The organism is Vibrio sp. BS-M-Sm-2 (assembly GCF_041504345.1).
GTDB lineage: Bacteria > Pseudomonadota > Gammaproteobacteria > Enterobacterales > Vibrionaceae > Vibrio > Vibrio satsumensis.
The window spans coordinates 749,730-807,400 of record NZ_CP167894.1 but is presented as its reverse complement, the minus strand read 5'-3'; the positions used below and the strand labels follow the sequence as shown (position 1 = coordinate 807,400).

The following is a 57,671-nucleotide window of genomic DNA, read 5'->3' as shown; positions in this document are numbered from 1 at the left end:
TTCTTGCAACCTACATCAGTGCGATGACGTTCGTGGGTATGCCGGGCTGGGTTTATAGCTCAGGCATGGAAGCAATGAGCGTTCATCTGAATTACCCAATAGTGATCTTTTTCGCTGTGGTTTTCTTTGTTCCGGTGTTTTACAAACTTGGCCTGACCTCGATTTATGAATACTTAGAGCACCGCTTCGGCGTTGTTGCTCGCACGATCAACTCCGTCGTGTTTATTGTGGTTCAGTGTATTTCGGCAGGGGTGATTTTGTATGCGGTGGCATTGATCTTGGTGCAAGTGCTGCCGGTGAGTATCTCTGAGGCGATCATCTACATCAGCTTATTTACTGCGTTGTATACCTATGCAGGCGGTATCTCGACAGTAATCTGGACTGACATGCTTCAGTCAGCAGTGTTGATTATCGGCAGTATTGCGATCTTTGTTTTATTGTTGATGAAAATCGATGCGGGCGAGGTGTTGTCTCCTGAACATTTGAATATCATCAATCTCGATTTTGACTTGGGCGTTGATACCACATTGTGGGCTGGTGTCGTGGCTGTGAGCTTCTTGCACCTGAGTGTGTATGGTACTAACCAGCTGATTATTCAAAGAACGTTGGCGACTAAGTGCGTTAAAACAGCGCAAAAATCGATGCTGCTTTGTGGTTACGGCGCTTTCTTCATCTATCTGTTTTTTGCTGTGATGGGCGTTTTGTTGAGTGTCTTTTATCAAGACACCAGTTTTGAGAATAGTAATGAAGTGATTCTCGATTTCGTGTTTAACCACACTAACCCAATCATTGTTGGGCTTGTAATCTCAGCACTGTCGGCTGCGGCGATGTCGACACTGGATTCTACTTATAACTCAATGGCAACTGTGGCGACATTCGATTTCTATAAGCGCTTTTTCCGTAAATCAGTCTCCGATGCGCATTTAGAATCGGTGGCAAGAAAAATGAGTCTCGTTGCTGCCGCTTCGGTTGTTGTGCCTGCTTTACTGGCGGTTTCTAACGAATCTGTACTCAAAACCATTGCCAGCCTGACTTCAATTTTTGTTGGTATTCGTCTTGGCTCTTTCATCCTTGGTTTGTTCTTCAAGAAAGCGAATGAGAAGGGCGTGATTGCCGGCAGTATCGGTAGTGTGGTTGTGGTGTTCATTGCCAAATACAGTGGTATTTCTTGGCCTTGGTTTGCACTGATTGGCACCGTCGTTTTTCTCGTTCTTGGTGTTATCGTGAGCCGATTCTTTGGTGAAGTCACTCAACAACAGAATGAATTTATCGCTAAGCAAAAACATTTGTTCGCTAAGCCAACCGCGAGTCACTACGGCTTATTGGTGTTCGCCGTTGTGACCATTGCTGCTTGTACTGTTATCCCTGATTGGCTTTATACCGCTCTTTCTTAACTCACCCTTGTGAATAGCCAAGTTGGTTAAACCAAACAAGTAATCACGTTAAGTTCAGCGCTTTAGAATTCAGAAATCTATAGCGGCTGGGCTTTTTGTTTGATGTGTTTTAGGGAGAGACAGCTGACTAGTCTGAAAGCGGCAGCTGATAGCTGTTTTTCAACTCTTTCACTGAGATGTTGGATTGAATCGCACTCACGCCTTTCACTCTTCGAATCGAGCTAATACGCTCAAAGTACTCTTCTAAATCTTTTGCCAACACTTGCACCATGTAATCGGCGCCGCCTGCAATGCAGTGACACATTGGAATCCAATCGGTTACCGCGACAAACTCTTCGAACGGTTCTGTGTTTTCAACCTCGTGGTTGCCTAGAGTCACTAAGGTAAAGCCTGCTACGTGCAAACCTAACTTCTTGCGGTTGAGTTTGGCGGCGTAACCATCGATATAGCCGGTCTCTTCCATGCGTTTCCAGCGGCGCCAGCATGGGGTTTCGCTGAGGTTAACCTTTTCAGCGAGCTTGCTGTTGCTCATGCGACCGTCTTGTTGGATGTGTCCTAAGATGGCGATATCTGTGTCATCTAACACTTCTTTGGTGGATTCTTTCTGTTTCATGGCTATTTTAGAAAATTCTTGCTCAAATTTGCATTAATATTAGCCTATATAGCAATTTAATTCCTAGTCGAATCTGTAAACTCTCTCCGTATAAATACTTTACTTATTAGGAGTGAGAGGAAATGAGCTCTCAATTAATGCTGGCGTTCTTGCTATTTTCAACATCAATTGCAATTACCCCTGGGGCAGGCAATATCGCATTACTTGGGATTTCAAGTCGTTATGGATTTGCTGCGACTTTACCTTTTATCTCTGGGAACGCTGTTGGCATCATCATCGTACTGGCGGGTTCCAGTGTCGGTTTGGTGAGCCTATTTACCCTTTACCCAGAGCTATACAACATTTTAAAGTACGCGGGCGCGGCTTATTTGCTGTTCATGGCATGGTCGATTGCTAACATGCAAATCGAAGAAAGCACCACCGACAATCGTTCAGGTTTCATGTCTGGTGTGCTGGTGCAGGTGTTAAACCCTAAAGGTTGGATAGCGTCATTAACCGTGTTTTCACAGTTCATCACTCCGAATGCAGACTACCTGATTCAAGTGGTGACCATTATTGCTGGTATGGTGATCACGGGCGTACCATGCATGTTGGTGTGGGCGTATTGCGGCACCATGCTTAAAAAGCTACTGCAATCACCGAAGCAGATGATGTTTGTGAACCGTTGCTTGGGCGGAAGCTTAGCGATGGTGGTTGCCTTTATGCTTTATCAACCTGCATAAAGCGTCGCTACAAATAAAAAAAACCACTCCTAAATCCATAGGAGTGGTGTCTAAAAATTGACTAAGTCGTTAACAATAAAGTATTAAGCTAACAAATATTTAAGGAATCTTGAGTTAAAAGCTTTTAAATATAAAGGTTAAGCCGTTTCAGCCTCTTTAACTGGAGCTGAATTACGGATTAGATGGTCAAATGCACCTAAACTTGCTTTAGCACCTTCACCCATCGCGATGATGATCTGTTTGTAAGGAACTGTTGTTACATCACCCGCTGCGAATACACCTTTCATTGATGTTGCGCCATGAGCGTTAATCTCGATCTCACCGCGTGGTGATAGTTCTACCTTCGTTCCTTTCAACCATTCGCTGTTTGGCATTAGGCCGATTTGAACAAAGATACCCGCTAGTTCGATCTGTTTTAGTTCTTCAGTGTTGCGGTCTTTGTATTCCAGACCGGTTACGCGATTTCCATCACCCAACACTTTTGTGGTTTGAGCCATCTTGATGATTTCGATGTTTGGTGTTGCGTTCGCTTTGTCGATAAGCACTTGGTCAGCACGCAGTGTGTCTGCAAATTCAAGTACGGTTACATGTTCCACAATACCTGCTAAGTCGATAGCCGCTTCAATGCCTGAGTTACCGCCACCGATAACCGCTGTTTTCTTACCTTTGAACAGTGGACCGTCACAGTGTGGGCAGTAAGCAACGCCTTTGTTGCGGTACTCTTGTTCACCTGGAACGTTCATTTCACGCCAGCGAGCTCCGGTACTGGTGATGACTGTGCGAGCTCGCAGTGTTGCGCCGCTCTCTAGTTCAACGTGGATGTAACCGTCTTCGGTGTCTTCTGCCGCAATGATGTTCGCAGCGCGCTGCTCCGTCATCACTTCAACACCGTACTCTTTTACGTGCTCTTCAAGGCTTGCCACTAATTTAGGGCCAGTTGTCGCTTTCACTGAGATAAAGTTCTCAATCGCCATGGTATCCATTACTTGGCCACCGAATCGGTCAGCAACTACACCAGTGCGAATGCCTTTACGTGCTGCGTAAATCGCTGCTGAAGAACCTGCAGGGCCGCCGCCGACAACCAATACATCAAAAGGTGCTTGTTGGTTTAGGTTTGCTGCTTTCTTTTCTGCTGCGCCTGAGTCGACTTTGTTAAGGATCTCAGCCAGTGACATACGGCCTTGACCAAATAGCCCACCATTAACGAATACGCTTGGTACTGCCATGATGTCGCGAGACTTCACTTCGTCTTGGAATGCTGCGCCATCAATCATCGTTGTCTTAACCAGAGGGTTAATCGCCGACATCATGTTGAATGCTTGAACCACTTCTGGACAGTTTTGGCATGAGAGTGAGATAAAAATCTCTACATTGAGCTCTTGGTCGAGTTCTTTAATTTGCTCTATTACATCAGCTTCAAGCTTGATAGGGTGACCACCACTATGAAGCAGTGCCAGTACCAGTGACGTGAACTCGTGACCCATTGGTAAACCGGCGAAACCGATCGCAGTGCCTTTATCTTGGTTGACTACCTGCATGATAGGGCTACGCGTGCTTGCGCTATCATCACGAGTCACTTCAATTTTGTCCGTTAAAGACGCGATGTCATTTGCTAGGTCTTGGAGTTTGTTTGCGGTATCGCTGTCATCAAGGCTCAGCACTAACTGAACATTGGTTTTTAAGTTTTCTAGGTATGCTTTTAGCTGCTGCTTCATTGCTTGATCTAACATAATCGTGCCTGCTCTTAAATTCTGTGTCTTGGTATTGACCAATACCTTCTTGCTGAAAAAGGAAAATAAAAAGGGGGCGCAAGTCGGCAAATATTGTGGTGTTGATGGTTTGAAAGGGTGGCGCGCAACTGCCCTTTAGGAGGGAGGCCGAAGCGCGCCTGTAGAACCGTTTATTTGTTCTTTTTAGATAGGCTTAGATTAAATCTTGCCTACTAGGTCTAGAGATGGAGCTAGAGTCTCTTCGCCTTCTTTCCATTTAGCTGGGCAAACTTCACCTGGGTTAGCGGCTACGTATTGTGCTGCTTTAACTTTGCGTAGTAGGTCTTCAGCGTCACGGCCGATACCTTCAGCAGTGATTTCCATTGCTTGGATAACGCCTTCTGGGTCGATTAGGAACGTTGCACGGTCTGCAAGGCCTTGGCCTTCACGCATTACGTTGAAGTTGTTTGTGATGTTGCCAGTTTGGTCGCCTACCATGAAGTATTCGATAGTGCCGATTTTGTCAGAAGTATCGTGCCATGCTTTGTGAGAGAAGTGCGTGTCAGTTGATACTGAGTAAACTTCTACGCCGCGAGATTGAAGCTCTGCGTATTTTTCTTGCAGGTCAACTAGCTCAGTTGGACATACAAACGTGAAGTCTGCTGGGTAGAAGAAGAATACTGCCCACTTGCCTTTAACGTCTTGCTCTGTGATTTCTACGAATTCGCCGTTTTTGAATGCTGTTGCGTTGAATGGTTTGATTTCTGTGTTGATCATGGTTTGACTCTCTTTCTAATTTGTAGTGTTTAACGCTATCCCGCGTCGATGGAGATATATTGCATCCGCACCGTAAATTAGTGAAATCGGACATTTCTATAGATTCAATAGGCAAATCCTATCTTCGAAAAGAAAAGACTATCGGTAAAAGCTATCAACAAAAACTATTAGCAAAAGTCATCAAACATCAGCATCACCCATTTGAGGATCTATGCTCTTTAGGCTGTCCTCTACATTTGGCTTATATCTATTAGCGTGAACATCGATTTATCGTGTGAGTATCTACGTATAGCGTGAACAGCTATGTAGACAGCGTTTCTTTAAGTGATCTGAGATCCCATATTGATTTTAAATAACAAAAAATTATTATTAATATAAATTATGATAATTTAATTTAATCAGTATCCCTCCCTATACTCTCTTCATCGAAACGAGATACCGAAGCTAGACTTCGAAAAGCACAGAATAAAAAACGAATTGGAGAAAGTTATGAAAATGAATCACGTAGGCATCATGGTAGGCGACATGGACCAAGCAGTAGAGTTTTACACTAAAGCGCTAGGTCTAAGAGTTGTAATGAACAACACTAAGGTGATGGAAGAACGCGAATCAGCAATTGGCCGTATGTGTATCGCTGTTTTTGGCGAAGGCTTCAAAGGCTTCAACATTGCACACCTAGTTACATCTGATGGTATCGGTGTTGAACTGTTCGAAATGGTTGACCGTGAAGAGCGTCATAACGTTGATTTCTCTCGTTTAGGTATCTTCCACTTCTGTTTACAGCTTCCAAAAGAGCAATTTCATTCTGCTATTAAACGCGTTGAAGAGTTTGGCGGTAAGGTTCGTATGGACATCATGCGCTACCACCCAGAAGACGAACAAAAACAAGCACAAATGGTTTACCTAGAAGACCCGTTTGGCAACCTATTCGAGTTCTACTCTCACTCATACGAAGATACGTACGCGACTGATTACGAGTAATCGCGTTACTGCCTTCGACAAGGTAGAAGAACCGAAACACTCCCTAAAGAGGATTGGTAGCGATACCAATCCTTTTTGGTGTTTGGGTGTTTTTGGCCGAGTGGCTTACCATATGTACTGATTAAGAAATATACAACTCTAATTCATTGTTAAAGTTGACGTTTTGAAGATAAAACCTTTCATGGATATGACGGAAGGAAGCGTGCTTCATGAAAACATTGTGCGTTCATACCGGACGGTAGCCTTTGCTGAGCAGTGACTATACTCAGCATTACATGGCGAACCAAAACACAACGAAAACAGAGAAAATGCACAGATTAGCTCACCCAAATTATATGAAAAAATTACATATTATCTTTACCGCTCTTATTCTTATGATATTAGCTGGATGCACCTCAACGTCGGCTGTCGGCAGTTCTAAAACAAAGGAATATGCCAAGTCACATGCTCTTGCTGGTAAAGCTTCTTGGTATGGTGATAAGTTCCATGGAAAGCTCACAGCAAGTGGTGAGACGTATAATATGAATGCTTATACGGCAGCGCATAAAACCTTAGCCTTTGGCACGATCGTGAGAGTGACTAACACTGCCAATAATAAGTCTGTCGAAGTTAAAATTAACGACCGAGGCCCGTACGTAAAAGGCCGAGTTATCGATCTTTCGCACAAAGCATTTGCCAAAATCGGCAATGTTAAGCAAGGCACAGTTCCTGTCAGAATCGAGATTGTTGATGACAGTAATACCTTTAGGTACAAGCACTAACTGCCTCTAAGCCTGCAGTGGTTTGTGAAACTTAAGGATTAGTAGAGATACTGTTCCTTTTTTGTTTTGGGACCATTCTTAACTTTGTTTCAAGTAGTAAGAAATAGATTATTAATAACAGATAATTGCATTAGATAAAGTTACATTCATTTTTATCGTGATGTGATCAATACATCATATGGTTATATTGAAAGTCTATATATTGCTTCACGAGTAAGTGTCAGCCTACTTTGAAAACAATAACAATATTAACCGTTAGGTATCGATCGAAATGAAAATGAAAAAGCTTATGCTTTGTGGGCTTGCCGTTGGCTTAGTTGGTTGCGGTGGGAGTAGTGGTAGCAGTAGTGACAACAGTGGAGGAGATTCCAATATTTCCTCTGTTTCAGGAAAGGTTATTGATGGTTATATTATTGGGGCTACGGTTTATCTCGACCTGAATTTCAATAATGAGTTGGATGCCAATGAACCTAATGTTGTCACTAAAGAACAGGGCGATTTTAGTTTAGACATACCATCAACTTATCGTGAATGCGCGCAATACGTTCCAATTGTGGTAGATGTTCCGGAAGGTGCTATCGATACTGATTTTCCTAGTACTCCAATTGAAGATGCTTACACGATGGTGATACCTCCTCAATATGCGTTGAGTACAGATGAAGAGCTATACAACTTAACACCATTAACCTCTGTGGTTTGGAATGAAGTAGAAAAAGAGCTACGCGAAAGCACTTCTCAGGAGCTTTCTTGTGAGTCTTTGCTAGAAGAACAAGAGCTGAGAGACGACATAGCCGAACGTCTAACTGAGCAAGAACTTCACGTTGCTCGTCGTTACAACATCACAGTAGATGAATTGTATGGTGATTATATTGAGTCTGGTAATGATGAAGTACATCAAATCGCTCAAGATATTGTTCCCGGATTACAAAAGTCATATGCAGATACACGTGAACTAATCAATCAATACCCAGAAGCAGACTTTGCTTGGGTCGAATACTTCATGGGCAAATGGGATAGTTCTAATAACAACTATAAGGATGTCTGGTATCGCTACCAATTCGTGCAAATGTCTAATGGTAACCTAGAGTCAGAAACTCATGAGATGTCAGGTGATCTTAATAATAAAGTTCAGCTACATGATAAAAATACTATGGAAACAACGGTTCGAGACGGTGTAAATATTGAGAAAACGGTATCGATGGAAATTGCGGGTAATATCTATGGTTGTTCTGTAAGTGAGTGGCTTGAAACGATCTCTCAGGATTCGTCAGGTGTTCGTAACACTGTCTATGGTCAAGCTGGAGACTGGAGTGATTGTAGCAGCCTTATTTTAAGTAATACTTTCACTGTTCAGGCTTTAGTCACTAAAGATTATGATGGTTCTGACCTTATTAGTTATTCAGAGCATAGTTATGACGATGGTAACGATAGTGGGTTCAGTCACTTGATTGGTGTGACCGACACCATTACAGCATCTGACTTAACTCCAGTTCGTAATGTGATTGATACCGACTTCTATAGTGAGGAAGGGCACGGTGCAGATTTCTGGTCTCGTGTAATGAATGAGTTTGGTGAAAATCCAACTCAAGTAATGACAAGCCATAATAGTGATGGGGGCTGGGAACGTCTCACAAATTATAAAGATGGCACCCATAAAACGGAATGTGGTACATCTGAAACTGATTTGTCAGAGGCTAACTGTTCAAGTTAAAGCTATTTAGCATTCGGTTTTCCGTTTGAAGTGCAACAGCATAACATTCATATATATTCTATAAAGGCTGCTTTCGCAGCCTTTTTTCTTCCTTCTTCTAATCAAATTCCAATAAGATTATCTAATTTTTAGCATTTGGTTTGCGTGTTTTTACTTATTTTAAATCAGTAGCTTAGATTTGATATCACTGAGTTTCATTAAGATTTATTATGAAATAATGAAAAGGTGACCTAATCCAAAGTGAGTTGTAAGTTGATTGGCAAGGGAAATTACATTTCGTTACTTACTGAAGTAAATCTGAAATATTACCGACACGGTTATGAAATTTTTCAAGGCTAGCGTATGGGGTTCTAAAACGAATTCAAATAAGGAAATACCCGTGAAGCTAACACCTGTCGTTGCCGCCGTAATCATGTCTTTCAGTTCAGCAAGTTTTGCTTTCAGCCTGCAACAATCTGCCAATGAAAACAGTGAAGATCTCGTATGGACTGGGCACCTTAGCCCAGACAGCGACACGGTAATGTCTGCAATGCTCGCGGCTCATATCTATGGCGGTACGGCGACAGTGCCTGAGCCTATCAACCCTGAATCGACGTTTATCTTGAATTACTGTAATGCTGAATCACCACGTGTAGAGAAAGATTACTCTTCATACCGAGTGGGGCTGGTGGATTTCAACCAAGTGACTCAACTCGCGCCAACTATTGACCAAGCATCTATTGTGGCTGTGGTCGATCATCATGCGATTGGTGGCTCTCCAATTAACACACCACAAATTGTTGAGATGGACATTCGAGGCTGGGGTTCAGCTGCAACTATTCTGGCTGACAGCGCTGAAAAGCTCGATGTGACCTTACCTAAGAACCTTGCTTGTGTCGGCTTAGGCGCAATCCTTTCTGATACTGTGGTATTCCAATCATCAACCACCACTTAGCATGATCGTGAGTACGCTGAAAAGCTGGCAAAAGTTGCAGGCATTTCAGATATCGAAGATTTCGGTCAACAGATGTTGATTGCTAAATCGGATCTTAGCCACCTTTCATCTGAAACCATTCTGACGCTGAATTACAAAAACTTTAAATACGGTGGCAAACAGGTGGGCATCGGTGTGGCTGAGACACTAACGGCTCAACAACTAATTGACCGTAAAGACGAGCTTTTGGCAGCGATGAAGGCATACAAAGAAGAGAACGGGCTAGACCATCTGTTCTTCTCAATCACAGACACTAAGAACAAAGAAGCAAACCTATTGTGGGTGGACGAAAGCGACTATCAAGTCATCAAATCGGCTTTCAATGCTGAACCAACCAGCGACATGCTGACACTAGAAGGCGTCACTTCGCGTAAGCGTCAGATTGGCCCAGCAATACAAAAGGCGATTGAGAGTTTGTAGAGATTAAGAGCCGTTACGCTTGAGCAAAAATAGAGCAATAAACCGCGTTTAGTTCACGTGTTTTAGCAGTGTAGCATCATCACCCTCCATCAATACCCTTTCGGTTTGCAACTAAAAAATTGGGTCACATAAGTGACCCAATTTGGTATGAGTAGCGGCAACGCCGGAACTGAACCTATTGCTTGGGCAGTGTGAACTGCTAATCTACTTAGCGTGACATTACCTCACCAAGTTTCCGTAAAAGAAGTTATTCAGTGCCTGATAATGCTCTTCAGATTCAGGGGTGCCAAAAGCTACAGCGTAATCGGCATGAGATTGACCTTCATAGACATTAAGTTCCGCTTCCGCCCCTGCACGCTTAAGTTCGCGATGCACTCGTACAGTATCACTCAATAACAAATCGCGCGTGCCAGTGATCAAATAAGTTGGCGGAAAGTTCTCAAAGCTGCCGTTAATTGGCGATACGATAGGATCTGTTAGTTCTAGCTCACCCACATAGACATTGACTAACTCAGAAGACATTCCACGCCAGCTACCTAAAATATGGTCTAGTCCTTCATTGATATAACGGCTGTCTCCAGTCATCGTCATATCCACACCCGGTGTTCCAACATAAAGCGCGCTTGGCACGGGTAAAGCCTGTTTATTGAGCTCTTGTGTCACTGCAAGCGTTAGAGCCCCGCCAGCAGAAGTCCCCCCCATGACCATGGAATCTGCAGAACGCGTTTTTAGAAGCGCATTCCACACCTTAACAATATCATTACGGCTTGCTGGTGCGGGTGCATCTATCGATTTGGTGTAGTCGATCGCTAGTGCTGGAATTTGCATCTTAGAAGCAATGATAGAAGCTTCTGATGTTGATGCTAGACCACTATTCAACATATACGCACCGCCCTGAACCGCGACATAGAGCTTGTCTTTTAGCTCTGGCGCAATCGCCTTTGGCGTGACCCAATACACATCAACGCCACCAATAGAGTCTTTTTCAATGGTTACCCCTAGCGTATTAGCTAACGATCCTGCTCGTTCGATGGCTGACGTGTCACGTGCATCAACGAAAGCACGCCACTCGCTTTCTGTTTTGGGTAAGTTTTTCTGCAGTGCCTCTACATTAGCTACCGGAAAGTTTTTCGAAAACTCATAAAACTCAGGACTAACTGCCGTGGTTAGAGGTACAGGTTGTGCTGAGAGAGGTACCGCATCTTTATCGGTGTTAGCCATGACGCCAGTGCTTAAAAAACTTGTTGCGATAAAAGTAAGGAAGACATTACGTGATTTCATTTTTTCACCTATACAGTTTGATGTAAAAGCACTCCTTGCTTCGATGGCATTAAGGTAAACAAACTGATTGATGATATGTATGAATTAGAGAAATTCATTTTTGCAACCCACTACAAATAAAGTGAACTTAAAGACTTCACAGCCACAGGTTGCCTGCTAGGATTAAACTAAGGACGATAGGGAGAGTTAACTATTAACATCAAAGATTTAGATCTTAATTTACTTCGAATACTACGAGCGTTAGTTGAAACTCAAAGTACTCACACAGCAGCGATAAAACTAGGCATATCACAAACTAGTGTCAGTCGTGCTTTGATGAAGCTAAAAGAGTGTTTCGGAGAACAGCTGTTCATTCGTAAAGCTCACGGCGTTGAGCCTTCCGAGCTAGCCGTAATGTTGGCAGATGCTTCAGTAGAAATGCTGCATCCGGTCGAAAAGGTGGTTGAAGACTACTCCACTTTTGATCCAAAAAAGTATGCCGGAAAAATCAGCATATTGATCAATACTTTTTTGCTCGAGTTCTTTGGTCCACGTCTAATTCTTGCTTTACGAACCAGCTTACCTAGCGCAAGTTTCAATATTTCTCAATGGCAAAAAGACTCTCTCTATGATGTATTACAAGGTGGCGTTGACTATGTAATTCAATTTGAGTCTTACTCCATGCCTCAAGATGTGTTCTGCCGAAACTTGGTCAAAATTGAGAATGTTATATTGGCTAAAAAGAACCACCCAATTCTATCCAAGGGTAGTGATTGGGGAGCGATTCACTCATTGCCAATAGTCAGGCTCTATCTCGATGGTATTAACCCAAGAAAAGGAATCCTTGAACACTTGTATGAAAGACAGGGCTACCAAGCAAACTTCTTGCTGACTACACACAGTGTCAGGACAGCGGTTGAATTGGTCAAAAATAGCGACGCAATCATGTACTCGAGCAGCTTCGTAAAACAAATTACACCTGAGATTGAATGCTACTCTCTACCACCCAATATCCAACAACACAATGTTCTCGACATTAATGGCTCTTATCTACAAACACGGCGTGGCAGCCCATTCAGCCAATATCTCCATCAAACTATCCAATCCTTTTTTGATGAAACCTTATTAACCCAGTGAGCGTAGCATGAACAAAAAACTCCAAGATCTCGATTTGAACTTATTAAAGCTTTTAAAAGCTGTAGTAGAGACTCGTAACACGCATGCTGCTGCTGACAGATTGGGAATCTCACAAACAAGCGTCAGCCGTGGACTTTCAAAACTTCGTGATGTATTCGGAGAGCAGCTCTTTATCCGCAAAGCACATGGCGTTGAGCCATCAGAGCTTGCCGAGAAGTTAGCTGAAGCAAGTGATCAAATGTTCACACCACTAATGAAAGTGGTAGAGTCTTACCAGAGCTTTGATCCTATAGAGTTTAATGGCCAGATTAAAATCGCCATGAATATCTTTTTCTTGGAGCTACACGGGGAGGGAATTTTTGACACACTACGCCGTGATTTTCCAAATGCCAATTTCAGCCTAGTTTACTGGCAAGAGCATTCTCTGGCGGAGGTGTTGAACGGCGGCATTGACTATTTGATCCACTTTGAAGGTTATCCCCTACCACAAGAGATTTATAACCATACGTTACAAGAGGTCGAGCTTTGTCTCATTGCTCGTAAAAACCATCCAGTATTGAACCAAACCTCTGACTGGGCATCGATCCATCACTTGCCGATTGCGCGAGTGATCATTGACGGTATTAACTCTAAACGCGCTCCTGTTGAAGAGGTTTATCTCGCCAAAGGTTTTCAACCCCGAGTGTCATTAATTACCCACAGCATTCGAGTTCTAACCAACAAATTAAGCACGTCAGATGCGATTATGTACGGGAGTCGTTACATGAGCTTGCTTGATGACCGTCTGGCAAGTTACCCACTGCCAGAGCTACCTACACAGATGCGGAAAATTAAGGTTTGCGGTGGCTATCTGCAGTCAAAGCGGGGGTATCCGCTTAACCAACATCTTCACCAAATCATCCAAAGTTACTTTAATAGCTTGGAGCTCCCCCAGTAGTGAATCAGATATGGCAAAAATGCATTTCTCTAATTCATATTAAGGGTGAATGATTCGATATAAGCTTCTCACCAAATTAAGGATTTGTTGCAAATGGAAAGGCTTAACTTACGTTGATGAGAACAACCAATGAACAAAACAGTACTCTCTGCATTCGCTCTACTACCAGTTTCTATCGCTTCAGCTACTGCGTTTGATACTTCACGCTTCTCTGGTGAGGTGTCTTTGAACTCTGGCTTTAGCAGAACTAACTCTAACTTAGATACCAATAGTTCGGCGCAAATAAATCACCTAGGTAAAGGCGATAGTTCTAATCAGAATTTTGTTGCGCCCCTAGGTAGCCTTTACTACGCGCTAAACGAAAACTACAACCAACGAGTCTACCTAGGTACTTCGCGTGATGACTTGGCCGTTGGAACACTTGCATTTGAACTTGGTTATCAATATGACTACCACAATGGCACCAGACTCGACATCGGCTATCTTCCTACCGTTGTCGCCGATGAAGTGTGGGCAAACCCATATCTAACTGGACAAGAAAGAGAAACAACCGATCGTCAAGGCAACGCATATCGATTGAAACTCTCGAATCTGTGGAACAGCGGAGTGTCATTTGACATGGCATATGCGACTGCTGAGATTGACAATGAAGGTATTAATCACGCGGAATTATTACGAGATAGTGAAACCTATTACATAAAAGGTCAGTACCGCACAATGCTTAACACCAACTCAGGCTACATTACAGCTTTTAGCTACACTGACCATAACGCTGATGGTAGCGCTGCATCGTTTAATGCCTATAAGGGGGAACTAAGTTATTTCTACCTAACAAGCAACTATCAGCTAGCGCTCACAGGAAGCTATACACTGCGAGACTTTTCGGCAGAAAATCCGATCTTCTCTAAGACACGAAGCGATGATGTGTATCGACTATTTCTCGCTTATGAGTATAACAATATCCCAGGTTGGGATAACTGGAGTGTCATCTCATTTGTTGGCGGTACTATCAATGATTCAAACATCGACTTCTATAGTAGCGATAGCTTGCTGATGTCGATTGGCATGAACTATAAGTTCTAATACTTCTTTATGTCGGGTCCATCCCACTAATGGACCCGGAAAGTAATCCTCTAAACGAAGAATCATACCTCTTAGTAAGGAGTTACATGCTAATTCGTCACTTCATGGTTGGACTTAGTATTCTCGTATTGTTGAGTGGTTGCAGCTCACTGTTCAACTTAATGTCAGATATCAAGAAAACAGACAGTCTGTATCAGGAATTTACGATTTCCACACCTAATTCGATAGAAGAAAAACGCTACTTGGTACTGCAATTAGCAACTCTAGAAAAGAGCGGGATTCTTACTGGTCATTCAATCATTAGTGATAGTAAAGCTCGCTTCCCCTCTTTTTTCAATCTCACACAGTATGTGGTTATCTTCGAAGACCATAACTTAGATTTCATGTATCAAAGCAATGAACCTACCTTTTTATTCATGAAATCAATCGGCTCTGACGATCGATTTATAGTCGGTGAACAATACCTCATTCCAGAGGGCATTTCTGAACTCGACGGTTTACTGGTTACTCCATTTTTAGAGTTTGATGTTAAACCTGAACGTATAGGTCGAATAGTTGAGTGGGGGGACCCTGCGTTTTCTGACCAAGCAAAAGAAATGGGAATGTGGCAACCATTAAGTTTTGTTGAAAATGACTATGTCGGACTCTTCTTCCTTGAACCATACCAAGAAGACAAAATCCCCGTTCTCTATATTCATGGTATGGGAGGGAGTGGACGTGATTTTGAACAGATGATTTCTGCACTCGACAAAGAGAAGTATCAGGCATGGGTAATCAACTATCCTTCCGCGTTGTCGCATACACTGCTTGCTCATTCCATCGCGGGCATCATGCGACAACTACATAAAAACCACGACTACCCGCCTATCCATATAGTGGCCCATAGTATGGGAGGAGTCATAGTAAAAAGATACCTTGATATATGCAGTAGCAGTAACAGGTGTGATCTTGTGAATTCATTTACTTCAATTGCCTCCCCTTTCAACGGAGTCTCGTCTGCTGCAGCTGGGGTTAAGTATTCCCCCGTTGTTATGCCGTCTTGGCGAGATTTATCCCCTAGCGGAAAGGCTATTCAAAACTTATTCTCTTCTCCGGCACAACAAAGTATTCCGCCGCATCTATTAGTCTTTGCTTATCAAAAGTCCCCGTCAACACGAGGTGAGAGCAGTGATGGCACCATATTGTTAAGTAGCCAATTACGCCTAGAAGCGGTAAACCAAGCCCACTCACTTTACGGTGTGAATGAAAACCACATAGATGTGCTGTCCAGTAGCGATGTACAAGGTAAAATCCGAACTTTCTGGGAGGCAGTTGAGGTGACTCGCTAGGAAAGTATCGGATACCCTTACATATCTCATAAACATTGCGCTTTAAGTTGTCAGTCTCATTTAGCATTAAAAACTGAAGTTTGTTCACTAAGCCGTACTTATCTTTGTAGCTTTCATAGGATCCGAAGTTAAGCGAAAAGAAAAAGGGACGGGTAGAAATACCGGTCCCTTTTCTCATTTGAATAAGTCGAAAGTGGGTTAGCTCGATGCGCTTTAATGATGCTGCCGACGATTCAGGCTTAGGTTGATTGGCTTCTATATCAAGAACCATTTGATGCTTAGTTATATAGTATTGGTTGGGAGAGCTGTTGTTACGATCTTAGTTCGGTAGGAGAGTGCCCAGTCCAATTTTTGAATGCTCGGCTGAATGCGCTTGAGTCTGAGAAGCCAAGCTCGTGAGCCACATAGGTAATATTGCCGTCGTTTTGATTCAGTAACGTCATGCTCAGTTCGAGGCGGTATTTATCGAACAAACGACGAAAACTCACACCTTGTTGTTTAAGTTTGCGATTCAGGGTTCGAGGGCTGATGTGAAGATTATTTGCCACGCTATCTAGGTTGGTGTCTTTCACCGCGAGCACTTTGAACGTTTCATTCACTTTGTAGATTAAGTTGGTTTTTAACGTTTTTTCCATCTGTTGGTCGGCGATTCGTACTAACTCTGCATGAAAGTCAGCTTGGAATTGACGAGGTTTAGCCTGGACAAGATTGTTAGGGAAAAGGAGATAGCGGGCGGGGAAGCCTTCCTTCATTTCAACATTAAAGACACGCTCATAGATGCTCAAGAACTCATCACCGATGGTGTTCTTGTGGATGTGAATGGCGAGCTTTTGATTCGGCGCATTAAGGTATTTGCGAACGAGCTTGATCATAATACTGAAATAGAGCCCTAAACTGATGTGTGTCATCAGTGTCGTTTCGTCAATGTACTCGGGTGTCACTCCCCAAAGCTCGACTTCTCCACTCTCTGTTTCACGACTGAATATTTTTAGTAGCGGATGTATATGAATGGAGTATCGACTCAGAAGTTGGCAAAAGCTGGCGAGGTTTGGCGCGGTGAGCATGGCCATTACCGGAGCGCCCATTTCAAGCTCATCGAAATAGCAAGCGGACTCATCAAATAAGTCGATCAGCTCATGATCAAAACGTTGGTAGATATTGTTGATGGCGGTTTGAAGCTGATAAGCCGAGATCGATTCGGCGGAGCAAAGTTGTTTATAGACCTCCGCTCCCGACCAGATATCGCTGCTGTCTCCAATTCTAGCCTGAATAGCAGAATCTAAAGTTTTAAACCAAAATATGGGCAATTGAGTACTAAAACTTTCCACCATAACTCCCTGTTATTGCTGGCGATTGAAGAATGTTCTTCTCGGTAATATGCCCAAATTAAAGGATTTGTTTATGGGTTACAAGCAATGAAAACTTCAATTCAATCTTAGAATTTGTAATCAACACCTACTGAAACCACATATTGCGATGATTGGTAATATTCAATGTTTGAATTCGTTGTCTTCGCGCCGAGCAGTGATACTAGAGACCAGTTTTTTGCATCAAAGATATTGGCGTATTCATAAGCAACGAAGGCTCCAAAGTCTTTGTCTTCACGTGTCTTATTAAAGATTGGGTTTTCTTTATCATAGCTGCGTTTTGCAGCATTGAGTGTTAAAGCAAGACCATGATTTCCGTATCTTTTCGCTAGGTTGATTTCCGCGCCAAGGCTTAAGAACGATAGTGCATCACCCTCAGAATCTGAAGAGAAAACATTCATCGAAGGTGTGAGAATACCTGACCCATCTTTCAAGAAGTACTGGTAACCAGACTTGAGATAAAAGTACTTTCGTTCTCGAGTCATCAGTGCGCGTTCTTCGTCAGTTAACCTAAGTCCTTTTAGACCGGTGTTTTCTTTCTTAACGTCTGACTCACCAGAAGCGACATCGAGATTAAAGTTCGAACCCATTATTCTTGAAAGCTGCATTCGAACCACAGTGCCAGTGAGGTCGGTTTCTTTTCTATTCGAGTCAACAGCATAAGGGTCATCCCATACTTCGCCTGATATCAGAGTTGGTAAGATAGAAAAATCGACCACCATGCCGTTTTCCACTTGCTGCCTATATCCAATTTCAAATGCTAACGTACCTGTGATGATGTCGTCTCTTGAGGTACCTAAGAAAAACTGTTTGTGATTCAAAGCGCCAAAGGTGTATTGCATTGAACCCAAAACAGCGACCATTCCCTCTGCTTCCGTGTTACCTGACGACATTAAATCGGCTTGAGATTGATGATTGCTTTGCCCTACATCGAGGTTGCTTGAGTTTGCGGTGAAGCCTGTTAGGAAGGTCATGTTGCCACTAAAACCTTCGCTTGGTGCTAGAGCTGCGTATGAGTAAGGCGCAAGCGTCAGGCTTGCCAGAAAAAGGGAAATAATATGTTTCATCAATAGACTCGGACTTGAATAACTTTCTAAATTGAACTGCTTTTCAAAAAGAAAAGCTTTCTAAAACGAATAGTTTCCTAAATCGAATAGCTTTCGAGCATGATTAGCGTTTGAGAGTGAATCGCTTTTTTAAGCGCAATCGGGGCTTTTCTGTTTGCCCAAGGCTTGGCGTGTTCTAGTTGATGAGTGAACACCTCGGCTTAGAGCCCACGGATTACGCGTCGCGCCATAAAGTGGATTTTGCGTGCAGCCTAATGTCATCATCTCAGGGATGTTCGTCATGCCAATAGTGTTGAGCCCAGCATTCTGTGTTGCACGAATAAACCAAGAAGTAGTATCGGGCTTTCTACCTTGGTTTAGTTTTGATCCCATGGTGCATTCAAGACCGACAACATCAACGCAGTCTTTCGCTAAGAAAGGCACGCCGGCAAAAGGTGAGTTCGGGTTAAATGAGTTGGCACGCTCTAGTGCTAACTCAAAGCACTCAGAAACAACGGCATTAACCTGATCGTTTGTCTGGCGAATTTTATAGATTGCTTCTTGTACGAATTCTTTTGGCGAGGCTTTTTTGTCTCTTATCAGATTCGCCATCTCGGTCGCATCCAGCGGCGAGTCAATGGTTTGGTGATCTGAAAGTAAATTTGTTGGCGAAGTTGGCGTTGCATTCGCTAAGGTAGGCAGAGAGATAGCCGCAGCTGAAACTGCACCTTTCCCCATAACTTTGAAAAAATCTCTGCGTTTTAATTCATTGATAGTCATCGTTTCTATCCCAAGTTAGAAAGTCACTATCCTTGTTTTGAAACCTAGCTCGCTAGGTTTAGCTTCGCTCCGTGTGCTTATTTATGGGAGTAGAATAAAGATTGGTGTGTTGGCTTGCAGTGCAAATACCGCCAATGTTCATACCATTCACGCCAACTGGTTTGTCGGGTTATGTATAGGGAAGGGTCATTGCTCTGCTCTCAACCAAAAGTCGGATAGGTCTTCAAACAGGTCATTGTTGTCTAAGATGCTGGTATGGTCTTCATCGTAGCCGAGAATTTGTTCAGCATTCAGTTGAGCTGGACGCGATAATTGGCTCGAAAGGTCGATGACACCATCATTACTTTTGGTATTGAACAGCTCGCCCGAGTTATAGCCAAACGCGAGAAAATGTGGCGTGTTGTTGTCATTGTTATCAGAAAACAAATCAGCGATAAACTTACCGTCTGGGTTTAAATCTATCCAAGCAGGCATCACGACAGGGGCGTATTCAATACCTTGCTTGGCTGATGCCACGCCACCAAATGGGGAAGATATGGTGGTAATGCTGCTAACAAAGTCGCACAACTGCCCAATGCTGCACTGACGGAGACTGTTGGTGGCGATAAGCCCGCCCATACTGTGCGCGACCACATGCAATTGTTGAATCTTGTATTGAGTGACGACAGTGTGCATTAGGTTATTCAGGCCCTTTGAGTTCAAAGCCAAAGACAAACCTGAAGGGTAGTTAAATACCCATATTTGATATTTAGATTGGTCGATTTTTTCAATCAGCGGAGCAAAGTCTAACGCGGTGGCATTGATGCCATGAACAAACAATACAGGGATTTTGTTCGGGTCGTACTCTGATAAAAAGTAGACCCCAGCATTATGCTCGAGCAAGAATGTTAGTGGCTGCCACATCCCGAGCTTGGCGTTTTTTCTGTCAAAAGGAGGATCTTCTAGGCTCACGACAGTGCCAATATCGACAAGATCCAGTTCGATTTTTAACAGTGAAGAGAGTGAGCGATCAACAAACGCGCTTGGGACTTCATTTTCATTAACTTCCAGGGATACTTCAATGGTGGATTTGTCTTGATGGTTACGAAGGTTAATGACACTGAATGCTTCGTCTGCTTGTAGGGTTAAGTCTTGATTTCTATCTTCAAAGACAAGTAGATAATGGATGTTGTTCGATAGCTGTAAGTCGATACGGTCACTAGCGATTATTCCGTCGTAACCATCCACTTCGCTTTTATTGATGTCTTTGATTTGTTCAATAACTACGGCTGAGTCTGTGGCTGGTTGGTTCAAGATAAGCTGGTATTGATTGGTTATAGAATCAATTTCTTTTATTTCATGAGATAGGTTTCTAAAGTTACTGCATCCGAACAGTATTGAACTGACTAGCAGTACTACGCCGAACCGCAGCGCTGAAACGAGTTTTAGCGCTGAAAGCAAGCGTGTAGTCAGTAATTTCCTCACTCTAATTTCATCCTTATACCAACCCGGTTCATCCATAAATCAATAACCTGTGTTTAATAGTAGCAATTAAACAGCGTTTAACCTGACTTGGAGGCGAAACATTGCTGGTTCGGGTTGCGCAGCTTGATGATGGTATTACTAGGGTCGATGCGGTTGAGTGCGCTATCGCTCAGATTAGCGTGGCTGAAATCGGTACGAAATAGATCCGCACGATACAAATCAACGTCTCGCATTTGTGCGTAGCTCATGTCTGCGTTTCGTAAATCTGCATCGCGGAACGTGGCGTTGTTCAGCTTAGCACGGCTGAAATTGGCGTAGGTGATATCAGCCTCATTCATGTTGGATCCCGATAAATCGGCACCACTAAAGTTGGTACGAATTAGGTTGGCGCAACGAAGGTCAACATCTTGAAGCACTAGATTACTTAGGTCGACATTACGTAATTGTGCACGCTGGCCGCCTTGGTTTTCTAGCCACAGTTTGTGTTGTTCAAGAATAGAATCAAGCTCTTGCTGAGTATAGGTATTCATAATTCACACCACCATTTTCAACAGGGATGCCGTGGCATCCTCTTATTGCGTCTCTTGCTGTCTCTCTTCTTCTATTTGTTGAGAGCTAGCTAATTTTGCTGTGCCATATCTCGCTGTCTGGCCCGATAACACAGTCACCATCAACTCTCATTGATAAGCGAATCTGACAACGTTTAACCACTTCTTGGAAATCGTCTTCTGGCAAGTGTCTTACTGAATCGACCAAAGCTTTACAGTGAGGCGCGGTTTGTTCTTTCAAGGTGTAAAACACCCACTTTCCTTTCTTATCGTGGTTAAGAAGCCCAGCTTTGTAGAGCATTTTTAGGTTACGAGAGACGTTGTATTGAGTTTCACCAATGATGTCCATTGCTTCAGCCACCGCCATGCATTCATCAACATGCAGGAACAACCAGAACAATCGCAGGCGATTGGGTTCTGATAAGGCTTTGAGCGAATCAATGTATTTTTCATCCATCATGGTTTTACCTTTCCAACTGAATAGCGCCACTCTCTATGAGCGGCGCGAAGTTTTATTTATTCTGAGTAACCGATTTTACACAACGTATTGGAAGATAGCGCCACCAATGATGGCTGTCGTTAAGACGATTCCTACAAACGCGATTACGGCTTTTCTTTTTAGAACTGCAGATACTAGCGCGATTTCAGGCAAACTGGCACCTGTACCGCCAATAATTAATGCCAATGCTGCGCCTAAGCCCATTCCTTTAGCAATTAACACGTTAAGCAGAGGAATCGCCATCTCGATACGTAGGTAAAGCGGAATACCAATCAATGAAGCGACCACGATAGATTGGAAGCTGTCACCGCCCACGTATTTCTCTACCAAGTCTGCTGGCAAGTAAGCCGCCGAGAATCCACTGATCGCCGCACCCAATAGTACATAAGGGATGATTCGTTTGAACAAAGCCCAAGCTCCACCCATAGCATTACGCATTCTTGATACTGAAGAAGGAGCCGCGCCACAAGTGTTTCCTGGGTTTTTGTTATTGCTCGAACTTGAGCAGCCTTTGCCTTTAGTGTCTTCAAGCTCAGCACCACGTTTGATTTCGTTTCTCCAAGGTGATTTGGATATCAAGTAACCACCAAGAACCGCGGCGGTAAAGGTCACCAAGAAGTACACCACGGTGATCTTCAATCCGAACGCGGCGTACACCATCGCCAATACGATGAAGTTACACAGTGGCGCCGAGATGATGAAGCTCATCACAGTACCTAATGATGCGCCCATCGACGCCATTGCCATGGTCACCGGAACCACGGCTGCGCTACAAAATGGGGTCAACATCCCGAACAATGCGCCCAACAAGGTTCCCCATTTATCGTGTTTGGTCAGTGTCGCTTGGAGCTTATCTTGAGGGATATACTCTCGCATGATGCCAGTCAGTACCGACACAATAGCGATGATAACGACCAAACCTTTGGCCACATAAAAGAACTCATTTAACGCAATAACTAATTTAGCATCCACAATTGGAATCTCTAGCAAGTGAAAAGAGATTAAATCATATACACACATGCATAATCGTGCAAGTGTGTATATTTAGATTGATTAAAAATAGACTAGGTTAAGCGTGCTTGTGGCTTATGGTTTTCTTCGGGATAGTTGTGTCTTTAAGAATTTTAAATTATAAAAATCAATAGCTTAAATTCTGCATGCAAGGCGAGATATAGACGGTAAAAGTAAGACCAATCATTTGAAAAATAATAATGAGACAGTGGGGATGTGTGGGTTATTGCGGGCATTACATTCTGTGAATGCGAGGCAAGCACAGAATATAACGTCTAGTATCACCGGGCAGGATCGATACTAGAATACATACCGAGTGGCACGAGTTAGCGTAGGGCAGTTGAGCGCTACGCTCGATTTAACTCAGTACGATTTTATTGAGTTGGATGCTTTATTTAGTTGGCATTTCAATGTCACCTGATTGTTCCGACCAAGCTGCAAAGCCACCTGCGAGGTTCTTTACGGGTTTCAAACCCATATCTGCGGCCATCTTGGCAGCGTAAAGAGAACGCAAACCGTGGGCACAATAGAACACGTAGGTTTTGTCTTGGTTGAATACTTTATTGTGTGCGGGGCATTCTGGATCAATCAAGAATTCCAGCATGCCTCTTGGGCAAGTAAAAGCGCCGGGAATAATGCCAAGCTTGTTTCTTTCTTCGGCTTCTCGCACATCGACAAACACGTAGTCATCAAGTGTGTTTTGCTTGTCGTCGCTACCATTGAATAGCGCTATTGCTTCTTCTACCGACATATCTTCAACGACTTGGTAGGCTTCTTCTTTGAGGGCTTTAATGCCTTTGGTAATGGTTTGTGCCATGGTTTTCTCTCTCATTAAATTGGGTGATGGTGATTAAATTAAGTGCATTTTATTAAGTTAGATGACGGTTATTTCGCAACATTGCCCGCCACATTCAGCGCGTCCCATGTTCGTGCAAAAGGAGGAGCGTAGCTGAAATCAAGGTAACCCAATTGTTGAGTCGTCATGCCTGCAGTAATCGCAACGCCTAATGCATTTAGCCGACCTACTGCGCCTTTCTTGCCGACAATTTCTCCACCTAAAAGGCGTTTAGATTCAGGGTCGTAAGCAAGTTTTATCTTGATGTCTTCTTGGCCGGGGTAATAATCTGTTTGGTTCTTGTCTTTAATGACAGAGGTACTCGTTGGCACTGCGTATTGGTTTGCCATCCAATGAGAAATGCCCGTGTTAGCAAGCTCGTAATCAAGTACTTTCAAAGATGATGAACCTAAGAAACCATCGAGGAAGCTCTCTTTGCCTGCTAATCTGTCGGCCATCATTCGAGCCTGTTTATTGGCGGTGGTGGCAAGTGGCAAATACACGGGCTGATCGAGCATTAAGTGATGAACCGTCGCGCAGTCACCTACGGCGTAAATATTCGCTACGGGTGTCGCCCCAAACTTATCGACTAACAAAGCGCCGTTGGGTAGTTTTGGTAGATCAAACAATTCGGTATTGGGTTTGAAGCCAAGTGCGAGAATTACAATGTCGGCTTGAATTGCAGTCGGTCCATTGTGAGTGTCTTGTGTGTTGCTGAGCGTCAGTATGTAGCTGCCACGTTCCATTCTTTCTATGTGTTCGACTTGGGTATTGGTTAGCAGATTGGTTCCTGTGTCACGAATGGCATCTTCGATGTCGATGATCATCTCTGGACTGAATTGGCGGCTCATGATGTACGCTTCACGCTCTATTATGGTGACGTCTTTTCCTAAGTCATGTGCCGCATCGAACATCTCTAATCCAATAAAACCTGCGCCAATGATTGCGACGCGAGGTTTATCTGCTGCGAGCATGGCTTGTTTCACGGCAATGCCGTCTTCCATGCTAGTGAGGGTATAAATGTGCTCGGTGTTATTCGAATCAGCGCTATAAGCGTGTCCAGGGTTACTCACACGAAAAGAGGTCGCGAAATCTGGAATTAAAGGTCGCGCACCTGTCGCAATGATTAACTTATCAAACGGAATATCTTGTGACTCGCCTTGCGTGCTGACTGTGATGATTTGCTCGGCCGCATTCACCGCGATCACTTCTGTATTGATGCGAACATCGAGCCCTGAATCGATGGCTTGCTGTGGTGTGCGAGAGATCATGCGATCTGTAGTTTGAAACTTGTCACCAACAAAGTAGGGTAGGCCGCACGCACCAAACGACAGGTAGCTGCGTTTTTCGATCACGATAACGTCATCAGTGGGTTGGTTTCTTTTGTATTTGGCAGCAAAGCTCATACCTGCGGCACTGCCTCCTAAAATTACGATCTTCATAGTGGTACATCTTCTTATGAGGGCGCGGTTTTGCGCCCTGTGTTTATTTGAATGAATCTGAATAACTTGAGCGATTTGCGTTAAGCAGGAATCTCGCTATTGGTTGTATTCGATGGGGTTTGTGTTTTGTACTGTTCGGCGTTCAATGAACCGTTAGTTTTGGCGGTTAGTACACCAGAGAGCATTGAACCCGAGATGTTAAGAGCGGTACGCGCCATATCAATCAAGGCTTCAATCGAGACCAGTATCGCAACGATAGTGATGTCTAATCCCATGATAGTTAGTACGGCAACGGCTGCGAAGGTTGCGCCGCCGCCGACGCCTGCAATACCGAATGAAGCAATGGCAATCACGGCGATCAGTTGTAGAACAAAGCTCAGGTCAATTGGGATACCCATGACTTGCGCGGCCATGATGGCGAGCATTGCTGGGTAAATTCCGGCACAACCGTTTTGGCCAATACTGGTACCGAATGTTGCCGACATATTGGCTGTTTCTTCGTCCACTCCAAGGCGTTGAGTTTGTGTTTCTACGTTTAATGGAATAGCGGCCATGCTTGAGCGAGAACCGAAGCCGAACACCAACACAGGCCAAGTTTTTTTGCGAATGTCTTCGGAGACAAACCAAACAAACCAACAAGTACAAGGTGAACCACAAACATCACTGCGATTGCTGCGTAGCTTGCGATTACGAACCGACCCATTTCAGAGAGTGCGAACAAATCGTTGTTCATCATGAACTTGGTCATTAAAGCGAACACGCCATAAGGGGTAAGCTTTAGGATTTCTCGAACCATCGATAGAACGACTTCTTTCGCAGCATTGATGAAATCAACAAAGCTTTGTACTTTTTCGGGCTTACGCTTTTTCACCTGCAAGATGCTGAAACCAAGGAACATACCGAATAGAACCGTCGATAACGTTGAGGTTCTTTCTGCACCCGTCAGCATCTCAAAAATATTGGCAGGGATGATAGACAGCACCAAGCTTGTGAAGGTGTTGTTAGACATCAGTTCTTGAGTCGAAAGCAAACTATCACTGCGCGCTTCAATGGCCGTATTCGTGCCCATCACATGAACTAAGCTGTTCGCATCGATGTTGAATAAGTAGATACTCGCAATACCAATTACCGCAGAGATCGTCACGGTAAAAATCAACACACCGATGACTTTAGGCGCGATTTTCGAGAGGGCGCTAGTGCCTTCCACATTCATGATGGACGCTGTCATAGCAACAAACACCAGCGGTATCACTATCATCTGCAGCAACTTGACGTAACCGTTCCCGAATAGAGAAATAAGTTCAGAAAACTGCAGTCCAACTGCGCTATCGGTTCCGAGTGCAACTTGAATAATGCCCCCAAACAAAAGGCCGCCAACCAGTGCGCTAAGCACACGGAAGTTGAAGCTTTTCTTCTGTTTTTTAAAGCGCGATAGCACGACGTAAAAGCCGAGGAAAATGGCACTCAGTGCCAGTAAGGTTAAGCTCATTTTAAGCTCCTATTATTTACAGCTAATTAAAATCACAGGATCGAGGCGCAGAATGTGTGTGAGGTGTTTTTACCAAAGGCGCACAAGGTTTGAAGCGTTGTCCAGTGAAGGAATACCTGTAAGACGAAGCTTGATAAAAAAAGACGGTAAAAAATCGCAATTAATTTTCAAATTAAAAAACGGGCGCTTTTCCGGGTGTGTTTTACAGCTATTTTTCAGAATGGCGGGCAATTTCTTCGTCTTTTCAGGCGCAGTGTCGTCTTAGTCTAATGAGCTAAATTTGGTGGCTATGTTTGGTGAATTTTGGCGGTTTATGATGGGATCTATTCGGGTGAGTGTGCCGCGGGATAATCAGGGGTGAAATCAAGAATTGAACGGCTTTGAGCGATGAGTTTTAAATAAAGCGGTGCTATGACGAATTCGCCATAGCACCGCAGTTTATTCTAATCTTGAGGTTCTAAATTAAAGGCTGTTTTTATACACCTTGCCGTCTTTCATGATCAGTTTTTGACTCTCTGTGTTCGCTACACATGCAACGCCTTCTAAAGGGTTACCGTCGATGATCAATAGGTCGGCATACGCGCCTTCAACGATCTGACCTAACTTGCCTTCTTGGTATGGGTGTTGGTAAGTCGACATCTCGAACAAGCGTCCACAGTTTGATGTCGCCATGCGAAGTGCTGTGATGGTGTCGAATGTTTTCTCAATCGCACCCAGTTCATTCAATTGTGTTGCATGAATGTTGGTTTCACCCACGCAGTCAGTGCCAAAAGCAATGTTCTGAATATCGTATTTCTTAATCAGTTCCGCCGATTTGAACATGGCTTTACCTACGCGTTCTGTCTTGCGGTATGTCTCTTCGTTCGGCAGTGGGATCTTGCGCTCTGCAATCAATGAAGAGGTAAAGTAAGACGGAATCACCCAAATGCCTTTCTCTTTGATGATCTCGGCAATGTCGTCATCCATAATTGTCGCGTGTTCGAAAGACATCACGCCCGCTTCGGCTGCTCGGCGCATCGCATCAGAGGTGTGGATGTGCGCGGCAACATAAGTGCCATAATCAGAAGCGGCATCAACCGCGGCTTTCATTTCTTCTGATGTGAATTGCAACGTGTTTAGTGGGTCGAAGGTTGAAGATGCACCGCCACCTGCCATGATCTTGATTTGAGAAGCGCCCATAAACAGCTGTTCACGTACGGCTTTTAATACTTCTGAACGACCATCAGCAATTTTCATGGCACCTAGCTTCATCATTGGTGAATCTTCGTGACCGTTTGCCAAACGTTCTTGTGCTTGGTTCTGACGGTAATCGGAGTGACCACAGGTTTGAGATATAGCGGCCATTGAAGGAAGAATTCGTGGGCCAGTTGCGTAACCGTTATCGATACTTTTCTTTAGGCCAAGCGTGTTACCCGCCACATCACGAATAGTCGTAAAACCGCGCATCAACATCTCTTCTGAAATCTTTGCTGAGCGAATCGCCACTTCTTCACGGGTCATTGTATCAATGACATTAAAAGAGGCAGAGAGCGTGATATGAACGTGCGCATCAATCAGGCCTGGCATGACCGTGCCGCCTTGAGCATCAATAATTTCATCGGCTAACGTTGAATCAATCTCGCCAATTTGAGTGATCAAGTTATCTTCGATGAGGATTGATACGTTCTCGATTAAGTTGTTATCAACACCGTTAAATACGTTCGCGTTAGTGATTAGCTTTTTCATAGTCTGCACCTTTTGGAAATGAGTGTGTGTCGCTGATGGGGTCATCATATGGGGCGCAGCATTTGAAGAATGGCCATTTGGTGACAAGCGATGACGAGACTTATCTTTTGGTGCTTTTCTATATTTTTAAAAATTGCTTTATAGAGGAAAGCTAATTATTGGCGTGAGAAATGCTCAATCGATAAAAACTAACAATTTTGAATGGAATGGTTGTGGTGTCATCAAATGGTAAGTTTTGCTTCTATTCGAACGCTAAGATGTATTTCAAATCAAGGCTACTTATCAAATTAGAGAGAGACAGAATGACTAAATCAGACAAAGTTTACGGGTTCAACACACCACAACGTCTACTTGTAGGTTACACGTTAGCCGTGCTGGTGGACTTAGTAGTGCTTAACTTTTTCGATGAGTACTGGGACTTCGTCAACATTGAATCTTTCACTATTTCTTTGATAGCGGCGTTGTTACTGCAGTTATTGTTGAAGCTCTCTATTGGCTTAGAACACAAGGTAGCGGATTACTTCAAACAGAAATCTGGAACGGCACCTAAGGTGTATCGAGCGCTGTCGACATACATTATTCTTGTTGGCTCAAAATTCGTCATGCTAGAAGCGATAAACCTTATGTTCGGTGACAAGGTGAGCTTTACAGGCCCTTGGAATGGTGTGGTGGCGTTCTTCGCTGTGGTATTTACGATTTTGATTTCAGAAGTGATTGTCTCGAAGATTTACTTTGCTCTTGATGACAAACAAGAATCAAACTTGTAAGAAAAGACAGCTTAAGTATAAGTAGAACTAAACATAGGGGAGTTCGTGATGAACCCTCAATTGAAAAGGGTTGGCAGTGTTGCCAACCCTTTTTATTTTTGTATGCACCACCAATCAAAGTACAAAATATTTCGTACAGAGCTCTGCCGAACCTATCTTCAGATTAGCAAAAACCATAACAACGTCATGATTCTTTTTCGTTTTACTTAGGACGCTATGGTGTACAGGTACTTTGCCCAAAACAGGCGAAATAGAGCGCTATCTCATTGAACTCCATAAACTGTCGTAAGTGTCGATATTTCTTTACTCAAAAAATAATATGCATTTTATGTCATATATGTTTTTTGCGCATATGTTTGTGAAGGGAACACTACAAACCGATAAAGGAAATCCAATGAAAGTAATCTTATCTAACCTTGGGCTTGCGATAATATGGTTCTTTTCTTCGCTCGTTAATGCACAACCAAACCTTTCCGTTCAACCGTATCCTCCCGTTCAACCACATCTTCCGGTTATTGCCGATGAAGTGAAACATCAGTTGTCGAACCAAGAGTTGGTTGAGACATCGAGTGGTATACACACACTGCAACTTGAACACGCTGATGCATCATTCATTAAGCTTCACTTCAAGTCTCTTACTGTTCCGAAAGGCAGTGTGTTACGTCTTAAGTCAAACACCAGTAGTGAGGTTGTGGAGTACCGCGACAGCCAAATAGATTGGTTCGCTCAATCGATTTCTAGTGATTCTGTCGTCATTGAATCAATCTCCAATTCAAACGGGCAGCATGTTCAGTTTGAAATTAATTATTACATGGCTGGTAAAAGTGCAGACGAAGAGGCCTTAGCGACGCTATCGACCTGTGGTGTGAATGAACGCAAAGACGTTGCTTGCTGGGAAGACTCTCATCCAGGTAAAGTGGCTTGGACAACACCCGTTGCAAGGCTTTTAATTAATGGGCGTAGTTTGTGTACCGCGTGGCGCGTTGGGCCTAATAACCATATGTTCACCAATAACCATTGTGTCGCATCTGAGTCTGAATTGAGAAATACAGAGGTGTGGTTTAATTATCAGCGTCGCACTTGTGATGGATCTATGGCCACCATGGTAAAAGTGATGGGGAGCAAAATACTCAGCACCGATTATGATTTGGATTACACGCTTTTCACCGTTGATGATTTCGCCAAAATAGCGTCGTTTGGTTATCTAGGCCTAGATGCCCAAGAACCCATCTTTGGAGATGGTATATACATTCCTCAACACGGAGCAGGCAAACCGAAAGAACTGGCAATTGAAAGTGACCAAAATGGCTCCGGAATGTGTCAGATTGATGTAGCTTCAACTGGTGGTAGAGGTACCAATACTGACACTGGCTACTTCTGTGACACCATTGGTGGCTCATCCGGTTCACCCGTTTTACGCACCGACAATAACAAAGCGATTGCGCTGCATCATTTTGGAGGTTGTGAAAACCAAGGCGTGAAAATGAGTAAGATTTGGCCACTCGTGTCTTCATACTTTGGTGATACGTTGCCAGATGGCTCAGTCGGTGAGCCGAACAATGATATTCCTGAGGTCACTTTAGGAAGCGTGACTACCGATCTTGCCGCGACGTCCGGACAACAGAAACTGTTTGTGCTTAAAGCAGCAAATCGCACCACGGACGTGAATATCGTTATCAAGTCTGGAGTAGGGGATGCTGATCTCTACATTCGTTCTGGCGCGCAACCAACGAAAAGTACTTACGATTGCCGACCTTATCGCTCTGGCAACTTTGAAACTTGCGAGGTGCCTAGAGCTGATGAAGATCTCTACATCATGATCAATGCGTTCCGAAGTTTTTCTGGTGTATCTCTTTCTTTATCAAAACCTCAATCAGTATCTAAAAATGAAGTTAGGTAGATTGCTCCCGAAACGTGAGTCATGTGGTTTTGGTTCCTAGTTTATACAAAAGAGGTCAGATAATTACTTCTGACCTCTTTCTTTTTCACTAGGGTTGAAAATTATTTTGCTAGTTTAATCGTGTTCACATCAATAGCGGTATCTTCCCAGTCTTTGTCAACTTCCCCTTGAATTATGAGTTTTGTGTCGGGTGTTGCTTCAATACCGTTCCAATCACGTTGATCAATCTCAATAACCATCTCGCCGGTTAAGTCTTTAAATTGGTATTCTTCATCACCCAATGAAGAAACAATATGACCTGTTAATATTACTGGTGTGTCGTTTTCTGCTTCTAAAGCCATCTCAACAGTCTTTACTTTCACTGCACTTGGGCCGGTAAAACCACCTTTATCATTTTGAGTATTCTGATCTGCGAATGTACTTGTTGATGATAATATCAAGATGATTGCTAGTACGAGTTTTTTCATTGTATTTCCCCAGCTCATTTTGTCTTTTAGATACCGATAACACTATGTTATCGGTGATATATTAATTTAGTATAAAGGAGGTATATTATCAATTCTATTTACTGAACACTTATAGGTAAATACCACCCACGTACACGATATTCCTCATTAGAGTAATCCAGGATTGTAAAATTAATCTATTAATTAATCCATGCATATCTCTTTGTAAGTGGGTACCCCTCTCGTTAATTGGTTCTACATGTCCATTTAAACAGAATACTCAATAATTTAGTCTTTGTTAACTATAAGGCCTTTATATTAGTATGGCTAATTTATGGGATTCTTGTTCTTCCATATAAAAACCACAAATTGAAATATTCACAAAACCAATCATTGCTTCAACCAAGATCACAAATATTAATATGCAACCTATTGCGCACTTGGTTTCTGGGTTATTTTCCTGCCGCCAATCAAAAAGGAAAAATAATAATGAAAAAAACAATAGCGTTAGTGTCTGTAACTGCCTGCCTAAGTCCGTTTGCTTATGCTGATAATAGTAACGTTATCACCGGTGAATCGCCTGAAGGTGTCTACGTTCAATACCAATCGATGAATCAAGTGACTGAATCGATGAAGCAAGATGGCTTTACGATGCATCGCTGTGGTATCAAGGCCCTTCGTAACAATGTCCAATCTAATCAGAGCCTTGAAGTTCCCCATAGCCAGATCCAGTGTGTTTACTCCAAGCCGGGAGTATCAACAAGTGATGAATCTGAGTTGATCTACTGGCACCTGAATGTGCTTTACAGCATGGAAAATGAACACTTTATTGCGGAGAGTGAGTTTACCGAGCGCTACACTAGCGAGATCTATACACATAGTCCTGAGTATCTTCTTGATATCGGTCCTCATTACTACCGTCAGCGTTCTGAAGTTGAAGCGTTGGGAATGAAGGTAGGTGAATGTAATCTACAAAAAATTTATTACTTCAGCGCTCCAACAGAAGAGTCATACTTATCCGATATTGCATCATGTCCAGTGTATAAAACAGATGGAGAACTGTCTGGGAATATTATAGTGGAAATTAATCACACACCCGCTAACTTTGGTTACAGTGAGCGACTTGTTAATTTCTACGGTATTCAATAGTTTTAATGTTACTGCTTAAATTAATAATTTATTTAACATTTGTTCGCTCGCTGTAAATAATCGTTAACTAAAAAAGGGTTAGTATTAAATACCAACCCTTTTGACAAATTATTATATTTAAATTTTTACGTTACCTCTTTAGTTAGAGACATCGTAAACCACATCTCCACGTAATATGGTCATCAACACCTGCGTTTTGGCGATGCCTCTTGCTGATAAAGTAGTGATGTCACGGTCGAGAATGGCGAAGTCCGCTGATTTACCTACATCAATCGTTCCCGTTATATCATCAATTCCTAGACTTTTAGCTGCGTTGAGCGTGTAAGCGTCGATGGCTGTGTAGATATCGGTTAGACCGGTTTTACCCATGATTAAGCTATTAGCAATGCCTACCAGTGGGTTGATATCGTGCACATTCCAATCACTGCTCAATGTGATATTGGCATCGGTTTTGAGTATCGCGTCGAGGTTCACCATGGCTTTTGCGCGTTTCGCACCTAAGAAGGCATTAGCCCATTCGTGATCATGCTGTGCTACGTAGTCTGACCCGACTTGGAAGTCCGCCGAAACATCGAGTTGTTTAAAGCGTGGAACGTCCTCATCATTGATCAATTCAACGTGGGTGAGCGTGTATGGCTTGTGCGAACCTTGTTTACGTACGCTCTCGATGGCATCTAAAGATTCTCGAACTGCACCGTCACCAATGACATGTATGTGGGCACTAAAGCCGATTTTTTCTAGGGCCGTTAACCACTGTTTCATCTGTGCTGCTGGAATGTAGTTCAAGCCATTAGGAGAGCTTGGTAAGTAAGTATCTAAGTAAGGAGCGAGCGTTTTTGCCGTGCCATTGATGAAGATGCCATCGCTGTACATTTTCACCTGATCGACCAGCAGTAGACGGTTTTTGTCATCGGAATACATCTTCTCAAACACTTCTAATTGAGAGGGCATTGCCATGGAAGGGTAAACCCAAGGGCGTAATGACACGCGAGCAGTCAAATCTTGGTTTTGCTCCGCTTCGAGCCAAACATCATACCAACCGCGTTTCCAGTACAGTCGACCGTCACCTATGGTGGTAATGCCGTGTGCTGCCGCTTCTTCAAGTCCGTACATTAAGCCTTGGTAGCTTTGCTCAAACAGTTCGCTTTGGCTGTTCCACGCCATCTCCATAATTTGGTCGCCAGCATTATCCAATAAGATGCCGTTAAGCGTGCCGCTGTCTTGGTCTTTTAAATAAGCGCCACCTTGTGGATCAGGAGATTGTTGGCTGATTCTGGCTATTTTTAAGGCTTTTGAGTTGACCCACATTGAGTGTGAAGTCTGCTCCATGATCACGACAGGTCGGTCGGGAAAGACACTATCGATGATCTCAAGTGGTGTGTATTCCGAATCGCTGTCGAGTGTCGATTCCAAAGAAAAACCATAACCCATCAGCCAGCCTCGACCATTGGTTTCGGCATTGATTTTACACGCTTCTAAGTAAGGGATTTGCTCTTCGAGTGTGGCTTCCGAATCCAGTTCGCAATTGCCACCCAGCTCTGAGGCGGCTTCAAACACATGGTTATGATTATCAATGAACCCCGGCAAAACAAAGGCATTCTCCAAGTCGATGACATCGGTACTCTGGCCTTGAAAAGATTGCGCCTGAGCGTGGTCACCGATGAAGATGATCTTGCCGTTATGGGTAACTATAGAATCTGACTCTCGATGCCCGTATATATCGGCATTAGTGAAGATTTGGTCAGCCGCTTGGTCTTGATTGGCTGCATTGGCTTGTGCAAGAGCCGGTGATACAGCACTTAGACCTGCGATTAAGATGGCCAATGCAGTGTGTGGCAGAGTGAGCTTGTTGTTCATTATTGTGTCTTCCATGTTCCACTGTGTAATAAGTATAGAAAGCGAGTGGTCAGTGGAAAACTCTACATGAATGACAAATAAAAACTGTATTTAATCAACAAGCTGTCGTTTGAATGAGCTTTTGATTACGACTCTTGCCTCAGGCTTTTACGCAGATCTTTTTTGTATTCGTCATAAGAGTTGTAGCCATAGAGTTTCCACGTGTGATCACCTTTAATATTGTGGCTGTAGGTGATTTCTCCGATCCACTGCTGACGTGTTGCATGAATCATATCGCGTATTTTTAATAATAAAGTGTCCATAGTTGCTCTCCTGATTAAGTTCACCTGCAGTATATTTAGCGGAGAAAGTCGGAAGAGTACCGTTAGCGCAATGTCCAATACTTTTCAGTCAAAGTGCTTATTTGAGTGGTTTGATGGGTATACTTTCAGTATTAAAGGGTCATTGAGTGTCGTAATGAAAGGTTACTTAGAAAAGGTGCCGCAGCGGATTGGTGCGTCATGGCGGTATAAGAAAATAGTAGAAGGCTGTAAGAGCTATGGTTGGCACCGACATGAAGAGTATGAGATAGCGATTCATCGTTACTTCTCGGGGCACAGTTTTATTGGGCACCACCAAAGCGATGTGTTTCATAACCATATGATTTTGGTTGGTCCAGACTTGCCTCATGCCATTTATTCGGATGAGAGCACTGATGACTCACGTGTTTGCGAAACCCATGTAATTTGGTTTCGTAAAGATTGGATTGAGCCGTTGATAGCGTGCTGTCGTGAACTTGAACCGTTACGTACACTGCTAGAAGACTCAAAGAAAGGATTGCAGTTTTCCCCTAATACCGCTGAGAGGGCAACACAACTGCTAGATAAGGTGATGGATCAGCCTCCTCATCAACAGCTACTGACTCTATTCTCTCTGTTTGTTTTGCTGATTGATGACCAAGAAGTCGTGCAGTTAATTAACCCAACCTTTAACTCGATTGAAGAAGACGAAGTCAGCGACAAACTTGATAAGGTCGAAGCCTTTCTGATGAATCATTTTATCCACGATATTTCAGTAAATGACTTAGCTAGTCATTTGTATGTTAGTGAGAGCAGCGTAAGGCGTTTGTTTCAAAAGCACTACAACGAGAGCTTCAGTCAGCGGTTGAAGAAAATTAGATTAAATGTGGCGTGTGATTTACTGCTAAATACATCTCTGCCTGTGAATCTGATTATGGAAAAAGTCGGTTACGACAACCAAGCTAACTTTAATCGCCAGTTTAAATCCTATAAGCAGGTAACACCGACTCAGTACCGCGCGGCAATGAAGCATCACTGATTCATTCACCAACGAAACAATTCCCATAAGCTTCTGAATAATTTACTGTTATATGAACTATAGAAATGGATTTAACGTATTACCAAGGATGTAAGTTAGGGCTCTCACATGACTTACTCGAATTACTATGAAAACAAGTCGAGGTTAGGATGAAGAAAATATTATTGCTGCTGAGTGTCATCTTATTGGGTGGTTGCGTCGGCATGCCCGAAACAGTAAAGCCCGTTCAACAGTTTGAATTGGATAGATACTTAGGCAAATGGTACGAAGTGGCTCGCTTGGACCACTCGTTTGAGCGCGGTCTCAATAGCATCAGTGCTGAATATAGCCTGCGTGATGATGGTGGCGTGAAGGTGATTAACCGTGGCTATTCGGATGAAGATGGCGAATGGAATGAAGCGGAAGGTAAGGCGTATTTTGTCGAAGGCAGCGATCAGGGCTATCTGAAGGTGTCGTTCTTTGGTCCATTCTATGGCGCTTATGTGGTGTTCGAGTTGGATAAAGAGAACTACCAATACGCGTTTGTTTCTGGCCCAGATACCGATTACCTATGGCTGCTTTCTCGAACCCCAGAAGTCTCATCTGAGGTTATGGAGAAGTTCAAAGCGATGTCGAAAGATCGTGGGTTCAATACCGATGAGCTGATCGTTGTGGAACATACCCAATAAACCGATCGCTGTTATTGGTGAGAGTGATTGATGATTGATGATTGGTAAGGCACAGAGGATGAATTTCTCTGTGCCTTTTTAATTATCTGAGAGTTAGTCTTGCTTACGCACTTGCAATACGCTCAGTACTGATAGTGAAAGGAAGAACGCTGGGTCGCTCCAACCAAAGCCAACAAAGATACCCGTAAAAGCAGCATACAGTGTGATGATCGCACCCAGCATATTGGTGACAACCAAACCTTGGATGAGCTTTTTAGCGCTGACTCCTGCTTCAATATCTCGCAGTAACCATGTTATCGCTGCAATACCGCCAAGGAAGATACTGGTGTGTTGAGAGAGAAAATACGCGTACTTATCATTAATTTCCACACCGTACATGGGCCACATGACTGTTGGTAGGAAAAACAACGCGAAGGCAAACCCTGCGTAAATGATGCCGTGTAGGCTTAAAAACGTTTTATTGTTCATTTGTTATCTCTCTATCTCGTGCCTTTCGCCAATTCTTTATTCATTTCATTAGCCGTTGATTGGGCCTTTGTTAATGGTAGTTAATGGCTGGTTTACGTCAAAAATCACGCCGCGAACTTCATCTACGCCCATCTCTCTCAAGCGAGCAGCATGCATGGCTAAATAAGCCTCAGCACTGAGTTGATCTTCAAATAGGTAGACACCACCGCCTAGTTTTTCGGCTTGGTTTTCTGTCCAGATTTTCCAGATCATGCCCGGTTCGTTGTTGATGGACTTAGCTAGGTCTACGAGTGCGTTCGACATCTCCTCACCGAAAGGGCCGTTAAATTCAAAATCAACTTGTAGTAGTTTCATGGTGTTTCTCCGTTTAACAAATTTCGTTTAACAAAATCCGCTATAAAAAATAGGTGTTTAAGACAAACAAGCCATTCTCGTTTGTTGTTGAGATTTATATTACCTGTAAAAAACAGACAGAAAAGTTCATAATGTTGCCATTAACTGTCAGGATTTTAGACCGATGAGATTGAAGACCACCCTCGACCAATGGCAAACACTCTATGAGATAGACCGCGCTGGCAGCATTCAGGCGGCGGCACTGCAATTGAATAAGAGTCACACCACGTTGATTTATGCGTTGAGAAAACTGGAAGATCAATTGGGCGTGTCTTTGGTTCAAGTTGAAGGACGCAGGGCGGTATTGTCGGAAGACGGCAAAGCCTTATTGCGTAGGGCGAGCAGCATGCTAGAGCAAGCGCGAGAATTGGAGCTGATCAGTGAGCAGTTGGCAAAGGGAGTCGAATCTGAAATCGTGGTTGCGGTTGATCATTTGTGCTGCCTTGAGCGTCTTTATAAGCCGATGGCTGCGTTTATGACAGAGAACAACAGTACGTCGATACAAGTGGTTGAAACGTCACTGTCGAAGACCACCGAAATGGTCACTCAAGAACGAGCCGATGTTGCCATTATTAACCTACCCATAACCAATTACTCGGCTGAAGCCTTTGGCTTTACAAAGATGGAGCCTGTTGTCGCAAGTTCGCACCCTTTGGCTAACATGTCATCCATATCGCTCAACCAGTTGTCGTCGCTGCCACAAATAGTGGTGCGAGATTTAGGCTCGGTTGAAAAGTTGGGAGAGAAAAAGGATGTGGGTTGGTTGAAGTCGAGCCAGCGTATTACGGTCGATAATTTCGACCATGCCTTTGGAGCGGTAGAGCAGGGTGTGGGGTATTGCAGGTTGCCTAAACATATTGTTGATAGCCGAGGAAGTGACAAGCTCACCGTGTTAAATGTGGAAAATGGCAGTGGCTATCACGTGCCGCTGCATCTGACTTTGCCGAAAGGTGCGAAGACTGGCCCAGCCGCAAAACGTTTCTATGAACTGCTTCTTGAGTCAGCCCAGAATGCGGACTCAGTGTTATGAGAAACTTAGTTATGATCTATGAACTATGAACTATGAGCTATTAACGAGGCTGATTGCCTTTCAAGAATAGCGCGACACATTCACGAGTGTAGTGAAGCCTTTCTTCTTCGGACTCTCCGCTATCGTGACCGAAGAATGACCAATATGCCGATTTGCCATGAAACATCAGCAGCAGTTGGCGCGCCGCTATGATTGGCGAGCTTGTAGAAGAGAGCGTTAAGTCGCCAGATTCTATTTTAGTCTGCAAGTAATCGGCGAGTAGTTTTGTGGTCTTTTGTGGCCCCGTTTCTAAATAAATAGAGGCGATCTCTGGATGCGTGTTGGATTGACTCACCGCGTTCTGAAAGGTTTGTCGTGACTGCTCATCAAGCAGCAAATCCTGAAACTTCACACCAAATTTCACCAACTCATCACCCACCGTCGCGTTCATATCAAAGGCAGCAGGGCTCAGTTCGCGCTCTGCACACTTGGTTTGCATGCAGGTTTCGAAAAGTTCGTCTTTGTTTTTAAAGTGAGAGTAGACCGTTTGCTTGGAAACGTTCGCCGCTTTGGCTATCTGATCCATATTGATCTTGAAGCCATGCTCAGAGAAAAGTTGGCTTGCTGCGGTTAAGATCTGCGATCTCTTCTGTTCACTCTTGATGATTTTAGTCACGTGTTGTTTCTCGTTACTTGCTTGGTACTTAGTGTTGCTCAGCTTTATGCACTTGGTTTTGCGCTAAGCATTATGCTTTTTGTGATGGTTTTATCAATCATTAACGGTGAAACTTATTTTTAACATAATCAAACTAGACAGTCTAGTTTGGTTTGGTTAGTCTAAAAATAGAACATGATTGAGTACTGCATAGGAACAGTAAGTATGTATAAATTGATGAAGGGAAGTGCGGTGGCGTTGTCTCTATCGGCTTTTCTTGTTGGATGTGGCGAAAAGGAACAAGCCCAAGATTCGGTTGATTCAACCAATCAAACGGCTTCGAGCGTCCAAACCATTTTAACTGTAGAAACGATGGCCTTAGCGCTGTCTTCCTCTTATGCAGTGCAGCGTGAATATGTTGGTGTGGTTAAGGCGGGTCAGCAAGCCAATTTAGGTTTCGAACTGGCGGGTAAAGTGAATGAGATTCTAGTCGATGTTGGTGACACAGTAACCGAAGGTCAACCCCTGATTCGATTAGACACTCAACTGTTACAGACTGAATCTAGCCAACTAAAAGCACAAGCCGAAGAAGTGAAAGCTCAACTGAGCCTTGTTGCCGCGAACTTAAAACGTCAACGTTCACTGAAAGCGAAAGGCTTCAGTGCCGAAGCGGAGATTGATTCGCTAACCAGTGAACAACGTGTGTTTCAAGCTAACTTGCTGCGCATTGATGCCTCGGTAAAAGGCAACGATCTCAAACTGGTAAAATCGACAATTCTTGCACCGTATTCGGGTACCATCGCAACGCGTTTTGTGTCGCTCGGCGATGTGGTCAATGTGGGTAATCCAACTCTTACTTTGCTCGCTTCTGAAGGCAAAGAAGCCTTTATTGGTATTCCAGCCCATCAAATGACAAAGGTAACCTCACTCTCTTCGCCAAGCATTCGTGTTGGGCGGGAGGATTATGCAGTGACGCTGCTGAATCCGGGTGCCATGGTGGACACGCAATCTCGCAGTGTCGGTCTGCGTTACCTTTTCCCCGAACAAGCCTCTGTTTTAGAAGGTCAACTTGCTTACCTTAAATTTGATGAACAGATTGATGACCAAGGTTATTGGGTGCCATTAACGGGTTTGATTGATGGCCTGCGCGGTGTGTGGAACATTTTCGTGGTAGGTGAAGACAATAAGGTTGAACGCCGCAGTGTTCAGGTGTTGTTTGCCAACAATCAACAAGCGTACGTGAGTGGTGCAATCGAGGACGGCGAACAGGTGATCGCGAGTGGTTTACATCGCTTGGTTCCCGGTCAAACCGTGAAGCCAGCCAGCGTTACTGCTGAATAGGAAATAGTATGAAAATCATAGAGACTATTTCCAATACTCGATTGCTCATCTTGATGACGGCACTACTCATGGTGAGTGGTATTTCTGCGTTTATGACGCTGCCACGCGCAGAAGACCCTGTCATCATCAACCGTTATGCAAATATCACAACCAGCTTTCCCGGTGCCAGTGCCGAACGTGTAGAAACCTTGGTTACTGAGGTGATAGAGAACAAGCTGCGCGAGCTGAGTGAAGTTAAACTCGTGAGCTCAACCTCAAGGCCGGGCGTGTCTATTGTCACCTTAGAATTGAATGACACCATCACCGAGCCTGAGCCGGTTTGGTCTCAAGCTCGCGACAAGCTATCTGACATCGAATCCATTTTGCCTGCGGGCTCTCATTCCCCCGATCTCGACAGTGACCACACCTATGCTTTCACGACCATCGCATCTCTAACTTGGTCGGGTGCAGGCGAGCCTGACCGATTAACGCTGGGTCGTTATGCCAAAGAACTGGCTAAGCGATTACGAACTTTATCGGGCACTGAATTCGTTGATGAATACGGGATGCCACAAGAAGAGATTCAAATCAGCTTGCGTACTGCCGATGCAGCGGCGTTAGGGCGCTCAAGTGCCAATATTGCTGAGTCGCTAGAAGGGGCAGACGCCAAGAACTCCGCCGGTGAGTTAGTGAGTGCTTATTCTCGCTTTGGCTTAGAAATTAAATCTGAACTCGATTCTATTGAACGCATTAAGCAAGTGCCAATAGCCACTGATAGCAAAGGTCACATCATCCGTATGGAAGACATTGCTTCTGTGAAACGTGGTGAGAAAACCCCACAAGACCAGATTGCCATTATTGATGGTGAGCCGGGTGTGATTGTCGCGGCAAGAATGCATCCTGATCTGCGAGTCGACAACTGGACGTCGCGAGCGAATGATCTGATTGGTAAATTTGAGCAAGAGTTACCAAGTAACGTTAAGGTGACGGTGCTGTTTAATCAGCAAGGTTATACCGAAACTCGCTTAGACGATTTAGGCAAAAGCTTGATGATCGGTTTCGGCTTGATCTTAATTGTGCTGTTCGTGACCTTGGGCGTTCGCGCCGCGATCTTAGTGGCAATTTCTCTGCCATTAACCTCATTATTGACCCTGTCGATCATGAAAATGACCGGCGTGCCGATTAACCAAATGTCGGTGACAGGCCTAATTGTGGCGCTCGGGATCATGGTGGATAACGCTGTGGTGATGGTTGATACCATTCAAGCTTATCGCTTGAAAGGGCAACAGCGAGCTGAAGCGACCATGAATGCGTTGAAGCATTTATGGGTACCGTTACTGGGCTCGACACTTACCACTGTCCTAGCCTTTGCACCGATCATTTTGATGCCTGGCGCATCGGGTGAGTTCGTGGGGGGAATTGCGATTACGGTGTCTTTCTCATTGATCGGTTCTTACATTATTTCACATACCCTAATTGCGGGCTTGGCGACCAAGTTATTACCGAAACAACTCAGTGATGTCGACAAGAAAGGGCAGCACCATTGGTACATGACAGGCTTGAGAATTCCTGCATTGACGCGTTGGTTCTCGTCTTCTGTCCGCTTTGGTGTAACGCATCCAATTATCACGATCGCTTTGGTGTTGTTGGTACCATTTACTGGTTATTGGAGTATGTCTCAGCTGACTGAGCAGTTCTTTCCGCCATCAGACAGAGACATGTTTGAGATTCAAGTGTACATGCCACCGCAAGCGAGCATTTATGCGACGAAAAATACCTCGGAAAAAATAGACGATATCATTCATCGCTACCCCGAAGTAGAGCGCATAGATTGGCTAGTGGGCGCTAACTTCCCATCGTTCTATTACAACCTACAAGCTAGGCAAAACAACGCGCCGTACTTCTCGCAAGCCATGGTGAAAACAGAGAACTTTGACCAAGCCAATGCGCTAATTCCACAGTTGCAAAAGGTGTTGGATGAAGAGGTGCCGGAAGCACAAATCTTGGTACGTAAGCTTAACCAAGGGCCTCCATTTACCGCGCCCGTTGAACTGCGAGTGTATGGTGAAAACCTCGATACGTTGAAAGCGATTGGTGAGGATGTGCGATTGATTTTGGTGGGTGTTCCTCATGTGACGCACACAAGGGAAACGCTGCAACCGGGTACTCCGAAGGTGTGGTTGAAGGTCGATGAAGACACCGCAAAACTTAACGGGATTTCACTCAATCAGTTTGCGGGCATGTTGCAAACGACGCTGACTGGTCGTGAAAGCGGCTCTGTTATTGAGGGCAGTGAATCGGTGCCAATTCGTGTTCGTGTTGCGGATGACGCGCGTGAAAACTTAGCGCATTTAAGCAATATCCGTTTGCCGATCAGTTCAGATGTCTACTCAACCGGTATCAATGTGTCTACCTTAGCCGAGCTTGAACTGACGACGAGTCGCGGGGCGATTACTCGTCGTAACGGGCAACGTGTGAATACCATCGAGGGTTACATTGAAGCGGGTGTTTTACCTCAAACCGTGCTTAATGAATTCCAAAAACGCTTAGAAAGCTATGAAATTCCGTCTGGTTACACGGTTGGTTTTGGTGGCGAATCCGCTGAACGAGACAATTCAGTCAACAGTCTTATCTCGAATGTCGCAGTCGTGGTGGTATTGATGGTGTTAGTGGTGGTGATGTCGTTCAATTCGTTCCGAATGAGTAGCATCATCTTCATGGTAGCAGGATTGGCTGGTGGCCTCGGGTTGCTGTCGGTGTGGATCTTCGGCTACCCATTTGGTTTTACGGTGATCATCGCCATGCTGGGGATTGCGGGCTTAGCGATTAACGCCGCCATCGTAATTCTGACGGAATTGAAACTCGATAAACAAGCTTCATCAGGCAATGTGGATGCGGTGGTAGAGGCGGTGATGTCGTGTACTCGACATATCAGTTCAACCACGATTACGACGGTGGGGGGCTTTATGCCATTGATCATCGCTGGTGGCGGTTTCTGGCCTCCGTTTGCAGTCGCGATTGTGGGGGGTACCGTATTAACCACGCTTATCTCGTTCTACTTTGTGCCTGTGGTTTATCATTTGATGACTAAAAATCAGCGCAAAACCGTCGTCGAACCAACAGCATAATCTCTCTCTTAATGACTATTACTCCCCTCCCTTGAGGGGAGTAATACCCGCTTAAAACATCTCTTAATACCCAAAAATCGGCTTTTTATCTTCATCTTTGCCCGTTTTCTACTGCGTATAATTGACATGATTATCATAAAAATCAACGTGTCATTCGATTGGCTGATGGGTCGTCGTCTAGAGTGATATCTTTTGTAAATACCTTTGAAATCGTATGTGAATTCATAAATTTGACGATCATCACACTTTGCTTAATTCGCTCTTTCTAATGTAATCAATCATTATTGTTTCTACTGCGTGTTTACTTTTCTTTCTTCCGTTTCGCTTTAATCCTTTTCTGCACATGGCTCGACTCGTGTGGCACGCCTATATCGTGCGTCTGAATTGCATCAATTTCCCACATCTTACTTTCATAACTGGAAGGTTAGTTTCCAAGTTTGTTTGGTGAGCTTTCAATTTCAACTCCTCATAATGCGCTAAATGTAACAATGTATTTCAAAGTGTAACAATTAAGTCATATTTTTTGTGTGGTTTTAACCGTGCGGCAATGTTTCGGCTGCGCAGCACTGTCGTTTTAACTTGTCAGTTCAACTGTTCAACTGTCGACTGTTCAAGATAGTGGCTAATTCCGTTTCGCTTTGAGATGCGTCGTTTCACATGCTCAACACATAAATATTCTAATGACCATGACAACCAGTACTCGGGCGTTCGTTCTGAGGCTGGATAACCATCGAGAAAGTTAATGGAAGCTTCAAGATATAAACGCATTTTATCGAGAGCAAATCTGTCGAGGATTGGTTTGGTGGGAACCGTCCTGATGCTCGAAGGATGTAACTCCGCATTGCTCGACCCAAAAGGTAGCGTTGGCGTTCAGGAAAAGGAGCTGATTATTACTGCTCTGTTGCTGATGCTGATTGTCGTCATCCCCGTGATCCTGATGACCATCTACTTTGCTTATAGATACCGTGAAAGCAACACCACAGAAGAGTACGCACCTGACTGGGCGCACTCAACCAAGATTGAAATAGTGGTATGGACGATTCCAATCATCATTATTGCGATTCTGGCCACCATCACTTGGCGAACAACACACGAACTAGAGCCTTCCAAGCCTCTGGAGAGTGACGTTAAGCCTATGGTGATCGAAGTGGTCTCTCTGGACTGGAAGTGGCTGTTCATCTATCCGGAGCAAAACATTGCGACGGTTAACTATGTTGCGTTCCCGAAAGATGTACCGGTGACGTTTAAGCTAACTTCAGACAACATCATGAACGCGTTTTTTATCCCGCGTCTTGGCTCGCAGATCTACGCGATGCCGGGAATGGTGACCAAGCTGAATTTGATCGCGAACCACGAAGGTGACTTCAAAGGTTTTGCATCGAACTACAGTGGTAAAGGGTTCTCTCAAATGAAATTCACCGCATCAGCCATGCCTGATCAAGTGGCGTTTCTAAACTGGGTGGAAAAAGTGAAAGCAAGCCCGGACCGTATTGAAGACTGGGATCAATTCCGTTCTTTGGCTGCGCCGAGTGTGGCTGAACCTGTGACTCTGTTCTCCAGTATCCCACCATTTTTATTCACTGATGTTGTGACCCAGTACCCTGGTTCAATGAACTGTTTGCCGGAAACCCAAGGATAATCGTCATGTTTGGAAGATTAACTCTAGACTCAATTCCCTACCACGAACCCATTATTTTGTTCACGTTAACCATGATCGCTTTAGTGGGTGGTTTAGTGGTGTATGCGGTAACAAAAGCCGGTAAGTGGCAATACCTTTGGAATGAATGGTTTACTTCTGTAGACCACAAAAAATTGGGCTTCATGTACATTGCGGTCGCGATGGTGATGTTAGTTCGTGGCTTTGCCGATGCCGTCATGATGCGTAGTCAGCAATTGCTTTCTGCAGCGGGTGAGACAGGCTATTTACCGCCACATCACTATGACCAGATCTTCACGGCTCACGGCGTGATCATGATTTTCTTCGTCGCGATGCCTTTGGTTATCGGTTTGATGAACATCATTGTGCCACTGCAAATTGGTGCTCGTGATGTTGCGTTCCCTTACCTCAATAACCTGAGCTTCTGGCTATTTGTGGTGGGTATCATCCTAACCAACATGTCGCTTGGCTTAGGTGAATTTGGCCGTACGGGTTGGTTGGCGTATCCGCCGCTTTCCGGTATTGAGGCAAGTCCGGGAGTCGGAGTCGATTATTGGATATGGGCGCTGCAAATATCCGGTGTGGGTACCACGTTAACGGGTGTGAACTTCTTCGCGACTATTTTGCGCATGCGTACTCCGTCTATGCCAATGATGAAGATGCCAGTATTCACGTGGGCGTCTCTGTGTGCCAACATCCTGATCATCATCTCTTTCCCAATCCTAACGGTAACCATCGCGTTACTGACTTTGGATAGATACATCGGCACGCACTTTTTCACCAATGACCTTGGTGGCAACGTGATGATGTATGTGAACCTGATTTGGGCATGGGGACACCCTGAGGTGTACATCCTAATTTTGCCTATCTTCGGTGTGTTCTCTGAAGTGACTGCAACCTTCTCTCGCAAAAAACTGTTTGGTTATACCTCGTTGGTATGGGCGACAGTGGCTATCACTATTTTAGCGTTTGTGGTTTGGCTACATCATTTCTTCACCATGGGTTCTGGCGCCAATGTGAATGCCTTCTTCGGCATCGCGACCATGATTATCTCTATCCCAACCGGGGTTAAGATCTTCAACTGGCTGTTCACCATGTACAAAGGACGTATCCGCTTTACCACGCCAATGATGTGGACCGTGGGCTTCCTAATCACCTTTACCGTTGGTGGTATGACGGGCGTATTGATGGCAGTACCGGGCGCAGATTTCATTTTGCATAACTCGGTATTCCTGATTGCGCACTTCCACAACGTAATCATCGGTGGCGTTGTCTTCGGTTGTTTTGCAGCGATTGGTTACTGGTTCCCGAAAGCGACTGGTTTCACTCTGAACGAGCTTTGGGGCAAACGCGCATTCTACTGCTGGATCATCGGTTTCTTGATGGCGTTCTTGCCACTTTACGCTCTGGGCTTTATGGGCATGACGCGTCGTTTGAGCCAAGACATCAACCCTGAGTTCTTCCCTCTACTGGCGGTTGCGGCTGCTGGTACGGGCGTGATTGCGATGGGTGTGGTGTGTCAGTTCGTTCAGATTTACGTGAGTGTTCGTGACCGCGACCAAAACCGAGATCTAACAGGTGACCCATGGGGTGGACGTACATTCGAATGGGCAACGTCTTCACCACCGCCGTTCTACAACTTTGCAAAATTGCCTAAGGGCGATGAGATCGATTCGTTCTGGTATCAAAAGCAAAGTGGTGAGTTTGACCCGACTCAGGAAGAAGAATACGAACGTATTCACATGCCGAAGAATACACCGACAGGTATCTATGTTTCTGCATGGGCGTTGGCATTTGGCTTCGCGATGATCTGGTACATCTGGTGGTTAGCAGCAGCAAGCTTAGTGGGCATCGTGGTGACGTGTATTCAACACAGCTACAACGACGATGTGGACTACTACGTGGAAGTTGAAGAGATCAAAGCGATTGAAGCTGCTCGACGTGCGCAGCTTGAAGAAGCAAAGAAACAGTCAGTGAAAGGCGACAACTCTGGTCGTGGTAACAGCGCTGACAGTGATAACAACGACAATAAAGATGACTTGGAGACGACGTATGCAAGCTAATACTCCGTCACACACTTATGATCTTGCACACTCGCATGATCATCACCACGAATCCGCGGGCAACAAGTTGTTTGGTTTCTGGGTTTACTTGATGAGTGACTGTGTCCTGTTTGCCACGCTTTTCGCGACTTATGCCGTGCTTGAGAGTGGATCAATAGCAGGGCCGACAGGTAAAGACATCTTTGAACTGCCGTTCGTGTTTGTCGAAACCATGATGCTGTTGTTCAGTAGTATCACCTTTGGCTTTGGCATGATTGCAATGAAGCGCAAAGACGTTACCGGACTGAAGCGATGGATCAAAGTTACTTTCGTATTGGGTTTAGCCTTTATCTGTATGGAAGTGTATGAGTTCCATCACTTGATTGCAGAAGGCTATGGCCCTCAAGAGAGTGCGTTCCTTTCTGCATTCTTTACCTTGGTTGGCACACACGGTTTGCACGTCACGTTCGGTCTGATTTGGATGGCGGTGGCGTATCACCAGCTTTCAACCAAAGGCTTGAACGACAACATGTCGATGCGTTTCCAGTGCTTAAGCCTGTTCTGGCATTTCCTTGATATCGTTTGGATTTGTGTATTTACCATCGTGTACTTAATGGGGGTGATGTAATGGAACAGCATCTAGATAGCGGTGCAACGGATTATGTGAAAGGCTTTATTGCGTCACTAATTCTGACCATTATTCCGTTCTACATTGTGTGGTCACATGCGCTACCAAGCACGGAAACTTACGTGATCTTGTTTGGTTGTGCGCTGGTGCAAATCTTTGTGCACTTTAAGTACTTCTTACATATGGAAGCGAAATCTTCCGATGGGCGTTGGAACTTGGTGTCACTGATGTTTACTGCCATTGTTGTATTGATTCTTATCGCTGGCTCGGTATGGATCATCTACAACATGAACGTCAACATGAAGTTGTAGGCCAAGGTATGCTGAAAAAATATTTGTCTATTACCAAACCGGGCATCATTTTCGGCAACCTGATTTCTGTTGCGGCGGGGTTCTTCCTCGCCGCAAAAACAGAACCAGCCAGTGCGATGTTGTTACTGACGACTTTAGCGGGTGTAGGGCTTGTGATTGCATCAGGTTGCGTGGTGAACAACATCTTTGATCGAGATATCGACCAGAAAATGAAACGTACCCAGAACCGTGAATTGGTTCAGGGCAATATCAACACAGACGTCGCATTTATCTATGCGTTAGTTATGTTGTTGGCAGGCACAGCGTTGCTGTTTCAATTTGTTAATCCGATGTCTGCGGTTGTGGTGTTGCTTGGCTATGTGTTTTACGTCTTTTTCTACACCATGTGGTACAAGCGTAATTCGGTTTACGGCACCTTAGTTGGCAGTATCTCTGGCGCAGTTCCGCCATTAGTTGGTTACCTTGGTGTGACGAATTACTTGAGCTTAGAAGCCGTTCTGCTGTTCATCATGTTCTGCTTATGGCAGATGCCACACTCGTATGCGATTGCGATGTTCCGCATTCAAGACTACCGCGATGCAGGTATACCTGTGTTACCGGTGAAAGAGGGCGTCGACAAAGCACATCAGCACATGAAAGCGTATGTAGTAGCGTTTGGCGCAGTTGCTCTGGCGTTGTTCTTACTCGGAGAGGCGGGTTATGAATACCTAGCGGTGTCGGCGGCCGTTTGCTTTATGTGGACCAAAGTGACATTCCGTAAGGTTGATTGTCTTAACTACATTCAGTGGTCAAAGACCGTTTTCAAGGTTTCTCTGCTGGTGGTGATGGGCATCAGTGGCGTACTAGGGCTCGAACTGATTCCGCTGCCTACGCTTTTTTGATTTAAGTTTGTCGTTGAACCCTCAATGTTCTGAAGTCCGAGGGTTTGACGACTTTTTATCTGTCCCGCTTTAAGCTATTACCCTTCAAAAATATCACTAAGCCAATCTTCAAGCTGCTCTCGTTTGTCTTGAGGGCCATTGATTACCACTAATCCATTCAGTGTCGCTTGATCCCAAGAGATCGTTCCGTTCGCTAATGCATCGAACACGTCGAGCTCTGTAATAAGCAATAAATCGTTCTCTGTCGGCAAAGTGTCTCTTCCTGAAATGTTCACGCCTTTTTCAATGCTGATTTGGCTGTAGTGACCTTTAATCGCTTCAAATAAGTTGAATTCAATCTTACTCAGATGCGCCTTTGCGAGTGCTGACTTTATCGAAAACAGTTTGAAATGATCCGGTTTATCTAGGTTTCCGAACTCGTCATCTTGCCTTGCTGTGATGACATTGCCAAATACCTCCAGTGAACCGGGCTCTGTCACTAAACTAAATCCGGTTTCTTGGTGTAATCCGCAAGCTAATACCAGAGAAGAACTGAGTGAAAGCAAAAGAACAAAACGTTTTAGCATGTGTGAACCTTAAAAGAAGCAGGGCAGTTTCCTTACTCCAACAATAGACCTAGATCGTTGAGTTAAGGTTGCGAACTGTACCAATAAATAAACGATAAAGGGACCACAATGGGTCCCTAAGTTATCGACTCGCCATCCTTAGCAGCCTTTGATTATTAGCGAACGATGAGCATGATCTCTTCTGGAGTCATTGGCTTATCGAAGTAGCTCATGAATTGACCGAAGCCTTTGATGTCGCCATTCGAGAACTTGAATGCACCAGACTGTAGGTTAGTACCAATCACTTGTTGAGCGTTTGGACCCGCAATCAATATTTGGTTCAGTACGGCACGAGTAGTGTCGATTTGAACGTCTGCACCTTTCACTGCTTCTTCGTGTAACTGAGCAATACCGTTACGGATTTCGATAGTGAATGCTTCGTTCGTATCAGAGAAGTTGTACGTTAGCATCATGTTTACGTCTAACGAGTTTTCTGCGATAAGCGTTGAGGTCATCATGTCGAAGATCTGCTTGCTTGGTAGCGCAGTAAGAACGTCAACAGAAGCGAAGTTGATCATATTAGAGAAGTCACGCTTGTTCTCAAGTTCAGCAGCAGCGTTAAGTGCCCAGTTACGCCAGTTGATGTTCACTTGGTCAGCAGCCCATGCTTTGTAAGCTTGTGCTTTCATTTCGCGAGCTTCCATATCTTGCTTGTTTACCGTGATCGGGTAAGAAAGAATTTCTGCTGCAAATGTGTAATTTTCTGCCTTAATTGCTGCTTGTGCAGTCGTAAGGATGTTGTCACGACCGCCCATGACCTCTACGAAGGCTTTAGCGCGTTGCTCGTAAGCCATTGGCTCTAGCTGCCATGGGTCACCTTCGAAGAAACCGTTGTAACCTACGTAAATCTGACGCACGGCGTGTGCAACAGTGCCGTAGTGCTCACCTAACCACGGGTGTTCTGCAAGGTGCTTCGGAAGTTTAACGACCTCAACTAGCTCATCTGGCGTCATACCTTTGTTCATGTAACGGATAGTTTGGTCATGCGTGTATTGAATCGCATCACGGTAAGCCGTTAATACGTCAGATACCGCTTCTTTGCCTTCAACAGGACGACCGTGAGAGTTAATCATGATCTCAGTGTCGAACTTACGCATTACGTCGATGCCCTTGAACCACATTGATGGGTCACGGAATTTAGTACCACGGATGGTGTGAAGGTTAGGGAAGTTCTCTCCTTGAAGTACTTCAGCCGCGTGCAGGATTTTTTGCTCTGGGAAGTAAACCACTAGCTCATCTTTGGTTTCAGATGGCACGTTCTCGATGTGCATTTTCACGCCAGCAATTTCGATTTCGATGTGGCTTTGGCTTGGTACAAGCAGGTTTGGTTCAATGAACGAGATAGCACCTTGCATGAAGCGTGGACCAAGGCCATCGTTTACTGTGCCGTGCTCGCCTTCTTCTACGTGCTTAGCGCCTGTGTAAGAAGTACGGTGACCAAATAGAGTACCTAGGTTTGAAGACCAGTTAGCCACTGCCGCGGTTAGGCCTTCTTCTGCGATGATTTTCACTTCACCTGATGCCACTTCTTCATCCGTTACCCATGCACGCACACCTGAGATGTGGTCGATGTGGTTGTGAGAGTAGATGATGGCTTTAACTGGCTTGTCTGTGATTTGACGAAACTGCTCTTTAACCGATTGAGCCATTTCTACCGACTCACCTGGATCAACAATAATGATACCGTCAGTACCTTCGATCATTACTGGTGTATCGAGACCAAAACCGTAACCAAGGTAAATGTTGTCATCAACTTTGATGATTGCTTGGTCCATTTTTCGGCCATGCTTAGTTAGAGTTGGATGAACGTGGTCAGATTCTTCTGTGTAGGCCAGAGAGTGGCCAGTTTTAGAAACAACTTGGATACGCTCGCCTGTGCCCCAGAACATGTTTGATTTGTGTTCGAATAGAACCTCGCTTTTGTAGCGAGCATCAAGGTCAATGTCTTGGTATTGCGCAGCATTTGCTGTCTGAAGTTCTTGGCCTACTTTCGATGTCGCTTCTACAGTTGGCGTTGCAGATGCAAAACCAGCAGCAAATAAAGCGCTTGCGATAGCAACAGGAAGCGCCATTTTCTTAAATGTATTAGTCATGGTAGTGACCTTATATTTGGATACAGGAATTGGATTTCTTGAGCCAAATGATAAAGGTGGAAGAGGCCGCTATCTACGCGGTAAAAGGATTTCAATCTATCGCTTTTTCGATGGTTTATTTATCTAATGATTATATTGGCGATTTATATTGATCTAAATCAATTAGTAACAGGGGCTTGCAACAGATACAAAAATGCCCCGAATTTCGGGGCATTTTGAGGAAACTAGTCGCAGGTTAATGAGTGGCTGTTATACGAGAGAATAACAGTCACATCATTGATGACTTATTCGTTTACCAAGAGCTAATCGTTTACTAAGAGCTTACCAAGCACCTAAGTATGACTTGTAAGATTGTAAGCGAACCGTTGCTGCGCCGATTACATCAATGAAGCCCCAGAACGGATGTGGTTTCTCAGCCGAGATCCAAGCCGCGCCAGTTGAACCTATAGGGATGTTGTAACCTTCAGGTTCGATGATCTCAAGTACGATAGTTCGACCTAAACCATTGCCGTTTCTTACCACGTGTTGGCCAACGCTTTGTGGTCCCTGAAGTGGAGAAATACTCGACTCACCGGTACCTGCATTAAAGCTGTGTACTTTTGCTCGGAACACGTGACCTGGGTATGCATCAACGAAGAATTCAGCGAAATCTCCTACTTGAACATAGCCGTAAGTTTGGTCTGAAATACGCATCTCAAGAAACTTTTTGCTGGTGTTGTAGAGGTGCATATTACCCATTACAGAACCTTCAGCAATGTTCACTATCGATACCTGGCCATCAAATTCCGCTCTAATGGTTTTCTTCTCTTGCGCCCAATTTACTTTTTGTAGATCGGCTTTTAGCGACACAAGTTCAGCGTGCAGTACTCGAAGATCTGAGTCGTACTTTTCTACGTCACGCATATTGAAGATTTCAGGTGACGTTTCAGCACGCTCTAAATCGCGATCCATCTGCTTGATTTGTTCTTCTTTCTGAACAATTGAAGATTCGATCTTGGCTTTATCTGCGGCAGAATTGATGTCGACGAGAGTGTAGATTATGTCGCCTTCTTTAACCATTTGGTTGTGCTCAACAAGCACTTGGTCGATCTGCTGACCAAAGATAGGTGACATCACCGCGTGTGGTGCTTTGACTGTGGTTGAGTTGGTTAAATCAACGGGTGCCCACAAGCGAGAGATTACTGCTAATACTGCAAGAATCGTTACACCCCCAATGGCAGCCCAGGTGTAGTTCTTGAAGTTCTTCTTAAGTGCGCCTGTCGCAAATAGTGACCATACAATTAGGATGTATGGAATCATCATCTCTTTCATTATGCGACCTCTTTATTTGTTGGAGTCTTTTCTTTTGAAGGCTGAGCTTCTGGAGACTGTTCTACTGGAGATTGTTTGGTTTGAAACGGCTCCGTTACTGGTTCTTCAGGTGATACGTGGACTACGGAGGCCTCTGTATTAGTCGCGTCTCGTTTAGGTTGTACACCACGGCGAATCACATCACTCAGTGATTGACCAATATGTTTCCAGTTCGCTAGCGCGATAACCAAGGCGATAACCCAGAATGTTTTGCTGATGAAGAGTCCGCAAAGTGACAGTGCAAACACGATTTGAACGTGAGCGCTTTTGTGTTCTTTTGCTTTATGCACACCCAGTTCATGTAACTGCCACATGCCGTAAACACCGGCTAATACCACAGCAATTGTCACTGAGAACAAGTAGCCAGAGAAGTACTCCATCTGGAAGAAGTTCATCATCATTTCATTGGGGTGGTTGTTGAACTGAGACATGTCGATGTCTTTAGAGTGGATTGTGCCTAATGGTGCAAGCGCCCATGCACCAGCAAACATCACTGCCATAAACAGACAGAATTTGACCAAGACCATCACAATGGCCCAGATTTTCTGGAAAACGATTTTTATAAAGTTCATATCTCAACCTACATAAATAAGAAGAGAGAATTTGCAGCCTAGAAGTTTAACTTTAACAACATCTTAAAAAGTAGGTGTTTATTATGTGGGTTGATTGATGCGCATAATAAACAAAAGTATTAGATGGTATTTAAAGTGATACTACGCAGTCCAGACAACGGATTCTCGGTATCAAGAAGCTAATGTGCTTCATTACAAATCAATCCTTGTTGGCAGACGTAAACTGAATGGCTATTTGGCTATCGAAAATATATTCGACCTGTTTTATTAGCCGCTGTCGTTATTATGTGTAATACCTCAATTATCGAGGGGCTCTTCCATGGCAGTTGACACATTGCAGTAAAAATATTCGTCAGCTTTCTGTTTGGGTTAATAATTGATTTGTTGGCAGGATAATAGGAAGAGTTTTGAGCGGTATCTACCCAGAAATACGATTTGATAATATCGTAATTACGATGAGTTGTTGTGGTTCTGAATTGGCAGGTTGAATTATTTGCTAGCGCTCAAATTCGGCTTTAAAACATTGTGAGTTAAATTGGCTTGGATCAATGAAATGATTAATAAAAGCATCAATAAGTAATTTGTCGAAATTAATCTTTTTACACAGTTTTTACAATAAAAGGAGTGATGGATATGAATGATGAATTATAGATGACTGATAATAAGTTTTGCCTGTCGGAAAAATATTCACTCAAGGTTAGAAAATTATACCGATGATGTGTCAAATATATGGGTTTAGTTTTTAGATAAGCTCCCTTCGTAGAAGATTCAATTTGAATATTGTAGCGCTAGTTACTCAAATGTATATCTCAATGACACTCAACACAGTGTCATGACAAACGAGACAATTGTGCATTTTTCGTTGTTATTGGAGAATCACTCATCGATGAGGCCCTTCTTCAAAAGTGATCGGTATGAAGGGGTGCTACTGTCTCAATTTGCGACGTCAAACGAGGGATTGTTATTTTATTTAATCGTTTTTACGATAGCATAGTGCTCATGGTCGCCTAATGAGTAATGAGTAATGAGTAATGATATATGAGCAATGACATTCCCAACTTCAACCTACTTGCCGTGTTTTCTGCGGTGATGGAGCAGGGCAGTTTGAGTAAGGCTGCGGATCAACTCAGTACCAATCAATCGACCATCAGTACCGCATTAGCGCGCCTAAAAAAAGAGATCGGCCAAGAGCTTTTTGTTCGTAAAGGAAGAGGTGTTGCGCCTACGTCTTATGCCCAAAGCTTATACGAACAGATAAAAGCGCCGATCAATGAACTCAATGGCGTGTTTCAGTCGATGGCTAATTTTGATGAGCAATCCTCTGAGCGTAAGTTTGTGATTTCTGCGCCTGAGCACTTACAGTGGGTGCTGCTCAATAGTTTCGCGGCGCTTCCTAATCAAAACTTGTCGCTAGAAGTCTTTGATCAACCAGACAGTGATGAGCGAATTTACGAAGATCTTTTGACTCAAGAATTCGATGCGATGATCGATATTGTGGTGCCTGAACACCCAAGTATCGTCAGTGAAACACTTTATGAGGGCGAGTTTGTGATCGTGTGTCGAGCTGATCACCCGCGAATCCAAGGTGAAATCAGCGAAGCGCAGTTCCTCAGTGAAAAACATGCTGTACTAGACAGAACCCGACGCAAAGTTCGCAGTTTGAATCACTACACGTCTTTGGATTTATCCCAACGTAAAATCGTGTTTCATGGACGCTCGCTGTTCAGTAATATCTTGCTGTGTAGCCAATCCGATTACATTACTGTAGTGCCTTTATCTATGGCCGTGCAGTTCCAAGAAAAGTTAAGTTTGCAGCTGTTCAAACCACCCTTTGAATATCAGCCGATATCTCACTACCTGATTTGGTTGAAGAAGCAGAACAGTGACCCTGCTCATAAATGGTTCAGAGAACAAGTCATCAGTACGTCAGATGCAATGTCGAAGGCGCTTAAAGATAGGCGCTTGCGGTTTTAATTGAGAATCTAACTCGAAGGGAAGCATTGGCTTCCCTTTTTTGTGTCATTGAGTTCGTGTTAGTCATAAAGTTCATAACAAAAAATTATCACTTTGAGAATTTTTGATAATTTCATTAATTCCTCGCTGAATCGTATTATTTCACTCAGAGATTAGTGGATAACCTCCACTCAAAATAATAACGGCTCCATGCTTGTGGTGCTAATAAGGGTGAAATATGAAATTCCTACACACAATGATCCGAGTTACTGATTTAGACAAGTCTATCGAGTTCTACACCAAGGTATTGGGAATGAAGGAACTTGAACGCCATGAAAACAAAGACTACCGCTACACATTGGTTTTTGTTGGTTACGAGCAAGGCGGCACGACTATCGAGCTAACGTACAACTGGGATACGAATGGGTACGAGATGGGCAGCGCGTTTGGTCATCTGGCATTGGGTGTAGAAGATATTTACGCAGCATGTGACAAGATCAAATCGCTAGGTGGCAACGTCACTCGCGAAGCGGGTCCAGTGAAAGGCGGTTCAACACACATTGCCTTCATTACTGACCCAGACGGCTACCAAATCGAACTGATTCAACTAGGTTAATCGAGGATATAACAATGACAAACGCATTATTTCAACCAATTCAACTTGGTAATATCGAGCTTAAAAACCGTATTGTTATGCCACCGATGACGCGTTCTCGTGCAACGCAACCTGGTAATTCAGCAAACGACATGATGGCGGTTTACTACGCTCAACGCGCTTCTGCAGGTTTGATTATCGCTGAAGGCACGCAAATTTCACCTATGGGTCAAGGCTATGCTTGGACTCCGGGTATCTATTCTGATGAGCAGATTGCTGGTTGGAAAAAAGTCACCGATGCAGTACATGACAAAGAGGGTGTTATCTTCGCTCAACTTTGGCATGTAGGCCGTGTAACACACCCAGATAACATCGGCGGTGAACAGCCAATCTCGTCTTCTGCACTTAAAGCAGAAAACGTAAAAGTATTCATCGATAACGGCACTGATGAACCGGGCTTTGTAGATGTGGTTGAACCTCGTGAGATGACGAAACAAGACATCAAACAAGTGGTTGAACAGTATCGCCAAGCGGCTTTGAATGCGGTTGAAGCGGGCTTTGATGGTATTGAACTTCACGCCGCGAATGGTTACTTAATCAACCAATTCATCGATTCTGAAGCAAACAATCGCACTGACGAATACGGTGGTTCAATCGAAAACCGTTTACGTTTCCTAGGTGAAGTGGTTGAGGCTATGGTTGAAGCGATTGGTGCTGACCGCGTTGGTGTGCGTCTTGCTCCGTTTACATCGTTGAATGGCACCGTTGATGCTACGCCAGTAGAGACTTACACAGCGGCGGCAGCACTACTTAATCTATACAAAATTGTTTACCTGCACATTGCAGAAGTCGATTGGGACGATGCACCTGAAACACCAAAAACCTTTAAATCAGCAGTACGTAATGCTTATCAAGGTGTCCTGATTTATGCGGGTAAATACGATAGCGAGCGTGGCGAAAAAGCGGTTGCTGAAGGCGTAACTGACATGGTTGGTTTTGGTCGTCCGTTCGTTGCTAACCCAGACTTACCTGCTCGTATTCAAAATGGTTACCCACTTGCGGCGCACGATCCAAACACATTGTTCGGTGGTGCTGAAAAAGGTTTAACGGATTACCCAGAATACGCAGGCTAAAAACAGCTGCCTGAAGCAGAGTATTGAGATAGTATCTTGATCCTGTTGAATGTTTATAAAAAGCAACCTGGCAGAGCCAGGTTGCTTTTTTCGTTATTGGACCGAATAAAATGATGAACGTGAAAGCGATGCGTGGGGAACTTTATCTCCTATTTGCCACCCTGTTAGCCGGGGTTGGATGGATTGCATCTAAGCTGGTGGTATTAGAAATGCCCGGACCAGTGTTCATTGGTGTGCGGTTTGTTGTGGCAAGCCTGATTTTACTTCCGTTTTGTATTCATCATATTCGTAAGCTTTCGTTTAAGCAGATACTTTCTCTTTGCGGAGTGGGTTTGTTGCTGTCCGCCTCATTGCAGGTATGGGTGTTTGCGGTATCGGTGACAGAAAGCTTGTCGGAAGGGGCGTTCATCATGAGCCTCGCGATGATCATTGCACCGTTTGTGTCTTGGATTTTGTTTCGAGTTAAGCCTAATCGTGCGTTTTGGATGTCGTTCCCTATCGCGATTATCGGCATGCTGTTGCTGACTTTGGGTAACGGTTGGCATGTCGAGCAGAGTCAGATTTACTTTCTGCTAGCATCGATGTTGTTGTCCGTTCATTTTGTGATGAACAAGCGCGTGATTACTAATATCAAACCTATCGCATCAATCTGTGTGCAGTTGTTTGTGGTGGGTGTGAGTGGTTTAGCCTTTGCTTCTATGACCGCTCAACCGGAGTTCGAGATAACCAAAACCTTAGTTTTCTGGTTCATCGTGTCTGCGG

At 44.2% G+C, this 57,671-nt stretch carries 49 protein-coding genes and 3 pseudogenes (2 of these 52 cut by a window edge); 27 read left to right on the top strand and 25 right to left on the bottom strand.

The window, feature by feature from the left end; genetic code table 11:
- Nucleotides 1–1,394: the 3' portion of a sodium/solute symporter gene (locus tag AB8613_RS03560; RefSeq protein WP_285952864.1), read on the top strand. The gene continues 148 nt to the left of window position 1, outside the view; the window shows 1,394 of its 1,542 coding nt (coding positions 149–1,542); its start codon lies off the left edge, out of view; it ends in the stop codon at nt 1,392–1,394.
- Nucleotides 1,395–1,521: 127 nt separating this feature from the next.
- On the opposite strand, the gene AB8613_RS03555 is transcribed toward AB8613_RS03560, so the two are convergent.
- Nucleotides 1,522–2,007, bottom strand: coding sequence for an Lrp/AsnC family transcriptional regulator (locus tag AB8613_RS03555; RefSeq protein ID WP_372384501.1), 486 nt, complete (start codon nt 2,005–2,007; stop codon nt 1,522–1,524).
- Between the two features lie 122 nt (nt 2,008–2,129).
- Between AB8613_RS03555 and AB8613_RS03550 the strand changes: the two genes are divergently transcribed.
- Nucleotides 2,130–2,729: a LysE family translocator gene (locus AB8613_RS03550; protein WP_016798109.1), complete on the top strand. Its 600-nt coding sequence runs from the start codon at nt 2,130–2,132 to the stop codon at nt 2,727–2,729.
- A gap of 137 nt (nt 2,730–2,866) precedes the next feature.
- Here AB8613_RS03550 and ahpF read toward each other — a convergent pair whose 3' ends face one another.
- A complete protein-coding gene (ahpF, locus tag AB8613_RS03545) occupies nt 2,867–4,459 on the bottom strand; it encodes an alkyl hydroperoxide reductase subunit F (RefSeq protein WP_372384500.1) in 1,593 nt (530 codons plus the stop codon).
- Between the two features lie 198 nt (nt 4,460–4,657).
- Complete coding sequence (gene ahpC, locus AB8613_RS03540; RefSeq protein WP_017629768.1) at nt 4,658–5,215, bottom strand: alkyl hydroperoxide reductase subunit C; 558 nt, start codon at nt 5,213–5,215, stop codon at nt 4,658–4,660.
- 489 nt (nt 5,216–5,704) lie between these two features.
- On the opposite strand from ahpC, the gene AB8613_RS03535 reads away from it, so the two are divergent.
- The 4 genes and pseudogenes from AB8613_RS03535 (at nt 5,705) to AB8613_RS03520 (ending at nt 10,061) form a co-directional block, all read left to right on the top strand.
- Entirely contained in the window at nt 5,705–6,196 is a 492-nt protein-coding gene (locus AB8613_RS03535; RefSeq protein WP_372384499.1) for a VOC family protein, read from the top strand.
- Between the two features lie 308 nt (nt 6,197–6,504).
- Entirely contained in the window at nt 6,505–6,957 is a 453-nt protein-coding gene (locus tag AB8613_RS03530) for a septal ring lytic transglycosylase RlpA family protein (protein WP_372384790.1), read from the top strand.
- Nucleotides 6,958–7,228: 271 nt separating this feature from the next.
- Nucleotides 7,229–8,668, top strand: coding sequence for a hypothetical protein (locus tag AB8613_RS03525; RefSeq protein WP_019826742.1), 1,440 nt, complete (start codon nt 7,229–7,231; stop codon nt 8,666–8,668).
- 379 nt (nt 8,669–9,047) lie between these two features.
- Nucleotides 9,048–10,061 (top strand): annotated as a pseudogene (locus AB8613_RS03520) (manganese-dependent inorganic pyrophosphatase).
- 219 nt (nt 10,062–10,280) lie between these two features.
- Here the strand turns inward: AB8613_RS03520 and AB8613_RS03515 are convergent.
- A complete protein-coding gene (locus AB8613_RS03515; RefSeq protein WP_285952868.1) occupies nt 10,281–11,342 on the bottom strand; it encodes an alpha/beta hydrolase fold domain-containing protein in 1,062 nt (353 codons plus the stop codon).
- 192 nt (nt 11,343–11,534) lie between these two features.
- Between AB8613_RS03515 and AB8613_RS03510 the strand changes: the two genes are divergently transcribed.
- The 4 genes from AB8613_RS03510 to AB8613_RS03495 all read left to right on the top strand — a co-directional run bounded on the left by AB8613_RS03510 (nt 11,535) and on the right by AB8613_RS03495 (nt 15,806).
- Complete coding sequence (locus AB8613_RS03510) at nt 11,535–12,458, top strand: LysR family transcriptional regulator (RefSeq protein ID WP_372384789.1); 924 nt, start codon at nt 11,535–11,537, stop codon at nt 12,456–12,458.
- Between the two features lie 7 nt (nt 12,459–12,465).
- Nucleotides 12,466–13,395, top strand: a complete 930-nt coding sequence (locus AB8613_RS03505) for a LysR family transcriptional regulator (RefSeq protein ID WP_285952869.1) — start codon at nt 12,466–12,468, stop codon at nt 13,393–13,395.
- A gap of 129 nt (nt 13,396–13,524) precedes the next feature.
- Nucleotides 13,525–14,478: a DUF2860 family protein gene (locus AB8613_RS03500; RefSeq protein WP_372384498.1), complete on the top strand. Its 954-nt coding sequence runs from the start codon at nt 13,525–13,527 to the stop codon at nt 14,476–14,478.
- 86 nt (nt 14,479–14,564) lie between these two features.
- Complete coding sequence (locus tag AB8613_RS03495) at nt 14,565–15,806, top strand: esterase/lipase family protein (RefSeq protein WP_372384497.1); 1,242 nt, start codon at nt 14,565–14,567, stop codon at nt 15,804–15,806.
- A 311-nt stretch (nt 15,807–16,117) separates the two neighbouring features.
- Here AB8613_RS03495 and AB8613_RS03490 read toward each other — a convergent pair whose 3' ends face one another.
- The 11 genes and pseudogenes from AB8613_RS03490 to AB8613_RS03440 form a co-directional block, all read right to left on the bottom strand.
- Entirely contained in the window at nt 16,118–17,137 is a 1,020-nt protein-coding gene (locus AB8613_RS03490) for a helix-turn-helix domain-containing protein (RefSeq protein WP_372384496.1), read from the bottom strand.
- Between the two features lie 104 nt (nt 17,138–17,241).
- The gene (locus AB8613_RS03485; RefSeq protein ID WP_372384495.1) at nt 17,242–18,240 is read right to left on the bottom strand and encodes a DUF2860 family protein; all 999 of its coding nucleotides are present in this window, start codon (nt 18,238–18,240) and stop codon (nt 17,242–17,244) included.
- A 177-nt stretch (nt 18,241–18,417) separates the two neighbouring features.
- A pseudogene (locus tag AB8613_RS03480) lies at nt 18,418–18,999 on the bottom strand (amidase family protein); the annotation flags it as partial.
- A 186-nt stretch (nt 19,000–19,185) separates the two neighbouring features.
- On the bottom strand, nt 19,186–20,409 hold the full coding sequence (locus tag AB8613_RS03475) for a lipase family alpha/beta hydrolase (protein ID WP_372384788.1): 1,224 nt from the start codon (nt 20,407–20,409) through the stop codon (nt 19,186–19,188).
- A 131-nt stretch (nt 20,410–20,540) separates the two neighbouring features.
- Nucleotides 20,541–20,993: a pentapeptide repeat-containing protein gene (locus tag AB8613_RS03470; protein ID WP_372384494.1), complete on the bottom strand. Its 453-nt coding sequence runs from the start codon at nt 20,991–20,993 to the stop codon at nt 20,541–20,543.
- A gap of 85 nt (nt 20,994–21,078) precedes the next feature.
- On the bottom strand, nt 21,079–21,471 hold the full coding sequence (locus AB8613_RS03465) for a metalloregulator ArsR/SmtB family transcription factor (protein ID WP_086712264.1): 393 nt from the start codon (nt 21,469–21,471) through the stop codon (nt 21,079–21,081).
- Nucleotides 21,472–21,546: 75 nt separating this feature from the next.
- Entirely contained in the window at nt 21,547–22,482 is a 936-nt protein-coding gene (locus AB8613_RS03460; RefSeq protein ID WP_372384493.1) for a permease, read from the bottom strand.
- Nucleotides 22,483–22,912: 430 nt separating this feature from the next.
- Nucleotides 22,913–23,338 carry a rhodanese-like domain-containing protein gene (locus AB8613_RS03455; RefSeq protein WP_372384492.1) on the bottom strand — a complete coding sequence of 142 codons (426 nt, stop codon included), beginning with the start codon at nt 23,336–23,338 and terminating at the stop codon, nt 22,913–22,915.
- A 68-nt stretch (nt 23,339–23,406) separates the two neighbouring features.
- The gene (locus AB8613_RS03450; protein WP_372384491.1) at nt 23,407–24,798 is read right to left on the bottom strand and encodes a CoA-disulfide reductase; all 1,392 of its coding nucleotides are present in this window, start codon (nt 24,796–24,798) and stop codon (nt 23,407–23,409) included.
- A gap of 80 nt (nt 24,799–24,878) precedes the next feature.
- Nucleotides 24,879–26,287, bottom strand: a pseudogene (locus AB8613_RS03445) (cation:dicarboxylate symporter family transporter).
- Between the two features lie 462 nt (nt 26,288–26,749).
- Nucleotides 26,750–28,012 carry an amidohydrolase family protein gene (locus AB8613_RS03440; protein WP_372384490.1) on the bottom strand — a complete coding sequence of 421 codons (1,263 nt, stop codon included), beginning with the start codon at nt 28,010–28,012 and terminating at the stop codon, nt 26,750–26,752.
- A 302-nt stretch (nt 28,013–28,314) separates the two neighbouring features.
- On the opposite strand from AB8613_RS03440, the gene AB8613_RS03435 reads away from it, so the two are divergent.
- Together AB8613_RS03435 and AB8613_RS03430 are read left to right on the top strand one after the other, a co-directional pair.
- Nucleotides 28,315–28,779: a hypothetical protein gene (locus tag AB8613_RS03435; protein ID WP_372384489.1), complete on the top strand. Its 465-nt coding sequence runs from the start codon at nt 28,315–28,317 to the stop codon at nt 28,777–28,779.
- A gap of 394 nt (nt 28,780–29,173) precedes the next feature.
- Nucleotides 29,174–30,679 carry a trypsin-like peptidase domain-containing protein gene (locus AB8613_RS03430; protein ID WP_372384488.1) on the top strand — a complete coding sequence of 502 codons (1,506 nt, stop codon included), beginning with the start codon at nt 29,174–29,176 and terminating at the stop codon, nt 30,677–30,679.
- A gap of 101 nt (nt 30,680–30,780) precedes the next feature.
- On the opposite strand, the gene AB8613_RS03425 is transcribed toward AB8613_RS03430, so the two are convergent.
- On the bottom strand, nt 30,781–31,146 hold the full coding sequence (locus tag AB8613_RS03425) for a YgiW/YdeI family stress tolerance OB fold protein (RefSeq protein ID WP_285952877.1): 366 nt from the start codon (nt 31,144–31,146) through the stop codon (nt 30,781–30,783).
- A gap of 468 nt (nt 31,147–31,614) precedes the next feature.
- Between AB8613_RS03425 and AB8613_RS03420 the strand changes: the two genes are divergently transcribed.
- Nucleotides 31,615–32,274, top strand: coding sequence for a hypothetical protein (locus AB8613_RS03420; protein ID WP_372384487.1), 660 nt, complete (start codon nt 31,615–31,617; stop codon nt 32,272–32,274).
- 138 nt (nt 32,275–32,412) lie between these two features.
- On the opposite strand, the gene AB8613_RS03415 is transcribed toward AB8613_RS03420, so the two are convergent.
- On the bottom strand, nt 32,413–34,131 hold the full coding sequence (locus AB8613_RS03415) for an amidohydrolase (protein ID WP_372384486.1): 1,719 nt from the start codon (nt 34,129–34,131) through the stop codon (nt 32,413–32,415).
- A gap of 125 nt (nt 34,132–34,256) precedes the next feature.
- The gene (locus AB8613_RS03410) at nt 34,257–34,433 is read right to left on the bottom strand and encodes a hypothetical protein (protein WP_167373147.1); all 177 of its coding nucleotides are present in this window, start codon (nt 34,431–34,433) and stop codon (nt 34,257–34,259) included.
- A 154-nt stretch (nt 34,434–34,587) separates the two neighbouring features.
- On the opposite strand from AB8613_RS03410, the gene AB8613_RS03405 reads away from it, so the two are divergent.
- Both AB8613_RS03405 and AB8613_RS03400 read left to right on the top strand, forming a co-directional pair.
- Entirely contained in the window at nt 34,588–35,448 is an 861-nt protein-coding gene (locus tag AB8613_RS03405) for an AraC family transcriptional regulator (RefSeq protein ID WP_372384485.1), read from the top strand.
- Nucleotides 35,449–35,597: 149 nt separating this feature from the next.
- Complete coding sequence (locus AB8613_RS03400; RefSeq protein ID WP_372384484.1) at nt 35,598–36,116, top strand: lipocalin family protein; 519 nt, start codon at nt 35,598–35,600, stop codon at nt 36,114–36,116.
- A 93-nt stretch (nt 36,117–36,209) separates the two neighbouring features.
- Here AB8613_RS03400 and AB8613_RS03395 read toward each other — a convergent pair whose 3' ends face one another.
- A complete protein-coding gene (locus tag AB8613_RS03395; RefSeq protein ID WP_215403286.1) occupies nt 36,210–36,584 on the bottom strand; it encodes a hypothetical protein in 375 nt (124 codons plus the stop codon).
- A 48-nt stretch (nt 36,585–36,632) separates the two neighbouring features.
- The gene (locus AB8613_RS03390) at nt 36,633–36,938 is read right to left on the bottom strand and encodes a monooxygenase (protein ID WP_372384483.1); all 306 of its coding nucleotides are present in this window, start codon (nt 36,936–36,938) and stop codon (nt 36,633–36,635) included.
- A gap of 163 nt (nt 36,939–37,101) precedes the next feature.
- Here AB8613_RS03390 and AB8613_RS03385 point away from each other — a divergent pair, with 163 nt between their 5' ends.
- The gene (locus AB8613_RS03385; RefSeq protein WP_285952884.1) at nt 37,102–38,007 is read left to right on the top strand and encodes a LysR family transcriptional regulator; all 906 of its coding nucleotides are present in this window, start codon (nt 37,102–37,104) and stop codon (nt 38,005–38,007) included.
- 40 nt (nt 38,008–38,047) lie between these two features.
- Here AB8613_RS03385 and AB8613_RS03380 read toward each other — a convergent pair whose 3' ends face one another.
- A complete protein-coding gene (locus AB8613_RS03380; RefSeq protein WP_372384482.1) occupies nt 38,048–38,662 on the bottom strand; it encodes a TetR/AcrR family transcriptional regulator in 615 nt (204 codons plus the stop codon).
- A gap of 204 nt (nt 38,663–38,866) precedes the next feature.
- Between AB8613_RS03380 and AB8613_RS03375 the strand changes: the two genes are divergently transcribed.
- The 7 genes from AB8613_RS03375 to cyoE all read left to right on the top strand — a co-directional run bounded on the left by AB8613_RS03375 (nt 38,867) and on the right by cyoE (nt 48,608).
- Nucleotides 38,867–39,982 (top strand): efflux RND transporter periplasmic adaptor subunit, encoded by a 1,116-nt coding sequence (locus tag AB8613_RS03375; RefSeq protein WP_372384481.1) that lies wholly within the window; start codon nt 38,867–38,869, stop codon nt 39,980–39,982.
- An 8-nt stretch (nt 39,983–39,990) separates the two neighbouring features.
- Entirely contained in the window at nt 39,991–43,089 is a 3,099-nt protein-coding gene (locus AB8613_RS03370) for an efflux RND transporter permease subunit (RefSeq protein ID WP_372384480.1), read from the top strand.
- Nucleotides 43,090–43,831: 742 nt separating this feature from the next.
- On the top strand, nt 43,832–44,728 hold the full coding sequence (gene cyoA, locus AB8613_RS03365; RefSeq protein WP_372384479.1) for a ubiquinol oxidase subunit II: 897 nt from the start codon (nt 43,832–43,834) through the stop codon (nt 44,726–44,728).
- A 5-nt stretch (nt 44,729–44,733) separates the two neighbouring features.
- Complete coding sequence (gene cyoB, locus AB8613_RS03360; protein WP_050612784.1) at nt 44,734–46,809, top strand: cytochrome o ubiquinol oxidase subunit I; 2,076 nt, start codon at nt 44,734–44,736, stop codon at nt 46,807–46,809.
- On the top strand, nt 46,781–47,416 hold the full coding sequence (cyoC, locus tag AB8613_RS03355; protein WP_372384478.1) for a cytochrome o ubiquinol oxidase subunit III: 636 nt from the start codon (nt 46,781–46,783) through the stop codon (nt 47,414–47,416). Before cyoB ends, cyoC begins: the two co-directional genes overlap by 29 nt.
- Entirely contained in the window at nt 47,416–47,727 is a 312-nt protein-coding gene (cyoD, locus tag AB8613_RS03350) for a cytochrome o ubiquinol oxidase subunit IV (RefSeq protein WP_010439794.1), read from the top strand. Before cyoC ends, cyoD begins: the two co-directional genes overlap by 1 nt.
- Entirely contained in the window at nt 47,688–48,608 is a 921-nt protein-coding gene (gene cyoE / locus AB8613_RS03345) for a heme o synthase (protein WP_372304826.1), read from the top strand. Before cyoD ends, cyoE begins: the two co-directional genes overlap by 40 nt.
- A 77-nt stretch (nt 48,609–48,685) precedes the next feature.
- Here cyoE and AB8613_RS03340 read toward each other — a convergent pair whose 3' ends face one another.
- The 4 genes from AB8613_RS03340 to AB8613_RS03325 all read right to left on the bottom strand — a co-directional run bounded on the left by AB8613_RS03340 (nt 48,686) and on the right by AB8613_RS03325 (nt 53,228).
- Entirely contained in the window at nt 48,686–49,174 is a 489-nt protein-coding gene (locus tag AB8613_RS03340; protein ID WP_285952892.1) for a hypothetical protein, read from the bottom strand.
- A gap of 155 nt (nt 49,175–49,329) precedes the next feature.
- Complete coding sequence (locus tag AB8613_RS03335) at nt 49,330–51,306, bottom strand: alkyl sulfatase dimerization domain-containing protein (protein ID WP_372384477.1); 1,977 nt, start codon at nt 51,304–51,306, stop codon at nt 49,330–49,332.
- A 321-nt stretch (nt 51,307–51,627) separates the two neighbouring features.
- Nucleotides 51,628–52,617, bottom strand: a complete 990-nt coding sequence (locus AB8613_RS03330; RefSeq protein WP_017060202.1) for an efflux RND transporter periplasmic adaptor subunit — start codon at nt 52,615–52,617, stop codon at nt 51,628–51,630.
- Entirely contained in the window at nt 52,617–53,228 is a 612-nt protein-coding gene (locus AB8613_RS03325; protein WP_285952894.1) for a magnesium transporter, read from the bottom strand. Before AB8613_RS03325 ends, AB8613_RS03330 begins: the two co-directional genes overlap by 1 nt.
- Nucleotides 53,229–54,266: 1,038 nt before the next feature.
- On the opposite strand from AB8613_RS03325, the gene AB8613_RS03320 reads away from it, so the two are divergent.
- The 4 genes from AB8613_RS03320 to AB8613_RS03305 form a co-directional block, all read left to right on the top strand.
- The gene (locus tag AB8613_RS03320; protein WP_285952895.1) at nt 54,267–55,202 is read left to right on the top strand and encodes a LysR family transcriptional regulator; all 936 of its coding nucleotides are present in this window, start codon (nt 54,267–54,269) and stop codon (nt 55,200–55,202) included.
- A gap of 217 nt (nt 55,203–55,419) precedes the next feature.
- Nucleotides 55,420–55,797, top strand: a complete 378-nt coding sequence (gene gloA, locus AB8613_RS03315) for a lactoylglutathione lyase (RefSeq protein ID WP_327784025.1) — start codon at nt 55,420–55,422, stop codon at nt 55,795–55,797.
- 14 nt (nt 55,798–55,811) lie between these two features.
- Nucleotides 55,812–56,909, top strand: a complete 1,098-nt coding sequence (locus tag AB8613_RS03310; RefSeq protein ID WP_285952896.1) for an alkene reductase — start codon at nt 55,812–55,814, stop codon at nt 56,907–56,909.
- Between the two features lie 110 nt (nt 56,910–57,019).
- On the top strand, nt 57,020–57,671 hold the 5' portion of the coding sequence (locus tag AB8613_RS03305; RefSeq protein WP_060982872.1) for a DMT family transporter. It continues 215 nt past the right edge of the window; 652 of the gene's 867 nt are visible here — the first part of the coding sequence; the start codon lies at nt 57,020–57,022; its stop codon lies beyond the right edge, outside the window.

Coding starts and splice junctions, on each gene's coding strand:
- AB8613_RS03555 (WP_372384501.1), bottom strand. CDS start 2,007: ATGAAACAGAAAGAATCCACCAAAGAAGTGTTAGATGACACAGATATC.
- AB8613_RS03550 (WP_016798109.1), top strand. CDS start 2,130: ATGAGCTCTCAATTAATGCTGGCGTTCTTGCTATTTTCAACATCAATT.
- ahpF (WP_372384500.1), bottom strand. CDS start 4,459: ATGTTAGATCAAGCAATGAAGCAGCAGCTAAAAGCATACCTAGAAAAC.
- ahpC (WP_017629768.1), bottom strand. CDS start 5,215: ATGATCAACACAGAAATCAAACCATTCAACGCAACAGCATTCAAAAAC.
- AB8613_RS03535 (WP_372384499.1), top strand. CDS start 5,705: ATGAAAATGAATCACGTAGGCATCATGGTAGGCGACATGGACCAAGCA.
- AB8613_RS03530 (WP_372384790.1), top strand. CDS start 6,505: ATGCACAGATTAGCTCACCCAAATTATATGAAAAAATTACATATTATC.
- AB8613_RS03525 (WP_019826742.1), top strand. CDS start 7,229: ATGAAAATGAAAAAGCTTATGCTTTGTGGGCTTGCCGTTGGCTTAGTT.
- AB8613_RS03515 (WP_285952868.1), bottom strand. CDS start 11,342: ATGAAATCACGTAATGTCTTCCTTACTTTTATCGCAACAAGTTTTTTA.
- AB8613_RS03505 (WP_285952869.1), top strand. CDS start 12,466: ATGAACAAAAAACTCCAAGATCTCGATTTGAACTTATTAAAGCTTTTA.
- AB8613_RS03500 (WP_372384498.1), top strand. CDS start 13,525: ATGAACAAAACAGTACTCTCTGCATTCGCTCTACTACCAGTTTCTATC.
- AB8613_RS03495 (WP_372384497.1), top strand. CDS start 14,565: ATGCTAATTCGTCACTTCATGGTTGGACTTAGTATTCTCGTATTGTTG.
- AB8613_RS03490 (WP_372384496.1), bottom strand. CDS start 17,137: ATGGTGGAAAGTTTTAGTACTCAATTGCCCATATTTTGGTTTAAAACT.
- AB8613_RS03485 (WP_372384495.1), bottom strand. CDS start 18,240: ATGAAACATATTATTTCCCTTTTTCTGGCAAGCCTGACGCTTGCGCCT.
- AB8613_RS03470 (WP_372384494.1), bottom strand. CDS start 20,993: ATGAATACCTATACTCAGCAAGAGCTTGATTCTATTCTTGAACAACAC.
- AB8613_RS03465 (WP_086712264.1), bottom strand. CDS start 21,471: ATGATGGATGAAAAATACATTGATTCGCTCAAAGCCTTATCAGAACCC.
- AB8613_RS03455 (WP_372384492.1), bottom strand. CDS start 23,338: ATGGCACAAACCATTACCAAAGGCATTAAAGCCCTCAAAGAAGAAGCC.
- AB8613_RS03450 (WP_372384491.1), bottom strand. CDS start 24,798: ATGAAGATCGTAATTTTAGGAGGCAGTGCCGCAGGTATGAGCTTTGCT.
- AB8613_RS03440 (WP_372384490.1), bottom strand. CDS start 28,012: ATGAAAAAGCTAATCACTAACGCGAACGTATTTAACGGTGTTGATAAC.
- AB8613_RS03435 (WP_372384489.1), top strand. CDS start 28,315: ATGACTAAATCAGACAAAGTTTACGGGTTCAACACACCACAACGTCTA.
- AB8613_RS03430 (WP_372384488.1), top strand. CDS start 29,174: ATGAAAGTAATCTTATCTAACCTTGGGCTTGCGATAATATGGTTCTTT.
- AB8613_RS03425 (WP_285952877.1), bottom strand. CDS start 31,146: ATGAAAAAACTCGTACTAGCAATCATCTTGATATTATCATCAACAAGT.
- AB8613_RS03420 (WP_372384487.1), top strand. CDS start 31,615: ATGAAAAAAACAATAGCGTTAGTGTCTGTAACTGCCTGCCTAAGTCCG.
- AB8613_RS03415 (WP_372384486.1), bottom strand. CDS start 34,131: ATGAACAACAAGCTCACTCTGCCACACACTGCATTGGCCATCTTAATC.
- AB8613_RS03410 (WP_167373147.1), bottom strand. CDS start 34,433: ATGGACACTTTATTATTAAAAATACGCGATATGATTCATGCAACACGT.
- AB8613_RS03405 (WP_372384485.1), top strand. CDS start 34,588: ATGAAAGGTTACTTAGAAAAGGTGCCGCAGCGGATTGGTGCGTCATGG.
- AB8613_RS03400 (WP_372384484.1), top strand. CDS start 35,598: ATGAAGAAAATATTATTGCTGCTGAGTGTCATCTTATTGGGTGGTTGC.
- AB8613_RS03395 (WP_215403286.1), bottom strand. CDS start 36,584: ATGAACAATAAAACGTTTTTAAGCCTACACGGCATCATTTACGCAGGG.
- AB8613_RS03390 (WP_372384483.1), bottom strand. CDS start 36,938: ATGAAACTACTACAAGTTGATTTTGAATTTAACGGCCCTTTCGGTGAG.
- AB8613_RS03385 (WP_285952884.1), top strand. CDS start 37,102: ATGAGATTGAAGACCACCCTCGACCAATGGCAAACACTCTATGAGATA.
- AB8613_RS03375 (WP_372384481.1), top strand. CDS start 38,867: ATGTATAAATTGATGAAGGGAAGTGCGGTGGCGTTGTCTCTATCGGCT.
- AB8613_RS03370 (WP_372384480.1), top strand. CDS start 39,991: ATGAAAATCATAGAGACTATTTCCAATACTCGATTGCTCATCTTGATG.
- cyoA (WP_372384479.1), top strand. CDS start 43,832: ATGGAAGCTTCAAGATATAAACGCATTTTATCGAGAGCAAATCTGTCG.
- cyoB (WP_050612784.1), top strand. CDS start 44,734: ATGTTTGGAAGATTAACTCTAGACTCAATTCCCTACCACGAACCCATT.
- cyoC (WP_372384478.1), top strand. CDS start 46,781: ATGACTTGGAGACGACGTATGCAAGCTAATACTCCGTCACACACTTAT.
- cyoD (WP_010439794.1), top strand. CDS start 47,416: ATGGAACAGCATCTAGATAGCGGTGCAACGGATTATGTGAAAGGCTTT.
- cyoE (WP_372304826.1), top strand. CDS start 47,688: ATGGATCATCTACAACATGAACGTCAACATGAAGTTGTAGGCCAAGGT.
- AB8613_RS03340 (WP_285952892.1), bottom strand. CDS start 49,174: ATGCTAAAACGTTTTGTTCTTTTGCTTTCACTCAGTTCTTCTCTGGTA.
- AB8613_RS03335 (WP_372384477.1), bottom strand. CDS start 51,306: ATGACTAATACATTTAAGAAAATGGCGCTTCCTGTTGCTATCGCAAGC.
- AB8613_RS03330 (WP_017060202.1), bottom strand. CDS start 52,617: ATGAAAGAGATGATGATTCCATACATCCTAATTGTATGGTCACTATTT.
- AB8613_RS03325 (WP_285952894.1), bottom strand. CDS start 53,228: ATGAACTTTATAAAAATCGTTTTCCAGAAAATCTGGGCCATTGTGATG.
- AB8613_RS03320 (WP_285952895.1), top strand. CDS start 54,267: ATGAGCAATGACATTCCCAACTTCAACCTACTTGCCGTGTTTTCTGCG.
- gloA (WP_327784025.1), top strand. CDS start 55,420: ATGAAATTCCTACACACAATGATCCGAGTTACTGATTTAGACAAGTCT.
- AB8613_RS03310 (WP_285952896.1), top strand. CDS start 55,812: ATGACAAACGCATTATTTCAACCAATTCAACTTGGTAATATCGAGCTT.